The following is a 50779-nucleotide window of genomic DNA, read 5'->3' on the forward strand; positions in this document are numbered from 1 at the left end:
AGCTTCGAAGTCGGTTCGCGACCCAGGGTGTCGTTGATCCACTTCGAGGTTTCCAGCAGGCGGGTCAGGTCGATACCGGTATCGATGCCCATGCCATGCAGCATGTACACGACTTCTTCCGTTGCCACGTTGCCAGCGGCACCCGCAGCATAAGGGCAGCCGCCCAGTCCCGAGATCGATGAATCAACCGTCGCGATACCCATGTCCAGGCAGGCCAGGATGTTGGCCAGCGCCTGGTTGCGCGTGTCGTGGAAATGAATGGCCAGGCGTTCCATAGGGACCCGTCGGGCGCAGTGATAGACCATCTGTCGCGCAACACGCGGCGTGCCGACGCCGATGGTGTCGCCCAGCGAGATTTCATAGCAGCCCATGCGGAACAGCTCGGCGGCCACTTCGGCAACCGCCTCCGGTGCGATGTCGCCCTCGTAGGGGCAGCCCAGCACGCAGGACACGTAGCCCCGCACCAGGATGTCGTTGTCGCGGGCCATCGCCATCACTGGCTCGAAGCGTTCCAATGATTCGGAGATCGAGGCGTTGATGTTCTTCTGGTTGAAGGACTCGGAAGCGGCGGTGAAAATCGAGACTTCCTTCGCACCCACCTCGATGGCGCGTTCCATGCCTTTTTCATTCGGGACCAGCACGGGGTAGTGCACGCCTTCGCGCTTCTGGATGCCCTGGAAGACGTCCGATGCGTCGGCCAGCTGCGGAATCCATTTCGGCGAGACAAAGCTGGTGACCTCGATCGACTCCAGGCCGGTCGTGGTCAGGCGATCGATGAACTCGATCTTGGTCGCGGTGTCGATTTCCTGCTTCTCGTTCTGCAGGCCGTCGCGGGGACCGACTTCGACAATGCGCACCTTGTCCGGAATCATCAGCATGGTCTGCTTCCTTCCTTATTCGTCTGCAGCGATGTCGACCAATGGGACTTCCGCGTCGACCATGTCGCCTTCACCGTAAAGCAGCTTCTCGATCTTGCCCTCGACACCCGCCTTCAGGGTGTATTCCATCTTCATGCCTTCCAGCACCAGGATCGGGTCACCGATCGCCACTTCGTCGCCTTCCTTGACGTGCACGGCCACGATGCGCCCCGGCATCGGCGAGCCCGGGTGTTTCTCGTCGGCACCGCCGACATCGGTAGCGGCGAAGGGATGCATGCGCGTCAGCTCGACCGTCTGCTCGTCGCAGGCCACCTGCACACGGTCATCCAGGCGCAGGATGGTGTAGCGACGGGTCATGTTGCCATCGGATACGGCAATGTCGGTTTCGTTCAGCAGTTCCGCAGCCAGTTCGCGCTCACCGTCTTCATTGCGAACAATGAAGCTGCCATTGCGACGACGGACGAAGCGGGTTGATTCGTTGTCGGCTTCATCCTTGAACATGAAGCGCCGACCACCCAGAGCGTTGACCTGGAAGCCGTCGTTGCGATCCCAGTCGGCTTCATCGGCATCATCCAGCATGAAGTCGAGTGCTGCTGCATCCAGCAGGTGCTCGGCAGCAGGTTCGGCCTGGTTCAGGGCGTCGAGATGCGTGTCGATGTAACGGGTATCGACATCACCCTTCACGAACGCCTCTTCCTGCGCAATGCGACGCAGCAGGGGCAGGTTGGTCGTGACGCCGAACACCGCCGTCTGGCCAAGCATTTCTCGCAATGACCCTAGGGCGCTTTCGCGGTCGTCGTTGTAGACCACCAGCTTGGCGATCATCGGGTCGTAATGGATGGTGATTTCATCACCCGTCTCCACACCGGTATCCAGTCGGAACTGCTCCGACTCGGGTGGTGTCACGAAGGCGTCGAGATGCCCCACCGAGGGCAGGAAGTCCTGTCGCGGCTTCTCCGCATAGAGTCGAACCTCTATGGCATGACCATCACGATCCAGTTCATCCTGCGCGAAGGGCAGGGGCTCTCCCGCAGCAACACGCAACTGCAACTCGACCAGGTCCATGCCGGTTGTCAGTTCGGTAACCGGGTGCTCCACCTGCAGGCGGGTGTTCATTTCCATGAAAAAGAAACTGCGATCGCTGCCGACGATGAATTCCACCGTACCAGCGTTGACGTAGTCGACTGCTTTCGCGGCTGCGACAGCAGCCTTGCCCATTTCCTCGCGCATCTTGTCATCAAGGAAGGGCGAGGGCGTTTCCTCGATGATCTTCTGGTAACGGCGCTGCACCGAGCATTCGCGCTCGAACAGGTGCACGACGTTGCCGTGCTTGTCGCCGAAGACCTGGAACTCGATATGGCGCGGGCCGTCGACAAAACGTTCCAGCAAGACGTTGTCATCGCCGAAGGCGGATTTGGCTTCGCGCTTCGCCGAGGTCAGCGCGTCGGCGAACTCGCCCTTGTCGCGCACGATGCGCATGCCCTTGCCGCCACCGCCGGCCGAGGCCTTGATCATCAGCGGGAAGCCGATCTTGTCGGCCTCGCCCGCCAGGAATTTCTCGTCCTGGTTCTCGCCGTGGTAGCCGGGTACGACCGGCACACCGGCCTTTTCCATGATCGACTTGGCAGTGTCTTTCGCGCCCATCTGGTCCATGACATCACCGGACGGACCAATGAACACCAGGCCGGCATCCTCCACCGCTTTCACGAACGCGGAGCGCTCGGAAAGGAAGCCGAAGCCGGGGTGAATGGCCTGTGCGCCAGTGGCTTTTGCAGCCTCGATGATCACGTCGCCCTTGAGGTAGGACTCGGACGGCGCGGCCCCACCGATGTGCACGGCTTCATCGGCCATGCGCACGTGACGGCCCTTGGCATCGGCATCCGAATACACCGCCACCGTCTTCACGCCAAGGTGGCGGCAGGTATCGATGATGCGGCAGGCGATTTCGCCTCGATTGGCGATCAGAATCTTGTTGAACATGCTCAGTCCTTGATCCAATTCGGAGGGCGCTTGTCGAGGAAGGCGCCCAGGCCTTCCTGTCCTTCGTCGGAGACGCGGATCTGTGCGATCAGCTCGGCGGTGGTCTTGATCAGGTGCTGTTCGGCATCATCGCCATGGTGGCAGACCTGACGCACCAGTTCCTTGGCCGCGCGCTGGGCTGCGGGACCGCCGGCGAGCAGCAGTTCAATTTCCTTCTCCACGGCAGAGTCCAGCTCATCCAGGGGAACCGATTCGTGTACCAGGCCAATGTGACGGGCCGTGGCGCAATCCATGGCTTCGGCCGTCAGGAAGAAGCGACGCGCATGGCGTTCGCCGATGGCGGCGATCACATAGGGCGAGATTACCGCGGGAACGAGGCCCAGCTTCACTTCGGACAGCGCGAACCTTGCATGTTCTGCCGCAATGGCAATATCGCAGCAGGCCACCAGGCCGACACCGCCACCGAACACGTGGCCGTTGACGCGGGCAATGGTCGGCTTGGGCAGGTTGTCCAGCACCTGCATGAGTTCGGCCAGCTTCAGCGAGTCCTCGAGGTTCTCGTCCTCGGAGTAGCTCGCCATGGATTTCATCCAGTTCAGGTCGGCTCCGGCGGAGAACGACTTGCCGTCACCGGTCAGGATCACGACTCGTACATCGTCATTGCGGCCGACCGCGAGCAGGGCGTCGGTAAGCTCGGCGATGATCTCCGCATTGAATGCGTTGTGCTTGTCGGCACGATCGATCATTACCGTGGCGATGCCGCGGGTGTCGATCGTGGTCTTGACGAAATTCGTTTCGGACATCGTTACATCCTGTAGATGCCATAGCGATCCACATCGCCATTGGCATTGAAGTTGTTCATCGAGGTGGCAAGTGCGAGCGACAGCACGCGACGGGTGTCGGCCGGGTCGATGATGCCGTCATCCCAGAGTCGCGCCGAGGCGTAGTAGGGATGGCCCTGGTCCTCGTACTGCTCGCGAATCGGTGCCTTGAAGCTTTCCTCGTCCTTGTCGCTCCATTCCTGGCCGCGTGCTTCCATGCCGTCGCGCTTGACGGTGGCCAGCACCGAGGCGGCCTGTTCGCCACCCATGACCGAGATGCGGGCGTTCGGCCACATCCACAGCATGCGGGCGCCGTAGGCTCGACCGCACATCGCGTAGTTGCCGGCACCGAAGGAGCCGCCAATGATCACGGTAAACTTCGGTACGGAAGCGGTCGCGACAGCGTTCACCATCTTGGCGCCGTTCTTGGCGATGCCTTCGTTCTCGTATTTCTGGCCGACCATGAAGCCGGTGATGTTCTGCAGGAAGATCAGCGGAATCCTGCGTTGCTCGCAGAGCTGGATGAAGTGCGCGCCCTTGAGCGCGGACTCGGAGAACAGGATGCCGTTGTTGGCAATGATACCGACGGGGTAGCCGTCGATGTGCGCAAAGCCGCAGACCAGCGTCTTGCCGTAAAGCTGCTTGAATTCCTGGAACTCGGAACCGTCGACAATGCGTGCGATCACTTCACGGATGTCATATGGAAAACGGGTTTCCTGCGGCACGATGCCGTAGACATCCTCGATCGGGTACTTCGGTTCCAGCGGCTCGCGCAGTGTTACGGGCAAGTCGGGTCGCGTGATGTTCAGGTAGGAAACGATGTCGCGGGCAATCGCCAGCGCGTGCTGGTCGTTGTCGGCGAGATGGTCGGTCACGCCCGAGGTTCGGGAGTGCACATCACCACCACCCAGCGATTCGGCATCGACTTCTTCACCGGTAGCGGCCTTCACCAGCGGTGGGCCACCGAGGAAGATGGTGCCTTGCTCCTTGACGATGATGGCTTCGTCGCACATTGCCGGCACGTAGGCGCCACCGGCGGTACAGGAGCCCATCACCACGGCGATCTGCGGAATGCCCAGCGCGGAAAGTCGCGCCTGGTTGTAAAAAATGCGGCCGAAGTGGTCCTTGTCCGGAAAGACCTCGTCCTGCAAGGGCAGGAAAGCGCCGCCGGAATCCACCAGGTAGATGCAGGGCAGGCGATTCTCCTGCGCGATTTCCTGGGCGCGGAGGTGCTTCTTGACCGTCAGCGGATAGTAGGTGCCGCCCTTGACCGTGGCGTCGTTGGCAACGATCACGCATTCGCGACCGTTCACGCGGCCAATGCCGGTGATCACGCCCGCGGCGGCCGGCGAGTCTTCGCCATACACGCCGTAGGCAGCAAGCTGCGAGAACTCGAGGAAGGGACTGCCATCATCGAGCAGCGCTTCGATGCGCTCGCGCGGCAACAGCTTGCCGCGATCGAGATGCTTCTGGCGGGCCTTTTCCGGGCCACCCAGTGCGGCAGTTGCGACCTTGTCGCGGAGGTCATCGACAATCGCCTGCATGTGCTTGGCATTGGCCTGGAATTCTTCCGAAGCCGGGTCTACCTGGCTCTTGATCACAGCCATGGGGTTGCTCCCTGGTCAGGTTGTCTTTCTTGTGGCGCCCCTCATTCTAGTGGAAGGGCTTGCTTTGCACACGGCAAGGCCGGGATGTATCGCTACAGTGCCCGGCCTTGCTTGCGAGAATCCTGCCGGATTCAGAGCATTTCGACAGCAATCGCCGTTGCTTCGCCGCCGCCGATGCACAGCGAGGCCACGCCCTTCTTGCCGCCACGCGCTTTCAGGGCGTGCAGCAGGGTGACGATCAGGCGGGCACCAGTGGCACCGATCGGATGACCCAGCGCGCAGGCGCCGCCGTTCACGTTGACCTTGTCGTGCGGCAGGTTGTGTTCCTTCATTGCGGCCATAGCGACCACGGCAAAGGCTTCGTTGATTTCGTAGAGATCGACGTCGTCGGCCTTCCAGTCGACTTTCTTCAGCACATTGGCAATCGCGCCGACCGGGGCGGTCGTGAACCATTCCGGCTCCTGCGCATGGCCGGCGTGGCCGACGATCTTTGCCAGCGGCTTGAGGCCGCGCCTTTCGGCTTCGGACTGGCGCATCAGTACCAGCGCCGCCGCACCGTCGGAAATCGAGGAAGAAGAAGCCGCCGTCACGGTGCCTTCCTTGGAGAAGGCAGCGCGCAGCGTCGGGATCTTTTCGATGTTGCAACGCGCCGGCTCTTCGTCGGTGTCGACGACCGTCTCGCCCTTGCGGTGCTTGACCGTGACCGGAACGATTTCGTCCTTGAAGCTGCCGTCTTCGACCGCCTTCTGGGCGCGCTTGACGGATTCAATGGAAAAGTTGTCCTGGTCTTCGCGCGAGAAGTTGTACTTGGTCGCGCACTGGTCGCCGAACATGCCCATCATCTGGCCGTCGTAGGGATTCTGCAGGCCGTCAAAGAACATGTGGTCGATCACCTGCTGGTGACCCATGCGCATGCCGCCACGCGCGTTCGGCAGCAGGTAGGGAGCATTGGTCATGGATTCCATGCCGCCGGCAACGATGACGTCGGCAGAACCGGCCGTGATCAGGTCGGCCGCCATCATGGTGGTCTTCATGCCGGAGCCACAGACCTTGTTCAGGGTCACGCAACCGGTTTCCTTCGGCAGGCCGGCACCGAGTGCAGCCTGGCGTGCCGGTGCCTGGCCCAATCCTGCCGGCAGCACGCAGCCCATGAAGACTTCATTGACGTCCTCACCCTTGATGCCGGCCGCTTCGACAGCCGCCTTGATGGCGGTGGCGCCGAGGTCCTGGGACTGGGCGCCGGACAGGCCGCCCTGGAAGGCGCCGATGGGCGTGCGCTTGGCGGATACGATGACGACGGGATCGTTGTTGCTCATTGCTTGCTCCGAACTCGTAGAGATTTATTCGCTGTCGCCGGATGCCTTGAACAGCTCGCGGCCGATCAGCATGCGACGGATTTCGTTGGTGCCGGCGCCGATGTCATACAGCTTGGCATCGCGCAGCAGGCGGCCGGTCGGGTATTCGTTGATGTAGCCGTTGCCGCCCAGCGTCTGGATGGCTTCCAATGACACCTTGACGGCATTTTCCGAGGCCATCAGCAGGCAGGCAGCCGCGTCAGTACGGACCTGTTCGCCGTTGTCGAACTGCTCGGCAATGCGATAGCTGAACGCTCGCGCCGACTGCAGCATGGTGTACATGTCCGCGACCTTGGCCTGCATGATGCCGAAGCTGCCGATGGATTCACCGAACTGCTTGCGCTCGTGCAGGTAGGGCAGGACCACATCCATCGCCGACTGCATGATGCCGATCGGGCCGCCGGACAGCACCAGGCGTTCCGAATCCAGGCCGCGCATCAGGATGTAGACCGCTTCGTTCACATTGCCGAGCACGTTTTCCTCGGGAATCTCGCAGTCCTCGAACACCAGCTCGCAGGTGTTCGAACCGCGCATGCCGAGCTTGTCCAGCTTCTGGGCCGTGGAGAAACCCTTCATGCCTTTTTCCACCAGGAAGGCGGTCATGCACTTCGAGCCTGCTTCCTTGCCAGCGGTGCGCATGTAGACGATCAGCACGTCGGCTTCCGGACCATTGGTGATCCACATCTTGTTGCCGTTGGCGACCCACACGTCGCCTTTCTTTTCGGCGCGGCAGGACATCGAGCCGACGACATCGGAGCCGGCGCCCGGTTCGGACATGGCCAGCGCGCCCTTGAACTCGCCAGAGCAGAGCTTAGGCAGGAACTTCTGGCGCTGTTCGTCAGTACCGTTCAGGTAGAGATTGTTCACGCACAGGTTGGAATGCGCACCGTATGAGAGACCGACCGACGCCGAGGCGCGGGAGATTTCTTCCATCGCGACGACATGCGCCAGGTAGCCCATGCCGGAACCGCCGAATTCCTCGGGGACGGTCATGCCCAGCAGGCCCATCTCGCCGAGCTTCGGCCAGAGTTCCTGCGGGAATTCGTTCTTTTCGTCGATTTCCGCTGCGCGCGGGGCAATCTCGGTCTCCGCAAAGCGGCGAACCGCATCGCGCAGCATGTCGAGATCTTCGTTGATGTTTGCCTTGATGACGCTCACGTGAAAATCCCTCTGGTCCGTGTCGAGCTTCGCAGCAGGTCATCGAGATGACCGGCGAAACCCGCGAATGTCAGTGCTGATGAATGACAGGGTGGCGTTCGCGGTATGGCGGGATACCGGTCGACTGCCCCCGCAGTCGACCGGTCCCGAAGGTCTTACTTGCGACCGCTGTAACGGTCGGCTTTCTGCTTGATGGTCGGCAGCTTGACCTGGCTCATGCGCGCAATGCGCTCTTCGGCCATGCGGTCTGCAGCCTTGTGACTGCCAATGCCATCGCGGTCGGCAACCTTGTAGATGTTCTCGATGATGTCGTAGACACCCGAGACCATGCGGTAGGCGCGTTCCTGGTCGTAGCCCTGCAGCTCGACGTAAACGTTCATCAGGCCGCCAGCGTTGATCGCGTAGTCAGGCGCGTAGACGATGCCTTTCTTGTTCAGCTCGTCGCCACAGGCGTCGTCGGCCAGCTGGTTGTTGGCGCAACCGGCAACGATGTCGAACTTGAACTGCGGGATGGTCTCTTCGTTGACCGTTGCGCCCAGTGCGCAAGGCACGTAGACGTCGGCGTCGAGGCCGTAGATGTCCTTGCCGTCGACCGCTTCGGCGCCCATTTCCACGCAGGCATCGATGCGCTCCTGGTTGATGTCGGCAACGAATACTTTCGCGCCTGCATCGGTCAGGGTCTTGACGATGTGCTGGCCGACATGACCCACGCCTTCAACGGCGTAGCTGCACTTGGACAGGTCGATGTGACCGTACTTCTTGTTCAGCGAAGCCTTGATGCCCTGGATGGTGCCGTAGGCCGTGAACGGGGACGGGTCGCCGCCGCCGCCATGGACCGGGTGCACGCCGACCACGTGGTCGGTTTCCATGTGGATGTAGTCCATCAGTTCGACGCTGGTGTTGACGTCCTCGGCAGTGATGTAACGACCGTTCAGCGACTCGATGAAGCGGCCGAAGGCGCGGAAGAAGGACTCACGCAGGGTGGCATCCTTGATCGGCTCGCCAATGATGACGGACTTGCCGCCACCGAGGTTCAGGCCGGACACGGCCGCCTTGTAAGTCATGCCGCGCGACAGGCGAAGCACGTCATTCAGGGCTTCTTCCTCCGACTTGTACGGCCACATGCGGCAGCCGCCCAGTGCAGGGCCCAGAACGGTGTTGTGAATTCCGATGATGGCCTTCAGCCCGGAATCCTGGTGATGGAAAAACACGACCTCTTCGTGGCCCATCTTCTCCAGGGTGGCGAAAAGCTCCATAACGTCCTCCTCGACGGAATATTGTCGTTTACTGCCAGCTCCGACCGACCCTCAAAATCGACCGTAGCGGGCTTCGCGACAGCGGCCCTCTTGGGGAGGGCCGCTGGATTGGGTGGCGAATTATAGACGCATAGACCATTTCAGGCACGTAAAATTCGTCATAGCGGGATTGCGGTCGTTTCTGCAGCAGCCCAAAGCGGGGTATAATCGTCGAGTTTTTCACAAGATAATTCGCGCATTCTGCGCGTCGGAATCCGCAGAAAACCCCGTCAGCAAGGGCTTTTCGAACCCCTGGCTCCCGGAAGGATGCCCAGGGCCCGGCAGGACGCCGAGAAAATTCGCATATAAGAGGTGTAGGCATGAACACGGCAGCTACGGAAATGCAGCAGGAGAAAGGCCAGGCGAAAAATCGCCCCTTGCGGTTCATCACCGCGGCTTCCCTGTTTGATGGTCACGATGCCGCGATCAACCTGATTCGCCGCCTGCTGCAACAGCATGGCGCCGAGGTCATTCACCTGGGCCACAATCGCTCGGTCCGGGAAATCGTGCGTGCTGCGCTGCAGGAGGATGCGGACGCCATTGCCTGCTCGTCCTACCAGGGCGGTCATAACGAGTACTTCAAGTACATGGTCGACATGCTCAAGGAAGAGGGCGCCGAGCACATCCGCGTGATCGTCGGTGGTGGCGGCACCATTTCACCGGAGGAGATCTCGACGCTGGAGTCGCAGGGCGTGGAAAAGATCTATACCCCGGACCACGGCATGGAAATGGGCCTGAACGGCATGATCGAGGACGTCTTCAAGCGCGTCCGTGCCTGGCAGAAGGCCGATTACGACAGTGCGAGTGCGAAGCCCGGCGACCACAAGGAGATCGCGCATGCCATTTCCCTGCTGGAGGCAACCGACCCGGATGACCCCAAGGTCGAGGCCTGGCGCAAGCAGTGGCGCGCGACCACCAACCAGCCCCCCGTTGTCGGACTGACCGGCACGGGTGGCGCCGGCAAGTCCAGTCTGACCGATGAGCTCCTGAACCGCTTTCGCCGTCATTTCCCGGAACTGAAGATTGCCGTACTGGCTGTCGACCCGACGCGTCGCCGCACCGGTGGTGCGCTGCTGGGCGACCGCATCCGCATGAACTCGCTGGACGAGGACGGCATCTTCATGCGCTCCATGGCGACCCGCCGCCAGCACCTGGCAACCAGCGCCACGTTGAAGGACGCCATCCAGTACCTCAAGTACGTCGGCTTTGGCCTGATCATCGTCGAGACTGCCGGCATCGGCCAGTCCGACACCGAGATCGTCGACCTGGTGGATTTCGCCGGTTACGTGATGACCTCGGATTTCGGCGCGGCCTCCCAGCTCGAAAAGATCGACATGCTGGATTTTGCCGACCTGGTCGCGATCAACAAGTTCGAAAAGCGGGGGGCCAAGGATGCGCTTCGTGATGTCCGCAAGCAGTGGAAGCGCAATCGCCTGAAATTCGACCTGGCCGACGACCAGGTACCGGTCTACCCGACCATCGCCAGCCAGTTCAACGACCCGGGTGTGAACCGCATGTTCAAGGCCCTGGTGGACAGCATGGTCGCGAAGCTGGACCTGCCGGCCGAGGCCTGGAAGGTCGATGGCGAATTCCCGGAAGTGGCAGTCGAGAAGCATGCCCTGATTCCGCCGCAGCGCGAACGCTACCTGGCCGAGATCGCCGAAGGTGGGCGCAAGGTGCACTCGGTCATCGCGAAGGAAGCCGAGGCGGCCTCCGAGGCGCATGGTTACTTCCAGGCGCTCAAGGCGCTGGAGGATGCCAGGCTGCCGAAGCCGCTGGACCTGTTCGAGGCTGATGACCTGCAGGACAAGGATTCGGATCTCTCGATTCGCACCCTGCGCCAACGCTACAACGAGGCGGTCAAATCCCTGTCACCCGAGAGCATCGAGCTGCTGAAGGACTGGGATATGGCGAAACAGGGCGCACGAACCGAGCAGTTTTCCTACGAAGTGCGGGGCAAGGAAATCAAGGGTGACAACTACACCGAATCGCTGTCGCACCTGCAGATTCCGAAGATCGGCCTGCCGAAATTCAGTGACTGGGGCGAGATCCTGCGCTGGCGTCGGGAGGAGAATCTCCCGGGCCATTACCCGTACACGGCGGGCGTGTTTCCCTACCGCCGCACGGGCGAAGATCCGGCGCGCATGTTCGCGGGCGAGGGTACGCCGGAGCGCACCAACCGCCGCTTCCATTACGTCTCGCACGGCCTGCCCGCCGCGCGCCTGTCCACTGCATTCGACTCGGTGACGCTGTACGGCGAAGACCCGGACGAGCGCCCGGATATTTACGGCCGCATTGGCAATTCCGGTGTCTCCATTGCCTCGGTGGACGACATGAAGAAGCTTTACTCAGGCTTCGACCTGTCCGCGCCGACAACGTCGGTGTCGATGACCATCAATGGTCCGGCGCCGATGATCCTGGCGATGTTCATGAACGCAGCGATCGATCAGAACGTCGAGCGTTACCTGAAAGAGCAGGGCAAGTGGGAAGAAGCAGAGAAGAAGATCGCGGCCATGTACAAGGACGGTTTGCGCCCGACCTACAATCGCGACCTGCCGGAAGGCCACGACGCTTTCGGCCTGGGCACGTTGGGCGTGCCCGGTGACCGCCTGGTCGACAAGGTCACCTACGACAGGATCAAGGCCCAGACACTCGCTACCGTGCGTGGCACCGTGCAGGCCGACATCCTCAAGGAAGACCAGGCGCAGAATACCTGCATCTTTTCCACGGATTTCGCCCTGCGCATGATGGGTGACGTGCAGCAGTACTTCATCGATAACAAGGTGCGAAATTTCTATTCCGTCTCGATCTCCGGCTATCACATCGCCGAGGCGGGCGCGAACCCGATCAGTCAGCTGGCCTTCACCCTGGCCAACGGTTTCACGCTGCTGGAGTACTATCTCGCGCGCGGCATGGACGTGAACGATTTCGCACCGAACTTCTCGTTCTTCTTCTCCAATGGCATGGACCCGGAGTACTCGGTCATCGGCCGCGTCGCGCGCCGCATCTGGGCACGAGCCCTGCGCGACCTGTACGAAGCCGGCCCGCGGGCGCAGATGCTGAAGTATCACATCCAGACGTCGGGGCGCTCGCTGCACGCGCAGGAGATCCAGTTCAACGATATCCGTACCACGTTGCAGGCCCTCTACGCGCTGTATGACAACTGCAACAGCCTGCATACCAACGCCTATGACGAGGCGTTGACCACGCCGACCGAGGAATCGGTTCGACGCGCGTTGGCGATCCAGCTGATCATCAACAAGGAGCTGGGGCTTAACAAGAACGAGAATCCGCTGCAGGGCTCTTTCATCATCGAGGAGCTCACCGACCTGGTCGAAGAGGCGGTCTACCAGGAATTCGAGCGGATCTCGGAGCGCGGTGGCGTGCTGGGCGCCATGGAAACCATGTACCAGCGCGGCAAGATCCAGGAAGAGTCCCTGTACTACGAGGGCAAGAAGCATGATGGCTCCTTGCCGATCGTGGGCGTCAACACCTTCCTCGGCAAGGACGACGAGGGTACGGAGGAGCCAGAACTGATCCGCTCCACCGAAGAAGAAAAACAGGCCCAGATTCAGGCCGTGCAGACCCAGCACAAGCATCATGCCGAAGCCATCGAAAAGGCGCTCAAGGACCTGAAGGATGCGGCCGCATCGGGAGGCAATGTCTTTGCGGAGCTGATGGAGGCGGTCAAGGTTTGCACCCTCGGTCAGATCAGCCAGGCCTTGTACGAAGTTGGTGGGCGTTACCGTAGGAATATGTAATGTGAACTGCGTCACAAAACGGCCCCGGCGACAGGCGGGGCCGTTTTTTTTGGATTCGGGGGACGCATATCCGGGGCGTTTTGGCAAGTGCCCGCAACCATGCTGCATAAGCGAAAAATATCAAGTCCAGCAAGGGGTTATACCTGCTTTTTGCTCCCTTTCCTTTTCCAAAGGTCTTTGCTACATTCGATGGCCGCGCTGCGTAAGACAGCGCAGCGGTACGCCTTTGCTGAACCTTTTTCAGTAACTCAGAAAAATCAAGGTATCGAAATGTCGAACTCAATCAACAGAAAGCTGATCACGGCCGTCGGCGGCCTTTGCGCGCTGTTTGCCGTGACCGCTTCGCAGGCGGCTCCTGAGGACGTCCTCAAGACCACCGTCCAGACCCAGCAGCAGACCAACACGGCTTCTGCCCGCTCACAGGCCCGCGTTGACCAGGTCAGTGACGAGACGCAGAACATGCTGGCTGAATACCTGGTGACCACGCAGCAGACCGATCGCCTGCGTGTCTACAACCAGCAGCTGGAAAAGCTCATCCGTGACCAGGAAGAGGAAAAGATCTCCATCCGCAAGCAGCTTGAGGATGTCGAGGTCGTGGAGAAGGAAATTCTCCCCTTGATGATCCGCATGGTCGACAGCCTCGAGAAATTCGTGAAGCTGGACATGCCGTTCCTGCTGGAAGAGCGCACCAATCGCGTCCTCGAGCTGAAAGACATGCTCGATAAGGCCAATGTGACGGTGTCCGAAAAGTACCGTCGCGTGATGGAAGCCTATTCGACGGAAACCGAGTACGGCCGCACCATCGAGGCCTATCGTGGCTTGTTGCCGCTGGGTGAAGGTGGCGAAGACACCAACGTCGATATCCTTCGCGTTGGCCGCGTACTTCTCGCTTACCAGACCACCGACCGCGAAAACGTCGGTTTCTGGAACAAGGCGACGGGTCAGTGGCAAGAGCTGCCGAGCGACTACAACGATGCCATTTCCGATGGCCTGCGTATCGCCCGCAAGCAGATGGCCCCTGAACTCATGACGCTTCCTGTTTCTGCTCCGGAGTCAGCCAAATGAGAACTCTTATTATTAGTGCAATGATGTCGCTGCTGGTTGTCTCCGGCTCCGCTTTCGCGGGCCAGCCGGCCAGCGAACCGACAACCCTGGACGAACTGCTGCAGCAGGTTCGCCAGGCAAGCCGCTCGGTTGCCGCTGAGAACCAGCGTCGCGAGCGTGAATTCAACCAGGCGCTTGATCGCCAGCAGCAGTTGCTGGAGCAGGCCCGCCAGGAGCTGGCCACCGAGGAGGCCCGTTCGGACCGCCTTCGCTCCAGCTTCGACGCCAACGAGCGTGAACTGACCCAGCTGTCCGAGACCCTGCGTACCCGCATGGGTAACCTGGGCGAAGTCTTCGGTGTCGTTCGCCAGATGGCTGGTAACGCCAAGTCCATGGTTGATAACTCTCTGGTATCCGCACAGATCGAAGACCGCGGCGAGGTGCTTTCCAAGCTGGCACAGTCGCGCGCACTGCCGACGATTTCGGAACTCGAGCAGCTGTGGTTCACCTTCCAGACCGAAATGACGGAATCGGGCAAGGTCATTCGATTCAACGACGAAGTTGTTGGTCAGGACGGTGTCCCGATGCAGTCGCAAGTCGTTCGCGTCGGTACTTTCGTTACGATCAACCAGGATGGCTTCCTGCAGTTCCTGCCTGAGACGGGCGCCCTTGTCGAGCTGGGTCGCCAGCCGGCTGGTCGTTATGTCGACATGGCTGAGGAGCTTTACACCGCCGAGGGCGGTGATAGCCCGGTCATGATGGCCATCGATCCGACCCGCGGTCAGTTGCTGGGTGCGCTGATCCAGGCGCCGACCCTTGCCGAGCGTATCGACCAGGGTGGCATCATCGGTTACATCACCCTGACGCTGGGTCTTGGTGGCGTGATCATCGCCCTGATGCGCCTTGGCTACCTGTTCGGTGCCGGCCGCAAGATCAAGGCGCAGTTGGGTACTGGCAAGGCCAGCCCGGACAACGCGCTGGGTCGCGTACTGGGTGTCTATGCCGAGAACCGCAACGACGATATCGAGACGCTGGAGCTGAAGCTCGACGAGGCAATCCTCAAGGAAACGCCGGAATTCGAGAAGTGGCAGAACGGCATCAAGATCCTGGCCGCGGTAGCACCGCTGATGGGTCTGCTCGGTACCGTTACCGGCATGATCCAGACCTTCCAGTCGATCACCCTGTTCGGTACTGGTGATCCGAAGCTGATGGCCGGCGGTATTTCGCAGGCGCTGGTTACGACCGTAGAAGGTCTCGTGGTCGCGATTCCGCTGGTGCTGCTGCACAGCGTTGTTGCCTCGCGCAGCAAGGAACTGATCCAGATTCTCGAGGAGCAGAGCGCGGGCATCATTGCAGCGCATGCTGAAAAGCAGCAATGAACGGAATCGTCAGAACATTCGAAGGCATCCGCGACTTCTTTGAAGCCGGCGGGGACGTCCTCTGGATCGTTCTGTTCATCACGATCCTGATGTGGACCTTCATCATTGAACGGCTCTGGTACTACAGAGCCATTCATCCGGGCCGCATCGAGAAGACGATTCGTGACTGGCAGTCTCGGGAGGACCAGGAAAGCTGGTTCGCGAAGCGTATTCGCGAGCAGATGATTTCCGAGGTTTCCATCGAGGCCCATCGTTTCGTCATTCTCATCAAGACCCTCATTGCGGTACTGCCGCTGGTGGGTCTGCTGGGAACGGTGACCGGGATGATCCAGGTTTTCGACGTCATGGCTGTCATGGGTACCGGTAACGCTCGCGAAATGGCGGGCGGTGTATCGGCCGCGACGCTCCCGACAATGGCCGGCATGGTTGCGGCTCTGTCCGGGCTCTACTTCGGTACGTTCCTTGACCGCAAGGCCAAGATCGAAGTGGAGAAGGTCGAAGACGAGCTGCGTCATTACTGAACAGGTGAACAATGAGACGCAAGCATAAGCGCGATCAGGAAGAAGCTGACATCAACATGACCCCGATGCTCGACATCGTGTTCATCATGCTCATCTTCTTCATCGTGACGACCTCCTTCGTGAAGGAGATCGGTATCGACGTGAACCGCCCCACTGATTCTCCGCCGGAGACGAAAGAGGAAAGTGAGGTCGTATTGATCGAGATCTCGGAAACCGGCGAGATCAGCATTGCTGGTCGTACCGTTGACGTCCGTGCCGTGCAGGCCAACGTCGAGCGGGCGCGGGCCGAGAAGCCGGATGCCACGGTCGTGGTATCAGCCGCCAAGGAAGCGGATGCAGGCGTGATGGTCAGGGTTATCGACCAGGCCCGGCTTGCCGGTGCCAAGAACGTCTCGATCGCGTCGGATAACTAACTCGGTTTCCGGGGGCACTTGTGGCTCCCGGGACTGTCTAAAGAGAAGATCATGGCTAGAAGACACGCTCAACCTGAGGAAGATGCTGAGATCAACATGACCCCGATGCTCGACATCGTGTTCATCATGCTCATCTTCTTCATCGTGACGACCTCCTTCGTCAAGGAGGCTGGCTTCGAGGTCACTCGACCGCCGGCATCCACTGCGGAGGAGAAGAAGCTGGGCAACGTGATGATCGCCATCACCGACACGGGTGCCGTGTGGATGTCCAAGCGTGAAGTCGAGCTGACTCAGGTTCGCCTGCTGGTCGAACAGGCCAAGTCGGAGAATCCCGAGGGCAGCGTTGTCATCATCGCTGATGAAAATGCACCGACCGGTGTTGTCGTCCAGGTCATGGACGAAGCCCGGAAGGCTGGCGCCGACCGGGTTGCCCTGGCCGCGCAGGAGGGTAGCAGCTGATGAGATACGGAATTTCACTCGTACTTGGCGTAATCATGGCAATTGCCCTGTTTGCGCTGATGGATCGGCTGGTCTCGGGCTCGGGTACCGGTAACTTCGACAAGGAATCGACCCAGTTCGTCGACTTCATCCGCGTCAAGCGTGACGAACAGACACGAACGAAGGATCGCCAGATTCCAGAGAAGCCGGAGCCGCCGAAGAAGCCGCCACCGCCGCAGATTGCGACGACCAGTGCGGATACCCGTCCGCAGACGCCGGAGCTCAACATGAACCTGCCGCAGATCGGCACCTCGGTTGGTGCCGGTGGACCGTTCATGGGTAATCCCTTCCAGGGCATGGCCACCGGTGACGGTGATGTCATTCCTATCGTGCAGGTCCAGCCGCGGTATCCGCGTGAAGCGCTGCGTAACTGCATTACCGGATCGGTGAAGCTCGAGTTCACCATCCTGGAAGATGGCTCTGTCGAAGACCCGCGAGTCATCGAAGCCGATCCGCCGCGCTTGTTCAATCGCGAGGCCGAGCGAGCCATTCTCCGGTGGAAATTCAAACCGCGCATCATTGACGGTCGTCCGGTTTCGCGTCCGGCATCGTTGACCATGGGCTTTGAGCCTCCTCAGGGCTGCTGATAGCCGCTGAGGGGAGGAAACAATATGAAACATGCATTCAAGATCCTGATTGCCGCACTGTGCCTGGCGGTTTCCGCCAACGGTTTCGCGGGCCAGCAGGAGAAGAAAGAAGAAGCGAAGTTCATGTCGCCCCGCACGGCAAAGAAACTGGAGACCGTGCAGGAGCATTTCGACAAGGAAGAGTTCAACGAAGCCTTGGCGGTGTTGCGTGACCTCGAAGAGTCTTCCAAGGATAACCCCTATGAGCAGGCGGTTACCTTGCAGTGGATCGGGTATGTCTACGTCAACATGGACGAAATGGAGAAGGCGCTGCAGTACCTGGAGCGTGCCTTGCGCATGAACGAGTTGCCGAGTTCAGCCGAGAGCGCCGTCATCTACATGGTGGCGCAGATCTATTCGCAGCTTGAGCAGTACCAGAAGGTCATTGACCTGATGCTGGACTGGTTCAAGACCGCGGAAGATCCTCCGGCCAATGCATTCCTGATCGTTGCCAACGCCTATTCCGCGCTGGAAAAGTGGCAGCCAGCCTATCCGTACATCAGCAAGGCTGTCGAGAAGGCCGAGCGGAAGACCGAGAGCTGGTGGCAGCTCAAGGTGACCATCGAGTTCAAGCTCGACAAGTTCCCGGAAGCCGCCAAGACGTTGGAAGTCCTTGTGGCCTACTGGCCGAAGGAGCGTTACTGGCGAATGCTCACAGGCGTCTACATGGAGCTTGGCCAGGAGTCCAAGGCCTTGTCGGCAATCTCTGCAGGTTACGAGCAGGGCATGATCACCGACGAGTCCGACATCCTGAACCTGGTGCGTCTCTACATGATGATGGAAGTGCCGTACCAGGCGGGCAAGATCCTTGAAAAGGAAATTGCCGATGAACGCGTCGAGGGCACGAAGAAGAACTTCGAACTGCTCTCTACGGCATGGATTCAGGCTCGTGAGTACGAGAAGGGGATTGATGCCCTGGGTCGCGCTGCTGCACTTGCCGATGACGGAGAGCTGTATCTTCGCCAGGCCCAGCTTTACATGAACGTAATCGATCATGAGGGTGCGCGTGTCGCTGCCATGAAGGCCCTGGAAAAGGGTGGATTGGAAGACAAGCAGAAAGGCCAGGCGTGGCTGATTCGCGGTAGCGCATCGGCCGAGCTGAAGCGTTTCAGTGACGCCGAAGAGGCTTTCAACAAGGCGCGTGGCTACCAGGAAACTCGTCGTATCGCGACGAGTTGGCTGGAGTTCATTCGTACCGAGCAGTCTGTCAGCCAGCTCTGAGTTCTACCCTCGAAAGGGTTGAAGAAGGGGGCGCTTTGCGCCCCCTTTTTTCTGAGGAACTCATGATTTTCCTCTATAAATCAACCTCTTGCAGATACTGCCCAGGCCAGGCAGTTTTTACATAAGCTGTGATAGCTGTCACAGCGCGCGGCTGTGACTTTTGTAAAATTTCATACATCGGCTGATAGCTATCTAGCAGAATTATTGTAAAATTAACGGGTATCGCAGAGCGTCTGATGCGCAGCGGGGAAAACATGAAAACCACTGGGTTGGGTAAAGCGGAAGAGGCTGTCGAGCGCGGCATCATGCCCGCCGATGGTGTCGATATCGAAGCTTTTCTGGATGCAATGTGGGTAGAGCGTGGTCTGTCCGCGAACACCCTCGCCGCCTACCGTGCCGACCTCGTCTCGCTCGCCCGCTGGCTCCGGGAATTCGATATTCCCGTGGCGGAAGCCCGCCGTGATCAGTTGATGAATTTCATTGCCTGGCGTGTGGAACAGGGCGCTCGCCCGCGATCGACCGCGAGGCAGCTGTCGAGCATCAGACGTTTCTATCGCTGGCTGATTCGTGAAGGCCGCATCACCGGGGATCCCAGCCAGAACATCGACATGCCCAAGTTGTCTCGCCCCTTGCCGAAATCGCTTTCGGAAGAGGAAGTCGAGCGGCTCCTGGCGGCACCCGATATCGGTGATCCCCTAGGCTTGCGCGACCGTGCCATGCTCGAAGTGCTGTACGCAACCGGTTTGCGTGTTTCCGAATTGACCGCCTTGCAGCTGGACGAGGTGAATCTTCGCCAGGGCGTCGTTCGCATCATGGGCAAGGGCGATCGCGAGCGCCTGGTTCCCCTGGGCGAAGAAGCGATGCGCTGGCTCGAGAAGTTCCTTGCTGAAGGTCGGCCGCAGATTCTGCGCCGGCGCCAGACGGTATACCTGTTTCCGACGCGGCGCAGCGACCACATGACGCGCCAGGCCTTCTGGCACATCATCAAGCGGTATGCGGAGCAGGCCGGTATCAGCAAGTCGCTTTCACCACATACCTTGCGCCATGCGTTTGCCACTCACCTCCTGAACAACGGCGCTGATTTGCGCGTCGTCCAGATGCTGCTCGGGCACAGTGACGTGTCCACCACGCAGATTTACACTCACGTCGCGCGTGAACGTCTCAAGGAGCTCCACCAGGAGCATCACCCGCGCGGCTGACCGTCGCGGCGGACCGTCAGTTGAGACTCCGGCCCACCTCTGCCAGTATCCGGTCTCCCGGAACGAATCTCGGCCGGGGCTGTCAAAACCATTGATCAATCAAGAGTTCATCCATGCGCCTTCCAATGTCCGCTACGCTGTTTGCTGCCATCCTTCTCACGCTGCCTGTGCCCGGTGCGGTTGCGGGTGAGGAGGAGGATCGACAGAAGATCATCCAGATGATTCCGCAGGTCGATCCTGACAGCATCCGCAAGACGCCGATCCCCGGTGTCTACGAAACCAAGGTCGGACCAGTTGTTCTGTATGTGTCGGCCGACGGTCGCTATGTATTGCGTGGCGAGTTGTTCGACCTGGAGCGTGATATCAACCTTACGGAGCATGGCCAGCGTCAAGCTCGGCAGGCCGTGCTTGCCAGCATGGACGAGTCTGAGTTCATCACGTTCTCGCCGGAGGCACCGGAATACACGGTAACCGTGTTCACGGATACCAGTTGCAGTTACTGCCGCCTGCTTCACAGCGAGATCGAGGAATACAACGATGCAGGGATTGCCGTGCGCTATGCACACTATCCGCGTCGGGGGCTGGCTTCGCCCAACTGGCAGGAGATGCAGAACCTGGCTTGCGCGACGGATCCGCAGGAAGCAATGGGGCGTGCCAAGCAGGACCTGTCCTTTGAGTACACGGATTGCCCGCGCAAGGACCTGGTGATGAAGCATTTCAATATCGGCCGGTCCCTTGGCATTCGCGGCACGCCGGCGATATTTTCGGAAAGTGGTGCTTTCTACCGTGGCTACCTGCCACCTGCGCAGTTGCTGGAGCGACTGAAAGCGGAGCAGAACGACTGATCTCGCTGGCGTCGTGGAGTTGGAAACAGAAAGGGCCGCGACGCGGCCCTTTTTCATGCAAGCGATCGCGCTTCAGCGCTCCAGGTACTGGAGCTTGTCCGGCTTTCCATCCCATTCTTCGGCATCGGCCGGCGGCTCCTTCTGTTCCGTAATTACCGGCCAGTCCTGCGAAAGCTCTTCATTCAGCTTGAGGAAATGCTCTTGCTCTGCGGGCAGGTCATCCTCTGCAAAGATCGCATTGGCCGGGCACTCCGGTTCACAGAGCGAGCAGTCGATGCATTCCTCGGGATCGATTACCAGGAAATTGGGGCCTTCGTGAAAGCAGTCCACCGGGCAGACTTCGACGCAGTCGGTGTATTTGCACTTGATGCAGTTTTCGGTAACGACAAAGGTCATGCGACCTCCCGGGCTGTTTGATTGTCAGCGGCCATCAAGGGCCAGCGACGAAATTCTGCCATAGCTGGCCGGGGCAAATCATGTCCGGCGGGGCTCGATTTCGGTGGTATGCAACGGGAATTCCGCGCCCTTGGAATCTTCCAGGAACTTCTCGAGCGTGAACCTGACACTTGGAAAGGCCAGCTCGTCCCAGGGTATTTCGTCGGGCAGCAACAAGGCTGTCTTCAGGCTCTCGGGCCCTGGCTCATGTCGACCGTCCTGCATGGTTCCCCGATACATCATGTGGACCTGGCTGATATGCGGCACATTGATGATGGTATACAAGGCCGCCAGCTCCACCTTTGCGCGTGCCTCTTCCCAGGTCTCGCGCGCAGCGGCAGCTTCGATGGTCTCGCCGTTCTCCATGAAGCCCGCCGGCAGTGTCCACTTGCCGTAACGGGGTTCGATGGCCCTTTCGCAAAGCAGGATCCGTCCCTCGTGGGTCACCAGCGCACCGGCGACGATGCGCGGGTTCTGGTAATGGACGGTGCCACAGTGGTCACAGACGTAGCGGGGCAGGTTGTCCCCGTCGGGAACACGGTGGGACACGGTTTTGCCGCAACTGCTGCAGAACTGCATGGACGGGCCTCACGGGTAGCTTGTCGACATCCTGCCAGTGCCCGGGTCCCGGGTCCAGCAAGCCGCGGCTGCGGCGGAAAGGCGGAAGTTGGTGCCCGGGGTCGGAATCGAACCGACACTTCCTTGCGGAAACGAGATTTTGAATCTCGCGCGTCTACCAGTTTCGCCACCCGGGCGGGCAAGGCGCACAGTATAGGCGATCAGCCATTTCGGGCAAGCCGAATCGCCGGGTGCCATTAAAAATCCTCCCTGGCTGCGACCCTTTTCCCGGCCCAGGCATCATAGTTAGCAGATGAGCAGCAAATTTTCACAAGCGGTCGATACGGCGGTGATCGACAGGGCCCGGTCGGGTGACATGCAGGCCTTCGAAGCCCTGTATCGGCAGTTCGGCGGCCCCGTTCTCGGCCTGGCCAGGCGGATCCTGCAGCGCAACGACCTGGCCGACGAGGTGGTACAGGACACGTTCATCGACGTGATGCGCAAGATCGACGGCTTTCGCGGTGACTCGCCGCTGGGCATGTGGATCCGGCGGATTGCCGTAAATCGCTGCCTGATGCTGCTGCGTTCCTACTGGGAACAACATCGGGTCGACGAAGCCGATGGCGAGAAATTCCATGCCGAGCGAGCCCTGGGTATCGACTTGCTGACCGCCAGCGACCTTGAAAGCCTGCTTGGGCAATTGAGCCCGGAAGGTCGCACCGTGCTCTGGTTGCATGAGGTCGAGGGTTACACGCACGAGGAAATCGGCGGCCTGCTGGGCAGGACCAGCAGCTTTTCGAAATCCCAGCTGGCTCGCAGCTACGCCAGGCTGCAAGCCCTGGTGGCGACAAGCGCCACGGAGGACAGAGCACCATGAACCAGACGACAACAGCACAGGCACATCCGGCCATCGACCAGCTGCTGGCGAGTCGAGACGGTCGACTGATCTCTACGGATGTCATGCAGCATCTCGAGCATTGCGGGGCATGCCAGGCCCGGCTTGCCGAGCTTGAGGGCGCGCCGGCGACGCTGGCGGGACTGCCTGATCCCGAGCCGGACATGGCGTTGTGGTCGCGACTGACGTCCAGCCACGAAGTATTGGTCCGCGATCGCAAGGCGGGCGTGCTGCCCTTGTCCTGGCAGGCACCGTGGCTGTCGGTCGCGGCCGGTCTCGGGCTGATGGCGCTGGGCGCCTTGCTCGCCCTGCAATTTGCAGGCTTGCAGTCTCCGAGCCTGCCAGTCGACCTGAACCCTGTCAGCAGCGTTCAGCCCGGGTCCGGGCTCAATGGCAGCGGCCAGGAGGCGCAGGTGTCGGTAGCCAGCCTGCAGCAACGTTCCGGAGAGCTTGAGGCCATGCTGGATCGTCTCGGACAGCCTGGCGTGCGCAGCATCCGGGAAGTCAGCGCTGTCGAGTCCCTGCAAAGCAGTATCGCGCTGGTGGATTACCAGCTGGCCGCCGGCACAGCGCTCGGCGAACAGCAACGCCGCGAACTCTGGCAACGACGCGTTGACCTGATGGAATCACTGGTCACGGTAAGCGTCGCTGCCGATCGCGCCAACAGTATCTGACTCAGACAGTTTTCGATCGGAAAGGAGTGTCGAAATGAACAACGAAAATCGTACAACGGGATGCAAGGGCCTGCTGGTCGCAGCGGTCTTCGGCCTGCTGGCAGTCACCAGTTTCCCTGCCAGCGCCCAGGACCCGGCTGATGCCGACAGTGACAAGGATCGTGAGGCCCAGCGCAAGGAATTGCGTGAAGCGCGCGAAGCGCTGGAGCAAGCCGCGCGGCGGGTTTCCGAGCTCTCCCGCAACATGGATGGCTTCGACAACAATGTAAGGGTATTCATGCGCGATCTCGGTGGCGCACCGGACCGGGCCGTACTTGGCATCGTGATCGGCAGCATGGATGGCGAGGACAAGGTTGATGGATTGAAGGTCCTGTCGGTCACGCCGGGAGGTCCCGCTGACAAGGCCGGACTTCGTTCCGGAGATATCCTTGTCGGACTCGATGGCAAGGATCTGTCGGATGGCGACGAGAAGGCCCAGCGACGCCTGATGGAAATCATGAAGAGCAAGGAGCCGGGGGACGAGGCTGAGGTTGCCTACCTGCGCGGTGACGACGAACGCAGCGTCACGATAACGACGGGTGAGTCGGAGCCGCTTGTTATCAGCCGCATGCTGTCGGGACCGATGGGTGAGGAATTCGATGTTCGCTTGCGTGGCCTGGAAGGGGAAGCTGTCCCGGAAGTCATGGCGCGATTCAAGGGCATCCCGGCACCCCCGGATGCACCGTTCTTCGTTCGCTTGATGAGCGGTATCGGCGATATGGAACTGGTTACCCTGAGCAAGGACCTCGGCGCCTACTTTGGCACCGACAAGGGCCTGCTGGTCGTGCGAGCCCCCCATGAGGAGGCCTACAAGCTCAAGGATGGCGACGTGATCCTGGAAATTGATGGTCGCGAGCCGCGGGATCCGGGTCATGCGCTGAAGATCATGTCTTCCTACGAGGGCGGCGAGGATCTCGAGCTAAAGATCCTGCGCAACAAGAAGCGCCAGACCGTCAGCATCAAGGTGCCCGAACGCGAGGTCGGCATGCGCTGGAGGCCGCGCCCGCCCGAGGCACCCGAGCCACCGGCTGCCGAAGGCTGAGCGACCGCGCAGCCGAGACAGCAACGGCCCGCCAGCGTCACTTCAGCCGCTGGCGGGCTTTTGTTTTGCTAAACTGCGCATCCCATGCAGCGCAGTGACTTCACATTCGATCTGCCGGACGAGCTGATCGCCCGGTACCCGCAGGACGAGCGATCGGCCTCCCGTCTGCTGTGCCTCGACGGCAATACGGGCCGGATCGAAGATGCCCGCTTTACCGGGCTGCTGGACCGCCTGGAGCCCAGTGACCTCCTGGTCTTCAATGACACCCGTGTCATGCCCGCGAGGCTGCTGGGAGAAAAGGAAACCGGTGGCAAGGTCGAGGTGCTGGTCGAGCGCATCCAGGAACGCGGTGAAGTGCTGGCACATGTGCGCGCCAGCAAGTCACCCAAGCCTGGCAATGTGCTGCGACTTGAAGACGAGCTGTCCGTGGAAGTCCTGGGTCGCGAGGGTGACCTGTTCCGGCTGAAATTCCCTGCCGAGGACGTGGTGGCGTTGCTGGAGCAGCACGGTCACATGCCCCTGCCGCCCTATATCGATCGAGAGGATGCCGAGCTCGATCGCGAGCGTTACCAGACGGTCTACGCCCGCGAGCCCGGCGCGGTGGCCGCGCCAACTGCCGGACTGCATTTCGATGATGCCTTGCTCGAACAGATAGCGGCCAGGGGCGTGGAGACGACATTCGTCACCCTGCATGTCGGGGCAGGGACGTTCCAGCCGGTCCGGGTCGAGAATCTCTCCGAGCACGTCATGCATTCGGAACATGCAATTGTTTCTGCCGAGGTGTGCGCCGCCGTTCGGCGCTGTCGTGAACGCGGCGGCCGGGTCATTGCCATCGGTACGACGTCGGTGCGCTCGCTGGAGGCCGCTGCGCAATCCGGCGAGTTGGCGCCGTATTCTGCCGATACAGACCTGTTCATCACCCCGGGGTATGAATTCAAGGTGGTCGATGCCATGGTCACCAACTTCCACCTGCCGGAGTCGACGCTGTTGATGCTGGTGTCGGCATTTGCCGGTTACGACAACATCATGCGTGCCTACCGCCATGCGGTGGCCGAGCGATACCGGTTTTTCAGTTATGGTGATGCGATGTTCCTGGAACGCCAGGGCAGCGCGGGAGCAGGCGAGTGAAGTTTGAGTTGCACACCACGGATGGCTTCGCACGGCGTGGCCAGCTGCAGTTCGAGCGGGGCACGGTAGAGACGCCGGCGTTCATGCCGGTGGGGACCTATGGCACGGTCAAGGCCATGACGCCCGAGGAAGTGCGGGGCATCGGGGCAGAGATCATCCTGGGCAACACGTTCCACCTGATGCTGCGGCCCGGGACCGACATCATCGAGAAGCATGGCGACCTGCATGATTTCATGCACTGGGATGGCCCGATTCTGACCGACTCGGGCGGTTTCCAGGTGTTCAGCCTGGCGGAGATGCGCAAGATCACCGAGCAGGGCGTGACGTTCCAGTCCCCGGTCAACGGCGACAAGGTCTTCCTCGGTCCCGAGGAAGCCATTGCCATCCAGCACAAGCTCGGATCCGACATCGTGATGATATTCGATGAATGCACGCCGTACCCGGCCACCGAGAAGGAGGCCCGCAAGTCCATGCAGTTGTCCTTGCGCTGGGCTGAACGTTCGAAAAAGGCGCATGGCGAGAATCCCAATGCGCTGTTCGGGATTGTCCAGGGCGGCATGTACGAATCCCTGCGGTCCGAGTCCTTGCACGGGCTGATGGGTATCGGTTTTGACGGCATTGCCGTGGGTGGCCTGTCGGTGGGCGAACCGGAAGAAGATCGCCTGCGGGTGCTGGACCACCTGAAGCACGAGCTGCCGACCGACAGGCCGCGCTACCTCATGGGTGTCGGGCACCCGGAAGATATCGTCGAAGCGGTGCGCCGCGGCATCGACATGTTCGACTGCGTGCTGCCGACCCGCCACGCCCGCACGGGCTTCCTGTACACCTCGACTGGTGTGTTGAAAATCCGCAACGCCCGCTACAAGGACGATACCGCGCCCATCGACCCGGATTGCGCCTGCTACACCTGCCAGAACTACAGCCGGGCCTATCTCAAGCATCTCGACAAATGCGGTGAGGTTCTCTACTCGCGATTGTCGACCATTCATAACCTTTTTCACTACCAGGCCTTGATGCAGGGCCTGCGTGACGCCATATCGGCTGGAACGCTGGAGGCTTTCGTGGCCGATTTCTACGCCCGGCTCGGGAAAACCCCGCCGCCTGTGGCATAATCGGCCACTTTCTCCGCCCGGCCTGGTCCGGGCGGCGCCGTAAACAGGGACCAGAAAGCCCTGTTTCAGCTCGAATTTCGCAAACCGCAATACAAGGATTCTGACATGGGATTTTTCATTAGCGACGCAATGGCTGCCAGCCAATCGGCCGGCGAACCCAACCTGCTGGCCCAGCTCCTGCCTTTGATCCTCATCTTCGTGGTGTTCTACTTCCTGCTGATTCGTCCGCAGAGCAAGCGCGCCAAGGAGCATCGCCAGATGGTAGAAGCACTGTCGGTCGGCGACGAGGTGGTTACCAATGGCGGCATCGCCGGCAAGCTCTCCAAGGTGGGCGAGCAATACCTGCACGTCGACGTTGCCGATGGCATGACGCTGAAAATCCAGAAGCATGCCGTGGCTACCGTCCTGCCGAAGGGCACGCTGAAGACGCTCTGATACCGATTCTCCCGAGGAAACTCGATTCATGATGAACAAATACCCGCTCTGGAAGAACCTGCTGGTCGTCCTGGTGGCTGCCGCTGGCCTCTTGATCGCCATGCCGAACCTCTATGGCGAGGATCCGGCCGTCCAGGTTTCGCACGAGTCCGGTGAGGCCATCACCGTGTCGGCGCTGACCGAGGCGCGCGAGGTGCTCGCTGATGGTGGCATCGATCCCTTGTCGGTCGAGGTGGAAGATGGCCAGCTGCTGGCTCGATTCAAGAATACCGATGACCAGCTCAAGGCCGTCGACCTGCTGCAGGCCACGCTGGGCAATGACGACGATTACACCGTTGCGCTGAACCTGGCGGCCAAGACGCCGGACTGGCTGGCCGATCTCGGCCTGCAGCCGATGAACCTGGGTCTCGACCTGCGGGGTGGCGTGCACTTCCTGCTGGAAGTCGACATGGATGCGGCCCTCAACCAGCAGTTCGAGCGTTACGAGGGCGACTTCAAGACCACCATGCGCGAAGAGCGCATCCGGTACCTGGGTGTCGACCGGGAGGGCAATGACCTGCGCCTGGAGTTGCGCAAGGCCGATGACCTCGAGGCTGCCGAACGCGAACTGCGCCAGAAATACCCCGAGCTGTCCTATCGAATCGACGCGGAGTCGGACGAGCCGGCGGTGGTCGCGACGCTGACCGAAGAGCGCATCAAGGAAATCAAGACCCAGGCAATCCAGCAGAACACGATCACGATTCGCAATCGTGTCAATGAACTCGGCGTGGCCGAACCGCTGGTGCAGCGCCAGGGCGAGGACCGTATCGTGGTCCAGCTGCCGGGCGTGCAGGACACCGCTCGCGCCAAGAAGATTCTCGGCGCCACGGCGACAGTCGAGTTCCGGATGCAATACGAAGGCGGTGACCCCGATGCGGCCGAACGCACGGGTCGCGTACCGGCAGGCGCCAAGCTCTACACCGATCGCGAGACCGGTCGCCCGGTCCTGTTGCAGCGAGAGGTCATCGTTTCCGGTGACCAGCTGACCGACGCGACCTCCGGCTTCGACCAGAACGGTGCACCGGCCGTGCACGTCAACCTGGATGCCCAGGGTGGTCGTCGCATGCTGCAGAATACCCAGGAAAACCTGGGCAAGCGCATGGGCGTGGTGTTCATCGAGAACAAGCCGTTCACGGTGTTGGAAAACGGCGAGCCGAAAACCCGTTTCCGCGCGGAAGAGGAAATCATTTCCTTGTCGAACATTGCCGGCGTGTTTTCCAACCGCTTCATGGTGACCGGCCTGCAGCCGAACGAGGCTCGCAGCCTTGCGCTGCTGTTGCGCGCCGGTTCGCTGGCAGCACCGATCAATATCGTCGAGGAGCGCACCATCGGCCCGAGCCTGGGCGCTGACAACATCGAGCAGGGCACGCTGGCCGTGCAGCTTGGTTTCCTGCTGGTGATCGTGTTCATGCTGGTCTACTACAAGATGTTCGGCCTGGTCGCGAATGCTGCCCTGACCATCAACCTGGTGTTGATGGTGGCAGTGCTGTCCTTGCTGCAGGCCACCCTGACCCTGCCCGGCATTGCCGGCATCGTGCTGACAGTCGGCATGGCGGTCGACGCCAACGTGTTGATCTTCGAAAGAATCAGGGAAGAGCTGCGCGCCGGCAACACGCCGCAGGCGGCCATCCATGCCGGTTACGACAAGGCCTTCTCGACCATTGCCGATGCCAACGTCACGACGTTGATCGCGGCACTGGTGCTGTTCATCTTTGGTACCGGCCCGATCAAGGGATTTGCGGTCACCTTGTCGATCGGCATCATCACATCCATGTTCACGGCCATCGTGGGAACGCGTGCGCTGGTGAATGCGATTTACGGTGGGCGTCGCGTCACGTCCATCTCGATCTGAGGAACCGCCATGGAATTCTTCAAGAAAGAGACGACCATCGATTTCCTGTCACTGCGCAAGTTCGCCTTCGTGATTTCGCTGGTGCTGATCCTCGTGGCAGCCGGCAGCCTGGTGACTCGCAGCCTCAACTTCGGCATCGACTTCACCGGAGGCGTGCTGCTGGAAGTGGGTTACCCGGAAGCCGTCGAGCTGGAACCGATTCGCGATACCCTGGCGTCCATCGACTACCCGGATGCCATCGTGCAGCACTTCGGTGTCACGTCGGATGTGTTGATCCGGCTGCAACCGGGAGACGAGCGTTCCAACGCGGAGATTTCGGATAACGTGCTGGGCGCCTTGCGCCAGCAGGACAGTGGCGCCGAGATGCGTCGCGTCGAATTCGTTGGCCCGCAGGTGGGCGAGCAGCTGAAGGAGCAGGGCATCCTGGCGATGATGTTCGCGCTGATGGGCATCCTGATCTACATTTCGCTGCGCTTCCAGTGGAAGCTGGCCATCGGCGCGGTCGCGGCACTGGCCCATGACGTGCTGCTGACTGTCGGCATGTTTTCCATCCTGCAGGCTCCGTTCGACCTGACGGTGCTGGCGGCCGTGCTGGCCGTGATCGGTTATTCGCTGAATGACACCATCGTGGTCTATGACCGCATTCGCGAGAACTTTAGGCTGGTGCGCAAGGGCACGCCGATGGAGATTGCCAACAAGTCGATCAATCAGAACCTGTCGCGCACCTTGATGACATCGTTCACGACCTTCCTGGTGCTGCTGGCGCTGTTCTACATCGGCGGCGAGGTGATCCATTCCTTTGCGCTTGCCTTGTTGATCGGTGTGGTCGTGGGTACCTATTCCTCGATCTACATTGCCAGCGCGCTGACCCTGGCGCTGGGCCTGGAGAAGGAAGACCTGCTTCCCTTGTCGGAGAAGGAACCAATCGACGACATGCCGTAAGGCAGTCATCGGGCACGAAAAAAGCCGCTGCACTGCAGCGGCTTTTTTCGTTTCGAGCGGGGGAACTGCTACCTGGCGGCTTTCAGTACCCGCGCCATCTGTGCGAACAGCTTGGGATTGGCGGCGAGAATGTTGCCGGTTTCGAGATGGTCGGTACCACCATCCAGCGAGCCAACCAGGCCGCCGGCCTCCTGCACCATCAAGGCACCGGCAGCGATGTCCCAGATCTGCAGGCCCATTTCGAAAAAGCCGTCGAGCCGGCCCGCTGCCACGTAGGCGAGATCCAGGGCAGCGGCTCCCGGGCGGCGCACGCCACGCGTCTGTTCCAGCATGGCGCGCAGCATCGGCATGTAGGTGTCGAGATTCTCGGCGTCGCGGAAGGGGAAGCCGGTGCCGATCAGCGAATTGTTCAGCTCCTTGCGCTTGCCGACGCGAATGCGCTTGTCATCCAGCGTGACGCCACCACCGCGCTCGGCAGTGAAGAGCTCCTGTCGCATGGGGTCGTAGATGATGCCCACTTCGGTCCGGCCCTTGACCTGCAAGGCCAGGGACACGGCAAACACCGGGAAGCCATGCAGGAAATTGGTCGTGCCATCGAGAGGGTCGATGATCCAGACATGATCGGAATCGCCCGTCTTGCCTGACTCCTCGGCGAGGAAGGCATGGTCACGATACGACTGGCGGATGGTATCGATAATGGCGGCCTCGGCCTTGCGGTCCACTTCCGAGACGAAATCGTTGTTCGCCTTGGTTTCGACCTTGATCTCCGGGAGTCGGTCCATGGACCGGGAGATGATGTCGCCTGCGCGCCGCGCGGCACGCACGCCGATTGTCAGCATGGGATGCATGATTCCACCTTATCGATGTCAAAGAAGCTCCCGCCGGACTCGCGGCGGGGGCCAGACCCTGTCGGGCTGGCCAAGGTCGCGTAGAATAGCAGAATTTCCCGGCTGGCAGCAGCCGGGGCACGGAAAACAGCCCATTGGAGTGTTTTGTGAGCGATAGCCAGTCCAGACAGGGTCTTGCGGCAGCCGAGCGCATTCGCGTGGTGCTGGTCGAGACCAGTCATCCCGGCAATATCGGTGCCGCAGCCCGCGCCATGAAAGTCATGGGACTGGGTGCCTTGCACCTGGTGAAGCCCTGGCATTTCCCCTCGGATGAAGCCTCCGATCGTGCCTCGGGCGCGGACGACATCCTCGCGAAGGCCACGGTGCACGAGGACCTGGCGTCGGCGGTGGCGGATTGCCACCTGGTGCTGGGCACATCCGCACGCCTGCGTTCCATCCAGTGGGAGCAGCTCGATCCCCGCCAGGCAGGCGAACGGCTGGTCGAGGCGACGGGCGCCGGGCAGGTAGCCGTTGTATTCGGGCGGGAGAAATCCGGGCTCAGCAATGAAGAGCTCGACCTGTGCACCCACCTGGTTCACATCCCGGCCAACCCCGAGTACTCCTCGCTGAACCTCGGTGCGGCGGTGCAGGTGCTTGCCTACGAGCTGCGGATGGCGATGCTGGCCAGCAAGGTGCCGGTGCAGGAGCCGGACTTTCCGCCTGCCAGCCACGAGGACATGGAACGGCTCTACCACCACCTGCGCAACGTGCTGGCTCGACGTGATTTCCTCAAGCGTCACAACCCGGAGCACCTGATGCGGCGCTTCCGTGCGCTGTTCGGACGGGCCGGGCTGGATACCAATGAAGTCCAGATCCTGCGCGGCATGCTGCGCGCCTTTGCACCGGAGGTCGATCCCAAGGGACCGCTGCCCGAGGTGGACAAATCCTTGTTCGAGAAAGCGAGTCACGGCGACGAGCAGGAGTAGAATGGACGAATGATCTACTTCGACCACAACGCGACGACGGCCGTGCTACCCGAGGTGCGGGAGGCCATGTTGCCCATGCTGGGCGGGAATTTTGGCAATCCTTCCAGCATCCATGCCCCAGGCCGCCTGGCGCGCAATGCGCTCGATGATGCCCGCGGCGCTGTTGCCGAGCTTGCCGGCGTGCATCCACGCCAGGTGGTGTTCACCAGCGGTGGCACGGAATCGAATGCGCTGGCACTGCGCGGCGTGGCCTTGCAGGCGCTGGCGACTGGCGCTGCGCGCCGCCGCCTGCTGGTTGGCAGCACCGAGCACGCAGCGGTGCGCGACGAGGCCTTCGCCCTGCGGCGGCTCGGATTCACCGTCGAGGAAGTTCCCGTGGCTGCCGACGGTCATATCGACCTGCCTGCCTACCGGTCCCTGCTCGATGATGAGGTCCTGCTGGTGTCACTGATGGCTGCCAACAACGAGACCGGCGTGCTGACCGACATCGCGCCATTGGCGGAGCTCGCCCACGCCGCGGGTGCCGTGTTCCATTGCGATGCCGTGCAACTGCCGGGCAAGCAGCCGTTCAGCATGGCCGAGCTGGGTGCCGACCTGGCGTCGATCTCCGGCCACAAGATCGGTGCGCCGAAGGGCGTGGGTGCCTTGTTGCTGGCTGGCGCCGTCGAGCTCTTTGCCGGCCAGCATGGCGGAGGACAGGAAGCCGGCTTGCGTTCGGGCACGGAAAACCTGCCGGGCATCGTGGGCTTCGGCGTTGCGGCGACACACGCGGTCGCAAGCCAGGCGGAATTTTCGACGCACACCCGCCAGTTGCGTGACCAGCTCGAGCGAGGCCTCGCGGCGATTCCCGGCATCACCCTCTTTGCCGCGGCCAGCGAGCGCCTCCCGAATACCTGCCAGTTCGGCGTCGCCGGCTATGCCGGCGATACCGTGCAGATGGGGCTGGACCGTGCGGGATTTGCGGTCTCGACCGGCTCGGCCTGCCATTCCGGTGACAGCGCGCCGAGTCACGTGCTGACCGCCATGGGCGTGCCGCCGGATGCCGCGCGCAGCGCGATCCGCGTGACCTTTGGCCTCGACAATACGCATGAACAAGTGAACGAATTTCTTGGTGCCCTGGAAAACCTCCGGGGCGCCTTGCCGAGTCAGTCCGCGGGTGGGGCTGTCGGCTGGTAGCGATACGGAACTGAAGAACGCGAAGGGGCAAGCGATCCATGAATGCTGGCAGTGGAGAAATGATTTACCTGGATTACGCGGCGACCACACCGGTCGATCCGCGGGTGGCGGAGGTCATGATGACATTCCTGACCCCGGCCGGTGTGTTTGCGAACCCGGCCTCGACCGGCCATGCCGCGGGCCGCGAAGCAGCCGAGGCCGTTGCGCAGGCGCGCGCCGAAGCCGCCGCCGCCTTGCATACCCGCCCCGAGAACCTGGTCTTTACCTCCGGCGCCACTGAAAGCGACAACTTGGCGATCAAGGGCATTGCCCGGGCGAGCCGTCGCGGCAAGCACATCGTGACCGACAAGACCTCGCACAAGGCCGTGATCGATGCCTGCAAGGCGCTCGAAAAGGAGGGCTTCGAGGTCAGCTGGCTGGTGCCTGAAGCCGAAGGCCGCATCACGCCTGAGCAGTTGCGGACCGCACTGCGGGAGGACACGGCACTGGTCGCCTTGCTGCACGCGAACAACGAGACCGGCGTGGTCAATGACATCGCGGAGCTGGGCGCGGTCTGTCGCGAAGCGGGTGTCCCGTTCCACGTCGATGCCGCCCAGTCTGCCGGCAAGCTGCCGCTGAATCTCGATGAATTGCCGATCGATACCCTGGCGGCTAGCGGCCACAAGTTCTACGGGCCCAAGGGCATCGGCATCCTCTACGTCCGCCCGGGCTTCGGGCCGGTCGAGGCCCAGCAGCACGGTGGCGGCCACGAGCGCGGACTTCGCTCCGGAACCTTGCCGACCCACCAGATCGTGGGCCTCAGCCGTGCGCTGGCACTGGCAGTCGAGGACCAGCTCGCCGAGGCCGAGAGGCTGGTCGGGCTGCGTGAGCAGCTCTGGCAGGGACTGGCAACGCTGGGCGGGGTACACCGCAATGCGCCGGCCGAGCACAGCCTGCCGGGCGTGTTGAACGTCAGTTTCGAGGGCGTCGATGGTGAATCCCTGCAGTTTGCCTTGCCGGCGCTGGCCGTGTCCGCGGGTTCGGCCTGCAATTCCGCCAGCCGTGAGCCCTCGTTCGTGCTCAGGGCCCTGGGCCGGTCTGATCGCCTGGCGGGCGCCAGCCTGCGCTTCAGCCTGGGGCGCTGGACCAGCGAACAGGACGTGGAACGCGCCGTGGAACTGGTCACGGAGGCAGTGAGCAAGCTGCGCGCGGTGGCCGGGGCCCTGCTGGCGCAAGGCGACTGACCGGAAACAGGCTGAAAATCCTGTTAAAATAAGGGCTTATGAACGGCCCTGTACTGAATGATTATGGCCCAGAAGTGGCCCGACGCTTTGCCGAACCGCGGTTCTCGGGATCGCTGCCGGGCGCTGTGGCCGTTACCCTGCGTTCCCGCGCCAGGGACGCTGAAATCTGTTTCCAGGCCCTTGTCGACGATCGCAAGCGACTGAAAAGACTGAGATTTCAGGCGATAGGCTGTCCCCACCTGGTGGCGGCTGCGGACCTGCTTGCCGAGCGCCTGGAGGGGGCTGCCGTGGTGGATTTGCAGGATTTCCGGGCAGGTTTCCTGGAGACCGAGCTGCCCTTGCCGGCCGAGAAGCTGGACTTGAAAATACTGCTGGAAGACGCCATCAAGGCTCTGTACCAGGCCATTTTGAACGAATCGCATCCCGAGGAAATCGCATCGTGATCACCCTGACCGAACAAGCTGCTGCCCACGTCCGGAACCACCTGGAAAAGCGTGGCAAGGGGCTTGGCCTGCGCCTGGGCGTGCGCAAGACCGGCTGCTCCGGCTGGGCCTATGACCTTGGTTTTGCTGATGAAATCAGGGAAGGCGAACAGACTTTCGAAAGCCAGGGCCTGACGGTCGTGGTGCCGGAAGACGCGCTGACTTTCGTGGACGGCACCGAGGTGGACTACATCTCGGAGGGCCTGAACCAGATGTTCAAATTCCGCAATCCCAACGTCAAGGACGAGTGCGGCTGCGGCGAAAGCTTCACGGTCTGATCGGCCGCTGGCCCCGGTCGGGCCGAAACTGTGAAAAACCGGGGATTTGACCGCCTTTTGGCGCTTCCTTGATTGCCTGAAACCGGCCGTCAACGTACACTTAAACCCTTGAATTTACCCGCAAACCCGCGATTTCGCGGGTTTGCTTCATTTGTGCAATACGACTACGGAGATTTTTCGAAAATGGCAGTTGAACGGACCCTTTCCATCATCAAGCCGGATGGCGTTGCAAAGAACATCATCGGTGACATCTACAGCCGCTTCGAGAAGGCCGGCCTGAAGGTGGTCGCCGCCAAGATGGTGCACCTGAGCAAGGAGCAGGCTGGCGAATTCTACGCGGTTCACAAGGAGCGTCCGTTCTACAACGACCTCGTTGGTTTCATGACCTCGGGTCCTGTCATGGTGCAGTGCCTGGAAGGCGAAGACGCCATTGCGAAGAATCGCGACCTGATGGGTGCGACCAACCCGGCCGAGGCCGAGGCTGGCACCATCCGCGCAGATTTCGCCAAGACCGTTGACGAGAACGTCGTGCACGGTTCGGATGCGCCGGAAACCGCCGCGGAAGAGATCAAGTTCTTCTTCCCGGAAGGCGTGTGCGAGCGCACGCGATAAAGCAGTACTGGCTGCCCGGCAATCAAGCCGGGCAGCTACTTTGGAATTACAGATGACCGAAGCCGCTGACAAGAAGATCAACCTGCTGGGCATGCCACGTGCCGAGCTGGAAGCGTTTTTCGCCGACATGGGCGAGAAACCGTTTCGCGCGCGCCAGGTCATGAAGTGGATCTATGCTGCGGGCGAGCACGACTTCGACCGCATGACCGATGTCAGCAAGAAGCTGCGCGACAAGCTCAAGCAGATTGCCGAAGTGCGTGTCCCCGAGGTGATGGTCGACAATGTTTCCAAGGACGGCACTCGCAAATGGCTGCTGAACATGGATGCCACCAACGGCATCGAGATGGTGTTCATTCCCGAGGACGAGCGCGGCACCCTGTGCATTTCATCGCAGGTCGGTTGCGCGCTGGACTGCACCTTCTGTTCGACTGCCCAGCAGGGCTTCAATCGCAACCTGTCGGCTGCCGAGATCGTCGGCCAGGTCTGGCTGGCGAACAAGCTGCTGGGTTACTCCAAGGGTGGTGATCGCATCATCACCAACGTGGTTTTCATGGGCATGGGCGAGCCGCTGGCCAACTACCAGAACGTGCTGAGTTCCATCCATGTCCTGCTGGATGATTATGGTTACGGCATGTCCAAGCGCCGCGTCACGGTCAGCACTTCTGGCATCGTGCCTGCCATGCATCGGCTCAACGAGGAAGCCGAGTACGCGCTGGCGGTTTCGTTGCACGCGCCGAATGACGAGTTGCGTGACGTGCTGGTGCCGATCAACCAGAAATATCCCATCAAGGAACTCATGGAGGCCTGCTGGGCTTACGTGAAGAAGAAGCCGCATCGTCACATCTACGTCGAGTACGTGATGTTGAACGGCGTGAATGACAAGCCGGAGCATGCGCGCGAACTTGCGAAGCTCCTGGGCGGGCTGCCTTGCAAGGTCAACCTGATTCCGTTCAACCCCTTCCCGGGAACGCCTTACGAGCGTTCGCCCATTGAACGCATCAACGCATTCCGCGATATTCTGGTTCGCAAGGGCCTGGTAACGGTCACGCGCAAGACGCGCGGTGATGACATCGATGCCGCCTGCGGGCAGCTGGCTGGCAAAGTGGCAGATCGCAGCAAGCGCGCAGAAAAAATGGCAGCTCACATGGCACGGGTGCAGACATGATGACAACAAGAATCAAAAGCACGTTTCTGCTGGTCCTGCTTTCGGTCGCGATGACCGGCTGTGTTTCGACGGCTGGAAAGAGCAAGGTCGATCCGCAGGCGTCGGCATCGAATACCAACCTGGCCCTCGAGTATTTCCGGATCGGGCAGCGAGAAGTCGCCATGGAAAAGATCGAGAAGGCCATCGAGCAGGATCCCGACTATGCCCAGGCGCACCTGGTCAAGGGCATGCTGCTGGCAGAGCTGAAGGAATACTCGGCGGCCGAGGACAGCTTTGAAGAAGCGCTGGATCTCGCGCCCGAGGATGCCGCCGTGCAGAACAATTTCGGCGGCTTCCTTTGTGATCGCGGCGAGTATGATGACGGCATCGAGATGTTCATGCTGGCAGCCAACAATCAGTACTACGGTCGTCCGGAGAGCGCCTGGACCAACGCTGGCACCTGTGCCAAGCGAAAGGGCGACTTCGCCGAAGCGGAGAACATGTATCGGCAGGCATTGAAGATCAATCCTGCTTACCCGCTGGCCCTGTGGCAGATGGCAGACCTGAGTTTCGAGCGCGGCAACTACCTGGGTGCGCGCGCGTTCATGCAGCGACTCGAGTCGACCGCAACCCTGCCGCCGGAAGCCATCTGGCTGGGGGTGCGTATCGAACGTCGCCTCGAGGACAAGCAGGCGGAGAAACGCTACAGCGACATTCTCATGCGTGACTACCCGGATTCCCGTGAAGCCAACCTGCTGATGGAGAGTCGCAGTGACTGAGCATCACGACGACGTCGACGCGGCAAGCGAAGAGCAGCAGCCGGCCGGCATTCAGCCTGGCGAGGCATTGAAGCGGGAACGAGAGTCCCATGACCTGACCCTGGGCCAGGTGGCCATGTCGCTGCATGTTGCCGAGGCCATGCTCGCAGCGCTCGAGCGCGATGAGTACGCGTCTCTTGGTGCGCCGGTCTTCGTGAAGGGTCATATCAGGAACTATGCAAAGCTGCTGGACATGGAAGCGGCACCGCTGGTGGCAGCGTACGAAGCCAGCCAGCATCCGTCGGAACCAGGCCTTGTGAAGCGATCGGCCGAAGGGCCTTCCATGGCGCCGGGCGTCGGACTTGGCTGGTTGCGCGTGGTCGGCGGCATCCTGTTGCTCGTCCTGCTGATCGGCTCCGCGGGCTGGTGGTATTACAACCACGATGCGATGCCTGCCGAGTCCCAGGAAGATATTTCGCAGGGCATGCTGCCTGCGGTCGACAGGCTTGAAGAGCCAGCTGTGGCCGCCGATGTTGCGGGTGCGGAGCCGGCAGGCGGTGATAGCGAGCCGGTCTCAGGCAGCCCGGCCGGGCCCGACAAGGATCCCGAGACTGTATCGCCAGCAGAGGATGCCGATGCGAATGCGCTCGGGCGCGAAACTGGCCGACAGCCAGCGGCGAACAGCCGCCAGCTGTCGAGCAACAATGCTTCGACAGTGGAGCGTCCGTCGGAATCGAACACAGCGGATAATGTCGCGCCAGCCGTGACTGAGCAGCAGGCGGAGGCGGATGGCGTCCAGCGGACGATCGAGCTGGCCTTCGATGAAGAGTGCTGGGTGGAAATTTATGACAGCAATGGCAAGGCCCTGCTTTACGATCTGCAGACCGCGGGCAGCCGCCGGGTCGTGACGGCAGAAGGAGCCGTGCGGATCTTCCTGGGCAATGCGCCGGCCGTCAGCATCATGGTCGACGGCGAAGAGTTCGACCTGGCGGATTACACCCGCCGCGACAATACCGCACGCTTTGGCATCCCCACTTCACGCTAAGACAAAGAACCAGGAACTGACGTGAGCGACACCATCCAGTCCATCCGGGGCTTTAACGACATACTGCCCGAGCAGGTGGCCGTCTGGCAGCAGGTGGAAGCCGCCGCACAGGATGTCTTTGCGGCTTACGGTTACCAGGAAATGCGCATGCCGATCGTCGAATCGACCGCTCTTTTTGCGCGTTCGATCGGCGAAGTGACCGACATCGTCGAAAAGGAGATGTATACCTTCGACGATCGCAACGGCAAGAGCATGTCGCTGCGACCGGAGGGCACTGCCGGATGCGTTCGCGCCGGCATCCAGCACGGCCTTTTTCACAACCAGATCCAGAAGCTCTGGTACTCCGGCCCGATGTTTCGCTACGAGCGACCGCAAAAGGGCCGGTACCGGCAGTTTCACCAGTTCGGTGTCGAGGTCTTCGGTATCGAGTCGGCGGCTGCCGATGTCGAGGTGATCCAGCTGTCGGCGCGCCTGTGGCAGCGCCTCGGGCTTGAGGGCCTGACACTGGAACTCAATTCGCTGGGTTCGGTCGAGGCGCGCTCGCAGTATCGTGCCGCCCTTGTCGAGTACTTCAGCGGTCACGAGGCCGAGCTGGATGACGACGGCAGGCGGCGCCTGCAGTCCAATCCGTTGCGCTTGCTGGACAGCAAGCACGAAGGAACCCGCGCCTTGCTGGCCGATGCGCCGGTGCTCGCTGACTTTCTGGATGACGATTCCAGGGCGCATTTCGAGCTGGTCTGTGGCCTGCTGGATGACTGCGGCATTGCCTGGACGCTGAATCCGCGGCTCGTACGTGGCCTGGATTACTACAATCGCACCGTTTTCGAATGGACAACCGACAAGCTGGGCGCGCAAAGCGCGGTTTGCTCGGGTGGCCGGTACGACGGCCTGGTCGAGCAACTGGGTGGCAAGCCCGTGCCGGCCATCGGCTGGGGACTGGGCATCGAGCGACTTATCGCCCTGCTTGAAGTGGAAGGGCTGACCCCCGAGCCGCTGCTGCCTCACGCCTACCTCGTGCTGGTCGGAGAGGCTGCCGGGCGCAAGGGCGTCTTGCTTGCCGAACAGCTCAGGGATAAGGTGCCCGGCTTGCGCCTGGTGACGAATCTGGCGGGCGGCAGTTTCAAGTCGCAGTTCAAGAAGGCCGACAAGAGTGGCGCCGCGGTGGCGCTGGTGCTGGGGGATGACGAGGTCGCCTCCGGCGAGGTTGCCTTCAAGCCACTGCGCGGTGGCGGGGAACAGGAAATGCTAGCGGAAGCCGAGGTCCTGGCGCGATTGCAGGCGCTGGTCGACTGACAACAAATTTTTTTGATATCTCGCATCCGATCGATGCGAACAGTGGAGAGTAGGAAAGTGGCAACGAACGAACATGACGAATTGCAGGCACTGAAGGCCTGGTGGAACGAGAACTGGCTGTTCATCACGGTAGGCCTGTTCATCAGCGTTGGTTCCGTGGTCGGGTATCGCATGTGGGAAGCCCGTCAGCTGGAGCTGACCGAGCAGGCGTCGAACGTGTTCGAGGCTGCTTCGGAGGCTGCCCTGGACGGAGACCTCGAGACCCTCGCAGCCCGGACGGGCACGCTGGAAAGCGACTACGCGGGCACGCCGTATGCCGCACAGGCTGCGTTGCTGCACGCCGCCAAGCTGGTCGAAAACGGCGAACTGCAGGCGGCAGCCGGCAAGCTTCGCTGGGCCATGAACAACAGCGATGATCCCGAACTGGCCCTGCTGGCGCGCCTGCGCCTCGCGCGAGTCATGCTGATGACCGACCAGGCAGCCGACGCGACGTCGTTGCTGACTGCCGTGGAAGCCGGCGCATATGACGCCCTTTACCAGGAGACCCTCGGTGATGCGGCCTTGTTGCAGGGCGACCGCGAACAGGCACGCGCTCACTACAGCGAAGCGCTGGCCTTGCTGGATGGTGACGCGGTTGGTGATCGCCAGATGGTCGAAATGAAGCTGCAGAATGTCGAGATGCCGATGTCGGCACTCGATACGGCGAGTGCTGCTGACGAGCCTGCCGACGCAACAGCTGAATCCGGTGATGACAGCCAGGCTGGCGAATGATGTCGATGCAGGTTTTCTCCCGAGTATCCGCACTGCTGGCCACGTTGGCGCTGGCCGCTGGTTGTGCGTCGAACGATCCGACGCCGCCGACCCCGCTGACCGACCTGCCGACGGCAGGCTATGAGGTCAGAGAGGTGTGGACGCATTCGCTGAGTTCCCTGGGTGAGGAGCTGCGCTTCGGTTTGCGCCCCTCCCATGCGGATGGCCGTATTTTCGTGGCCGACCACAAGGGTCATGTGGTGGCGCTGGATGCGCAGACCGGTTCCGTCCAGTGGGAGTTCGATTCCTATGAATTTGCCTGGTGGGGACCGTCCGAGTACATGCCGTTTTCCGGAGGACCATCGGTAGGCGAGGGGATCGTGGCTGTCGGTACCAGCGATGGTCGGGTTCTTGCGCTGGATGCAGGCAGCGGCGAGCAGCGCTGGCAGGCAGAAGTCACGGGTGAAGTCCTGGCACCGCCGGCCATCGGCGCGGGCCTCGTCGTGGTGCGCCTGGCCAATGGCTACCTGGTCGCGCTGGATGCGGCCAGCGGCGAAGTCCGCTGGGAAACCGGCCGGGAGATTCCAAGCCTGACCCTTCGTGGCCTCTCCACGCCCGTCATGGCGCGTGACAAGGTGATTGTCGGTTTCGACAACGGTCGCGTGGTCGCGGTCAGGACCGACGATGGCAGTACTGTCTGGGAGTCCCAGGTCAGTGTTCCGGGTGGACGCACGGTCATCAGCGAGCTGGTCGATGTCGATGCCGAAGTGGCCGTCTTTCGCGACGATGTCTATGTCACGGGGTACAACGGCGCGCTGGTCAACCTGATGCTTCAGACGGGCGACGAGCTCTGGAACGAAGAGCTTTCCAGCCTGCTGTCGCCGGCGGTGGATTTCAGCGATGTGTTCATCGTTGACGAAGAAGGCAAGGTTCGCGGGTTCGATCGCCTTTCGGGGCGTGATCTCTGGACCCAGGAAGGCTTGCTCTACCGCGGAGCCACCGCACCCGTCATTTTCCAGGACAAGGTCGTGGTGGGCGATGAAGAGGGCTACCTGCACTTCCTGAATCGCGCGACTGGCGAAATCGAATATCGCATCGAGCACGATGGCGAACCCCTGCAGCAGCGGGGAGTCATTGCTGGCGAATTGCTGGTGGTGCAGTCGGCCGATGGTGATGTTGCCGCCTACCGCCTGCAGTCACGGTCGTGAACCCTGGCAGGAGTGACTGACTGATGCTGCCGGTTGTTGCACTCCTGGGTCGACCCAATGTCGGCAAATCGACGCTGTTCAATTTCCTGACGCGTTCGCGTGACGCCCTGGTGGCCGATGCCCCGGGGCTGACGCGTGACCGACAGTACGGTTTCGGCAAGGTCGGGCCGCGCGGTTACATCGTGATCGATACTGGCGGCCTGTCGGGCGAAGACCAGGGCATCGATGCCCTGATGATGAAGCAGAGCATGCTCGCGCTCGAAGAAGCCGATGTGGCTATTTTCGTCGTCGACGGCAGGAACGGGCTCGCGTCAGGCGATGAACGCATTGCCGGAGAACTGCGCCGGGCCGGCAAGACGGTCCTGCTGGCCGTCAACAAGAGCGAAGGCCTGCAAGCCGAGATGGTCACGGCGGAATTCCATGCCCTCGGTCTTGGCGAGCCGAAGGCGATCGCCGCGGCCAACGGCCGTGGTGTCGAAGCGCTGATGACGGCTGCGCTTGCCGATTTTCCCGAAACCGATGACGAGGACCTGCTGCCCGAGGAAGAGGGCGTGCGGGTCGCCGTGCTCGGTCGTCCCAATGTCGGCAAATCCACCTTGATCAACCGCCTGATTGGCGAGGAACGACTCGTTGCTTTCGACCAGCCCGGGACCACGCGCGATGCGGTGGCGGTGCCTTTCGAACGCGACGGTCACAAGTACACCCTGGTCGATACCGCAGGCGTGCGCCGCAAATCGCGTGTCTCCGAGACCATCGAGAAATTCAGCATCGTCAAGACACTGCAGGCGATCGACCAGGCGCATGCCGTGATCATCGTGCTAGATGCCCGCGAGGGCATTACCGAGCAGGATGCTTCGCTGGCCGGTCTTGCCGTGGATCGTGGCCGCGCCATCGTGCTGGCGGTGAACAAGTGGGATGGACTGGACCCGTCCAAGCGCGATCGTGTCAAGGCGGAAGTCGACATCAAGCTGCCATTCCTGACGTTTGCGCGCCTGCATTACATTTCCGCACTCCATGGAACCGGCGTGGGCGACCTGATGGGATCCATCAACGAGGCCCACGATGCCGCCATGAAGGAACTGGCCACGCCTGAGCTGACGCGCGTGCTGGAACAGGCGGTGCAGCAGCACCAGCCACCGCTGATCCGCGGTCGCCGCATCAAGCTCCGATTCGCCCACCAGGGCGGTCGTCGTCCGCCGATCATCGTGATCCACGGCAACCAGACAGAGCGCGTGCCCGAGGCCTATCGCCGTTACCTGGAAAATCGCTTTCGCGACACCTTCCAGCTCTACGGCACGCCCGTGAAAATCGAGTTCAAGACGGGAACCAATCCGTATTCCGGGCGTCGAAACACTCTTACACCGCGTCAGCAGCGCAAGAAAGATCGCATGCTGAAGCACTTCAAAAGTCGCAAGAAATAGTTAGACATTCGCATCAAGCAGAGGGGACTTGAAATGTTGTCACGACTTCGTCGTTACCTTGCCGTCATGGCACTCGCCGCACTGGCGTCTTCACCGGCCATGGCTGCTGACAGCCTGCCGGAAATCGAATACCAGAAGTTCACGCTGGACAACGGCCTGACCGTGATCATCAGCGAAGACAAGAAGGCGCCGATCGTGGCCGTCAATGTCTGGTACCACGTCGGTTCCAAGAACGAGAAGCTTGGCCGTACCGGCTTCGCGCACCTGTTCGAGCACCTGATGTTCAATGGCTCGGAGAATGCGCCAGGTGAATTTTTCGGGCCCTTTGATGCCGTTGGTGTGACTTCGCAGAACGGCACGACCAATTTCGACCGCACCAACTATTTCCAGAATGTGCCCAAGAACGCGCTCGACATGGCGTTGTGGATGGAATCCGATCGCATGGGGCACCTGCTGGGCGCGGTGACCCAGGACAAGCTGGACGAGCAGCGCGGCGTCGTGCAGAACGAAAAGCGCCAGGGCGAGAACCAGCCCTATGGTCGCCTGTTCACCATCCTGCTGGAGAATTCTTTCCCCAAGGGCCACCCGTATTCCTGGTCGGTGATAGGTTCGATGGAGGACCTGGACGCCGCATCACTGGAAGACGTCAAGCAGTGGTTCCGCGATTACTACGGTGCTGCCAATGCGACGATTGCCGTGGTGGGCGATGTGGATACCGAGGAAGCACTGGCCAAGGTCCAGAAATATTTTGGTGACATCCAGGCCGGACCGCCGGTGGTTCGCCCGCAGGCATGGATTGCCAAGCGCGACGACAGCCGCCGCGTGGTGGTCGAGGATCGCGTGCCCCAGGCCCGTTTCTTCCGTTCCTGGAACGCACCGGAAATGGGTGCGATGGATACCGACCTGCTCGACCTCGCGGCCTTCGTGCTGGGCGGTGGCAAGAATTCGCGCCTCTACAAGCGCCTGGTCATCGACGAGCCGCTGGCCAGCAGCGCCTCGGTCAGCATGTCCGAATTCGAGATCGCGGGCCTGTTCTACGTCGACGTGACCCTGAACCCAGGGGTCGACATGGCCAAGGTCGAGAAGATCGTCGAGGCCGAGCTCGCGAAATTCCTGCGCGAAGGTCCCACCGACGAGGAACTGGAGCGCGTCATCGCCGAGCAGCGTGCCGCTTACCTGCGTCGCCTCGAGAACATCGATGGCTTCGGTGGCAAGTCGAACATCCTGGCTGCTGCCGAGGTCTATCTCGGTGCGCCGGATGCCTACCTCGAGAAGTATCGTCGCTTCGAACGCGCCACGGACGACATGGTCCGCAACGCGGCCCGTCGCTGGCTGTCGAGTGGCGACCTGACGCTGGAATACCGCCCGTACCCGAAATACTCGACCACGCCGTCGACGGTGGATCGCAGCAAGGGCATTCCGGCAACCGGGCCCGATCCGGAAGTCTCCTTCCCGACGGTCGAAAAGGCCGTGCTGGACAATGGCCTGACGGTCCTGCTGACGCGCCGTGAAGGTGCGCCGGTGGTCGAAATGTCGTTGCAGGTAAATGCGGGTTATTCCTCGGACAGCAAGGACAAGGCCGGCAACGCCAAGCTCGCCATGTCGATGCTTGATGAAGGTACCGCTGACATGGATGCGCTGGAAATCAGCGAAGCCCTTGCCTTGCTGGGTGCCCAGCTGTCGGCCGGCTCCAACCTCGACATGTCCTACCTGAACATGTCGGCCCTGCGTGGCAAGCTGGATGATTCACTCGAACTGTTTGCCGATGTCGCGTTGAACCCGGCCTTCCCGGCGAAGGACTTCGAGCGCGTCAAGCAGCAGCAGGTGGTCGGCATCCAGCGCGAGAAGAATTCGCCGGTCAACATGGCCCTGCGTGTCTTCCCGGTGCTGCTGTACTCCGACGACCATCCTTATGCGATTCCCTACACGGGTTCGGGCTTCGAAGGCACGGTGTCCACGCTGACGCGTGCCGACATGCGCGCCTGGCACTCGACCTGGTTCCGTCCGAACAACGCCACCATGGTCGTGGCGGGCGACATCAGCATGGACGCGCTGAAGCGCCAGCTGGAAGACCTGTTCGGTGACTGGGAAGCCGCCGAGGTTCCCGGCAAGACGCTGGCTGACGTTGCCCTGCCGGAAAAGAGCAAGGTCTACCTGATCGATCGTCCGGATTCCGTGCAGAGCATGATCATCGGCGGTCACCTCGTGCCTTCGAATGGCAACGAGCGCAACCTTGCCTTCGAAGCTGCCAACGAAGTGCTGGGTGGCAGCTTCTCGGCCCGCGTGAACATGAACCTGCGCGAGGACAAGAGCTGGGCCTACGGTGCTTACGCCGTGCTGCCCGATGCCCGCGGCCAGCGACCGATGTTCCTGTACGCGCCGGTGCAATCGGACAAGACCAGCGAGTCGATGGTCGAGCTGATGAAGGAATTCCGTGGCATCGACGGCAAGAAGCCGGCCACGCCGGCAGAACTGACGCGTGCCAAGGACGAATCCACCAAGACCTTGCCGGGACGCTGGGAAACCACCTCCGACCTCCTGCGTGACACCATCGAGCTGGTCCGTTTCGACCTGCCGCTGGATCACTGGGATGGCTATGCCGACGAGGTTCGTTCCCTGAACCTGCAGCAGGTCAACAGCGCGGCGCAGGACTTCCTCCATCCGGACCGGATGGTCTGGGTCGTCGTGGGTGATCTCGAGCAGATCGAAGCCGGCATTCGCAAGCTGGGCTTCGGCGAGATTGTCATTCTCGATGCCGACGGCAATGTCGTTGAATAAGGACAGCCAGGCTGTTCTTGATTTCTGGTTCGGGGTCGCCAGCGATGGCGACCCCGTTCTCGTTGGAGAGCAGCTGCAGGAGAAGATGAAATTCTGGTTCTCCGGTGGCGAAGAACTGGATCGCCAGATTGCCGAAAAGTTTGGCGAGCTGGTGAAAACCGCGCTGGCTGGCGGACTGGAAGAGTGGGAGCAGGATGTCGAGACATCATTGGCGCTCGTGCTGCTGCTGGACCAGTTTCCGCGCAACATCCATCGCGGCCAGCCAGCGGCATTCTCGGGGGACGATCGGGCGCTGCGACTGGCGCGGCGTTTTGCGGGCAGTGATGCCAGGCTGCGCCTGTCCGTACCACAGGCCGTGTTCCTGTTGATGCCGTACCAGCATGTCGAAGATATCGAGCTGCAGGAAGAGGGCGTGAAACATTACTCGGCGCTGGAGCACAGCGCGCCCGAGGGGCAGCAGGCATTCGCGAAGGGTGTTCGCGAGTATGCGGAGCTGCACCGGGACATTGTTCGACGTTTTGGCCGTTTTCCGCACAGAAATCGCATATTGGACAGACGGGATACGCCGGAAGAAGCCGAATGGCTGGCTGACGGCGCACCGACTTTCGGCCAGTAAGCGGCCGCGAGGCTGGCATCGGCCCCCCTAAATGGCGACAATCCGGGGTCGGAAAACACGCATATCGAAGAAGCAGGGGCAGCAATGAGCGGGGCTGGCAAAACAATCACACTCGAACGTGCATTGCCCATGTGGCAAGGCGGCGAGCTGGAAGACGTCACGCTGGCTTACGAGACCTGGGGCAAGGATCGGGGCGACAACCGCGTGCTGATCTTTACTGGCCTGTCACCGAGTGCCCATGCCGCTTCCTCGCCGGAGGACGATTCGCCGGGCTGGTGGGAAGACATCATCGGTCCGGGCAAGCCGCTCGATACCGACCACTACCATGTCATCTGTTTCAATTCGCTGGGCAGCTGTTTTGGCAGCACCGGGCCGGCCTCGATCAACCCGGCTAGCGGCAAGCCCTGGGCTATCGACTTTCCCGAGCTGCATATCGAGGACATCGCGCGCAGCATCGGCATGGCGCTCGAGCAGCTGGGCCTGGACGAGCTCGACACGATCGTCGGTCCTTCCATGGGGGGCATGATCGGCCTTGCGTACCTGCTGCTGCACCCCGGCAAGACACGGCGTTTTCTCAGTATTTCCTCGGCCATGGCGGCCGATCCATATGCGATTGCCGTGCGCTCGCTGCAACGCGAACTGATTCGCTCGGACGCGGCCTGGCAGGACGGGCGCTATGCGCCGGACCAGCAGCCGATTGCCGGCATGCGCCTGGCGCGGAAACTTGGCATGACCACGTATCGCTCCGCCACGGAATGGCGACAGCGCTTTGCTCGCGATCGCATCGCGGGCGAGAAGCCCGGCCATCCTGCGTTTCCGCTGGAATTCGAAGTCGAGGGCTACCTCGAAGCCGCTGCAGAAAAGTTTGTCGGTGGCTTCGATGCCAATTGCTACCAGTACCTGTCGCGGGCCATGGACCTGTTCGATGCTGCAGCCCATGCGGGTGGCGACATTGATGCGGCGATGGACAAGTTGCAGCTGGAGTCGGCCCATGTCATCGGTGTCGAGACGGACATCCTGTTTCCGCCGCACCAGCAGCGCGAGCTTGCCCGCGCCATCGATGCTGCCGGCATCCCGGTCGAATACACGCAGATGGCTTCCTTGCAGGGCCATGACGCCTTCCTGACCGACATGGAACGTTTCCAGCCGGTCATCGCCGAGTACTTGCGGCCAGCGGACCTGCGAGACGACTGAGCCAGCGGTATAATCGGGACATTCACGTCGCTGCCAGAGGCGACCAGACAGAATCACGGGGCGAAGCCATGCAGACCATGCCATTCAAGGGCGACGAAGCACTGATCAAGATGATCGATCAGGCTGTCACCAAGGATTCCAGCGAAGCCATTACCGCTGCCATCAAGCAGGGTCTGTGCGAGCTCGTCGGCAAGCGCGAAGTCAAGCTGCCGGAGTGCTGCCTGGCACCGGTCGATGGCCATTACGCGCGTCGCCTGCTGTACCGGAGCGAAGAGCACGGCTATTCGGTGGTCGCGATGACCTGGGGTCCGGAGCAGGGCACGCCCATTCACGATCACGGTGGCCTGTGGTGCGTGGAAGCCGTGTGCTGCGGCCGCATCAAGGTCGTGCAGTACGAGCTGGAGAAGGAAGAGGGCTCGCTGTGCTATTTCGAAAACCAGGGCGAGCAGCTGGCCGAGGTCGGCACCGCGGGTTGCCTGATTCCGCCGCACGAATACCACACCATTCACAATGCCTGTGGCACGGACACGGCGGTGACCCTGCACATCTATGCCGACGAGCTGGATTGCTGCTGCACATTCACGCCGACCGACAAGCCGGGCTGGTACGAGCGGGAACGCAAGGACCTGGGCTACGACGCCGCCTGAGCCTGGCGTCGCCAGCCGGGACTAGTCGGTTCCGGTATTTCGCTCGCCGTCACCAAAGACCACCTGTTCTGCCGGCTCCGGCAGGAACAACCAGGGATTGACCCGCACATCGTTCAATGACACGCCCCAGTGCAGGTGCGGCGCGGTCACCCGCCCGGTGGCGCCGACCTTGCCGATGACCTTGCCTTGCTCGACCACGTCGCCCGGAGACACATCGATTTCGCTCATGTGGCAGTACATCGTGACCAGGCCCTGGCCATGGTCGAGAAACACGGTGTTGCCATTGAAAAAGTACTCGCCGGTCTCCAGCACGATGCCGCGGGCTGGCGCCTTGATCGGCGTGCCTGCCGGCGCGACCAGGTCGATACCCGAGTGCGGTGCGCGTGGTTGCTCGTTGAAATAGCGTCGCAGCCCATAGGCACTGGACTGCGGACCCTCGATGGGCAGGATGAAGCGCATCTGCGGCGTTTCGGCCCAGGTGAACTGTTCCAGTGCCGCGTTGATTTCCTTGCGCTCGCGACCAATGCGTTCCAGGTCGTTCTTGTAGGGATTCACCATGCGGTCGTTCTTCAGGGTGATGTACTGGCTCTCGTACTCACGTGTATTCACCTCGAAACCGAAGACCTGCTCGCCACCCGCCGATGTCACGCGAACTTCCTGCGTGCCGGGTTTGGCGCTCAATGGAATGCCGACCACCGCATGCCATGCCCCGGCATGCCGGACCACCATGGCCGGGCGACCGTAGTACAGGGCTTCCGGCTGGGCGTCAGCGGCGATCCCGTCAAGCGTTACAACGGCTACGCCGCCTGGCACGGCCAGCGGCTCCGGCAGTTCGCCGACCTCGGCTGCATGGCTGGCGACGCTGGCCAGGGCTGCAAGGCAGGCCAGCAGGGACAACAGGCAGGTTCTGGACGTGGCAATCATCAGGTCGGCTCCTTGCCGGGATTCCCGGGAGTGGGTTCGGTCTCTACGACGGTGCTGCGAATCTCGCCATCCTGCACACGAACGAGCAGGCTGTCACCGGCCTCCACGGCAGCAATGCTGCGAACCAGGCGCTGCTCGCCTGTCCGGGCGATGGCATAACCGCGATCCAGCGTGGCCAGGGGGCTGACGGTCTGCAGGGCGCGGCTGGCCGCGCCAAGTCGCTGGCGACGGTCTGCCAGCAGGTCCCGGCCTTGCCGTTGCAGGCGATAGCGGAGCGTGGCGAGTCGCTCGCTGGCCAGCTGGATCCTGTTCGAGGGATTCTGGCTGCCAAGTTCGGCTGCGAGGGTGGCCAGCCGGGCGCGCCGACTCTGGACGCTTTCCTGGAGACCGCGGCGCAAGCGATTGTCGAGCTCGTCCAGGCGTTGCATGCGTTGTTCGAGCTGCTGGCCCGGATGAACGCGCGCCAGCCGTCCTTGCAGCCAGCCAAATTGCTGCTGGCTTGCTGCCAGGCGGCCGCTGACGGAGGAGGCCAGGGAGCTGGCGGCTGCCTGCAGGCGGCGCGCCAGTGCGGTGCCATCCGGACTGACCAGTTCGGCGGCAGCGGTCGGGGTTGCGGCTCGGACATCAGCGACGAAATCGGCAATGGTCACGTCGACCTCGTGGCCGACGCCGGACACTGTTGGCAGCGGACAGGCTGCAATGGCGCGAGCCACGGCCTCATCATTGAACGCCATCAGGTCTTCCAGCGAACCGCCACCTCGCGACACGATCAGCAGGTCCACTTCCTGTCGCTCGCCCGCAGCCTCGATGGCACGCACCAGCTGCTGGGGCGCTGTCGCACCCTGCACCTGGCTGGGATAGACCACGATTTCGAGGCCGGCAAATCGACGCCGGAATGTGGCCAGCATGTCGCGAATGGCCGCGCCGCTGGGTGAGGTGACTATGCCGATGCGCCGCGGGAAGGCCGGCAACGGCTGCTTGCGTTCCGCGGCGAACAGGCCCTCGGCTGACAGCCTGGCCTTGAGCTCCTCGAAGGCCCGTTGCAGGGCGCCGTGGCCCGCCTCTTCCATCGAGTCCACGATCAGCTGGTATTCGCCGCGCGGTTCGTAGACCGAGATTCGCGCCCGCAGCAGCACCTGCTGGCCATTGGCAGGCTGGAAGCGCAGCAATTGCTTGCGATTGCGAAACATGGCGCAGCGCACCTGGGCGCTGGCGTCCTTGAGGGAAAAGTAGAGGTGGCCGGAGCGCGGTTCGGCCAGGTTGGAGATCTCGCCTTCCACCCACAGCACCGGGAAACCCTGCTCCAGCACCTGCCGGACCTCGCTGTTCAGCTGCGAGGGCGTCAGGACCAGGCGATCGGCGGAATCACTGCGGGCGATGCTCATGCGGGCCAGTCTAGCGCCCTGTCGGGCGGGCGTCAGTCCCCTGGAAGACATTCAGCCCTGTTTGACGGAGTTTGGTGAAATATTGCCCGACTTCTGTCCATTTCCGTGGTGACGAATGGTATTTTCCGGAGAGATAGCCGATTTACGCGGAATCTGAATCCCGATATAATTGTGCGATTTACCAGCCGAAACAGCAGGAGCCGCTGCCAATGCGAATTGTCCAGGAAGCCTTGACCTTCGACGACGTCCTCCTGCAGCCCGCCTACTCGGACGTGCTGCC

47 protein-coding genes and 1 tRNA gene are annotated in these 50779 nt (G+C 61.6%); 35 read left to right on the top strand and 13 right to left on the bottom strand.

Annotated features, from left to right (window positions below):
- The 7 genes from R3217_02365 to R3217_02395 form a co-directional block, all read right to left on the bottom strand.
- Nucleotides 1-869: hydroxymethylglutaryl-CoA lyase (locus R3217_02365; protein ID MDX1454277.1), on the bottom strand; the 869-nt coding region annotated here is incomplete at its 3' end.
- A gap of 24 nt (nt 870-893) precedes the next feature.
- On the bottom strand, nt 894-2858 hold the full coding sequence (locus tag R3217_02370) for an acetyl/propionyl/methylcrotonyl-CoA carboxylase subunit alpha (protein MDX1454278.1): 1965 nt from the start codon (nt 2856-2858) through the stop codon (nt 894-896).
- 2 nt (nt 2859-2860) lie between these two features.
- Nucleotides 2861-3661: an enoyl-CoA hydratase/isomerase family protein gene (locus R3217_02375; protein ID MDX1454279.1), complete on the bottom strand. Its 801-nt coding sequence runs from the start codon at nt 3659-3661 to the stop codon at nt 2861-2863.
- 2 nt (nt 3662-3663) lie between these two features.
- On the bottom strand, nt 3664-5286 hold the full coding sequence (locus R3217_02380; GenBank protein MDX1454280.1) for a carboxyl transferase domain-containing protein: 1623 nt from the start codon (nt 5284-5286) through the stop codon (nt 3664-3666).
- 131 nt (nt 5287-5417) lie between these two features.
- Nucleotides 5418-6602, bottom strand: coding sequence for an acetyl-CoA C-acyltransferase (locus R3217_02385; protein ID MDX1454281.1), 1185 nt, complete (start codon nt 6600-6602; stop codon nt 5418-5420).
- A 24-nt stretch (nt 6603-6626) separates the two neighbouring features.
- Entirely contained in the window at nt 6627-7760 is a 1134-nt protein-coding gene (locus R3217_02390) for an isovaleryl-CoA dehydrogenase (GenBank protein MDX1454282.1), read from the bottom strand.
- A 194-nt stretch (nt 7761-7954) separates the two neighbouring features.
- Nucleotides 7955-9055: a Glu/Leu/Phe/Val dehydrogenase dimerization domain-containing protein gene (locus R3217_02395; GenBank protein ID MDX1454283.1), complete on the bottom strand. Its 1101-nt coding sequence runs from the start codon at nt 9053-9055 to the stop codon at nt 7955-7957.
- Between the two features lie 359 nt (nt 9056-9414).
- On the opposite strand from R3217_02395, the gene R3217_02400 reads away from it, so the two are divergent.
- The 10 genes from R3217_02400 to R3217_02445 all read left to right on the top strand — a co-directional run bounded on the left by R3217_02400 (nt 9415) and on the right by R3217_02445 (nt 20601).
- Nucleotides 9415-12855 carry a methylmalonyl-CoA mutase family protein gene (locus tag R3217_02400; protein ID MDX1454284.1) on the top strand — a complete coding sequence of 1147 codons (3441 nt, stop codon included), beginning with the start codon at nt 9415-9417 and terminating at the stop codon, nt 12853-12855.
- A gap of 270 nt (nt 12856-13125) precedes the next feature.
- Nucleotides 13126-13920, top strand: a complete 795-nt coding sequence (locus R3217_02405) for a DUF3450 domain-containing protein (GenBank protein ID MDX1454285.1) — start codon at nt 13126-13128, stop codon at nt 13918-13920.
- Nucleotides 13917-15278: a MotA/TolQ/ExbB proton channel family protein gene (locus R3217_02410; GenBank protein MDX1454286.1), complete on the top strand. Its 1362-nt coding sequence runs from the start codon at nt 13917-13919 to the stop codon at nt 15276-15278. The genes R3217_02405 and R3217_02410 overlap by 4 nt, the downstream gene beginning before the upstream one ends.
- Nucleotides 15275-15799: a MotA/TolQ/ExbB proton channel family protein gene (locus tag R3217_02415; GenBank protein MDX1454287.1), complete on the top strand. Its 525-nt coding sequence runs from the start codon at nt 15275-15277 to the stop codon at nt 15797-15799. Before R3217_02410 ends, R3217_02415 begins: the two co-directional genes overlap by 4 nt.
- 11 nt (nt 15800-15810) lie before the next feature.
- On the top strand, nt 15811-16212 hold the full coding sequence (locus tag R3217_02420) for a biopolymer transporter ExbD (GenBank protein MDX1454288.1): 402 nt from the start codon (nt 15811-15813) through the stop codon (nt 16210-16212).
- A gap of 51 nt (nt 16213-16263) precedes the next feature.
- Nucleotides 16264-16671 (top strand): biopolymer transporter ExbD, encoded by a 408-nt coding sequence (locus R3217_02425; GenBank protein MDX1454289.1) that lies wholly within the window; start codon nt 16264-16266, stop codon nt 16669-16671.
- Complete coding sequence (locus R3217_02430) at nt 16671-17297, top strand: energy transducer TonB (protein ID MDX1454290.1); 627 nt, start codon at nt 16671-16673, stop codon at nt 17295-17297. Before R3217_02425 ends, R3217_02430 begins: the two co-directional genes overlap by 1 nt.
- Nucleotides 17298-17321: 24 nt before the next feature.
- Nucleotides 17322-18557, top strand: a complete 1236-nt coding sequence (locus R3217_02435; protein ID MDX1454291.1) for a hypothetical protein — start codon at nt 17322-17324, stop codon at nt 18555-18557.
- A gap of 305 nt (nt 18558-18862) precedes the next feature.
- Nucleotides 18863-19756, top strand: a complete 894-nt coding sequence (gene xerD / locus R3217_02440; GenBank protein ID MDX1454292.1) for a site-specific tyrosine recombinase XerD — start codon at nt 18863-18865, stop codon at nt 19754-19756.
- A 113-nt stretch (nt 19757-19869) separates the two neighbouring features.
- Nucleotides 19870-20601, top strand: coding sequence for a DsbC family protein (locus R3217_02445; GenBank protein MDX1454293.1), 732 nt, complete (start codon nt 19870-19872; stop codon nt 20599-20601).
- Between the two features lie 72 nt (nt 20602-20673).
- On the opposite strand, the gene R3217_02450 is transcribed toward R3217_02445, so the two are convergent.
- The 3 genes from R3217_02450 to R3217_02460 all read right to left on the bottom strand — a co-directional run bounded on the left by R3217_02450 (nt 20674) and on the right by R3217_02460 (nt 21791).
- A complete protein-coding gene (locus R3217_02450) occupies nt 20674-20997 on the bottom strand; it encodes a ferredoxin family protein (protein MDX1454294.1) in 324 nt (107 codons plus the stop codon).
- 78 nt (nt 20998-21075) lie between these two features.
- Nucleotides 21076-21615, bottom strand: coding sequence for an NUDIX hydrolase (locus R3217_02455; protein ID MDX1454295.1), 540 nt, complete (start codon nt 21613-21615; stop codon nt 21076-21078).
- A gap of 89 nt (nt 21616-21704) precedes the next feature.
- Nucleotides 21705-21791 (bottom strand) — tRNA-Leu (locus R3217_02460).
- Nucleotides 21792-21907: 116 nt separating this feature from the next.
- Between R3217_02460 and R3217_02465 the strand changes: the two genes are divergently transcribed.
- The 8 genes from R3217_02465 to secF all read left to right on the top strand — a co-directional run bounded on the left by R3217_02465 (nt 21908) and on the right by secF (nt 29752).
- Nucleotides 21908-22471, top strand: a complete 564-nt coding sequence (locus tag R3217_02465) for an RNA polymerase sigma factor (GenBank protein ID MDX1454296.1) — start codon at nt 21908-21910, stop codon at nt 22469-22471.
- Entirely contained in the window at nt 22468-23163 is a 696-nt protein-coding gene (locus R3217_02470) for a hypothetical protein (GenBank protein MDX1454297.1), read from the top strand. Before R3217_02465 ends, R3217_02470 begins: the two co-directional genes overlap by 4 nt.
- A 34-nt stretch (nt 23164-23197) precedes the next feature.
- Nucleotides 23198-24244: a PDZ domain-containing protein gene (locus R3217_02475; protein MDX1454298.1), complete on the top strand. Its 1047-nt coding sequence runs from the start codon at nt 23198-23200 to the stop codon at nt 24242-24244.
- A gap of 84 nt (nt 24245-24328) precedes the next feature.
- A complete protein-coding gene (gene queA / locus R3217_02480) occupies nt 24329-25372 on the top strand; it encodes a tRNA preQ1(34) S-adenosylmethionine ribosyltransferase-isomerase QueA (GenBank protein MDX1454299.1) in 1044 nt (347 codons plus the stop codon).
- Nucleotides 25369-26484, top strand: a complete 1116-nt coding sequence (gene tgt, locus R3217_02485) for a tRNA guanosine(34) transglycosylase Tgt (GenBank protein MDX1454300.1) — start codon at nt 25369-25371, stop codon at nt 26482-26484. The genes queA and tgt overlap by 4 nt, the downstream gene beginning before the upstream one ends.
- Nucleotides 26485-26589: 105 nt before the next feature.
- Nucleotides 26590-26919 carry a preprotein translocase subunit YajC gene (gene yajC / locus R3217_02490; protein ID MDX1454301.1) on the top strand — a complete coding sequence of 110 codons (330 nt, stop codon included), beginning with the start codon at nt 26590-26592 and terminating at the stop codon, nt 26917-26919.
- A 28-nt stretch (nt 26920-26947) separates the two neighbouring features.
- A complete protein-coding gene (gene secD / locus R3217_02495; GenBank protein ID MDX1454302.1) occupies nt 26948-28810 on the top strand; it encodes a protein translocase subunit SecD in 1863 nt (620 codons plus the stop codon).
- Between the two features lie 9 nt (nt 28811-28819).
- The gene (gene secF, locus R3217_02500) at nt 28820-29752 is read left to right on the top strand and encodes a protein translocase subunit SecF (GenBank protein ID MDX1454303.1); all 933 of its coding nucleotides are present in this window, start codon (nt 28820-28822) and stop codon (nt 29750-29752) included.
- 68 nt (nt 29753-29820) lie between these two features.
- Here the strand turns inward: secF and R3217_02505 are convergent, their stop codons facing one another.
- Nucleotides 29821-30600, bottom strand: coding sequence for an inositol monophosphatase family protein (locus tag R3217_02505; protein MDX1454304.1), 780 nt, complete (start codon nt 30598-30600; stop codon nt 29821-29823).
- Nucleotides 30601-30746: 146 nt separating this feature from the next.
- On the opposite strand from R3217_02505, the gene R3217_02510 reads away from it, so the two are divergent.
- The 17 genes from R3217_02510 to R3217_02590 all read left to right on the top strand — a co-directional run bounded on the left by R3217_02510 (nt 30747) and on the right by R3217_02590 (nt 48190).
- Nucleotides 30747-31565: an RNA methyltransferase gene (locus tag R3217_02510; GenBank protein ID MDX1454305.1), complete on the top strand. Its 819-nt coding sequence runs from the start codon at nt 30747-30749 to the stop codon at nt 31563-31565.
- A gap of 9 nt (nt 31566-31574) precedes the next feature.
- Nucleotides 31575-32741, top strand: coding sequence for a cysteine desulfurase family protein (locus tag R3217_02515; GenBank protein ID MDX1454306.1), 1167 nt, complete (start codon nt 31575-31577; stop codon nt 32739-32741).
- Between the two features lie 38 nt (nt 32742-32779).
- The gene (locus R3217_02520) at nt 32780-33964 is read left to right on the top strand and encodes an aminotransferase class V-fold PLP-dependent enzyme (GenBank protein ID MDX1454307.1); all 1185 of its coding nucleotides are present in this window, start codon (nt 32780-32782) and stop codon (nt 33962-33964) included.
- Between the two features lie 38 nt (nt 33965-34002).
- On the top strand, nt 34003-34407 hold the full coding sequence (locus R3217_02525; GenBank protein MDX1454308.1) for an iron-sulfur cluster assembly scaffold protein: 405 nt from the start codon (nt 34003-34005) through the stop codon (nt 34405-34407).
- Nucleotides 34401-34724, top strand: a complete 324-nt coding sequence (locus tag R3217_02530; GenBank protein ID MDX1454309.1) for an iron-sulfur cluster assembly accessory protein — start codon at nt 34401-34403, stop codon at nt 34722-34724. Before R3217_02525 ends, R3217_02530 begins: the two co-directional genes overlap by 7 nt.
- Nucleotides 34725-34907: 183 nt before the next feature.
- Nucleotides 34908-35336 carry a nucleoside-diphosphate kinase gene (gene ndk, locus R3217_02535; GenBank protein ID MDX1454310.1) on the top strand — a complete coding sequence of 143 codons (429 nt, stop codon included), beginning with the start codon at nt 34908-34910 and terminating at the stop codon, nt 35334-35336.
- Between the two features lie 52 nt (nt 35337-35388).
- Nucleotides 35389-36501, top strand: a complete 1113-nt coding sequence (rlmN, locus tag R3217_02540) for a 23S rRNA (adenine(2503)-C(2))-methyltransferase RlmN (GenBank protein MDX1454311.1) — start codon at nt 35389-35391, stop codon at nt 36499-36501.
- Entirely contained in the window at nt 36498-37259 is a 762-nt protein-coding gene (gene pilW / locus R3217_02545) for a type IV pilus biogenesis/stability protein PilW (GenBank protein ID MDX1454312.1), read from the top strand. The genes rlmN and pilW overlap by 4 nt, the downstream gene beginning before the upstream one ends.
- A complete protein-coding gene (locus tag R3217_02550) occupies nt 37252-38283 on the top strand; it encodes a DUF4115 domain-containing protein (protein MDX1454313.1) in 1032 nt (343 codons plus the stop codon). The genes pilW and R3217_02550 overlap by 8 nt, the downstream gene beginning before the upstream one ends.
- Before the next feature lie 21 nt (nt 38284-38304).
- On the top strand, nt 38305-39576 hold the full coding sequence (gene hisS / locus R3217_02555) for a histidine--tRNA ligase (GenBank protein ID MDX1454314.1): 1272 nt from the start codon (nt 38305-38307) through the stop codon (nt 39574-39576).
- A gap of 57 nt (nt 39577-39633) precedes the next feature.
- Complete coding sequence (locus tag R3217_02560; GenBank protein MDX1454315.1) at nt 39634-40347, top strand: tetratricopeptide repeat protein; 714 nt, start codon at nt 39634-39636, stop codon at nt 40345-40347.
- Nucleotides 40347-41534: an outer membrane protein assembly factor BamB gene (bamB, locus tag R3217_02565; protein ID MDX1454316.1), complete on the top strand. Its 1188-nt coding sequence runs from the start codon at nt 40347-40349 to the stop codon at nt 41532-41534. Before R3217_02560 ends, bamB begins: the two co-directional genes overlap by 1 nt.
- A 23-nt stretch (nt 41535-41557) precedes the next feature.
- Nucleotides 41558-42955 carry a ribosome biogenesis GTPase Der gene (der, locus tag R3217_02570; protein MDX1454317.1) on the top strand — a complete coding sequence of 466 codons (1398 nt, stop codon included), beginning with the start codon at nt 41558-41560 and terminating at the stop codon, nt 42953-42955.
- A 33-nt stretch (nt 42956-42988) separates the two neighbouring features.
- On the top strand, nt 42989-45733 hold the full coding sequence (locus R3217_02575; protein ID MDX1454318.1) for a pitrilysin family protein: 2745 nt from the start codon (nt 42989-42991) through the stop codon (nt 45731-45733).
- Nucleotides 45720-46349, top strand: a complete 630-nt coding sequence (locus R3217_02580) for a DUF924 family protein (GenBank protein ID MDX1454319.1) — start codon at nt 45720-45722, stop codon at nt 46347-46349. Before R3217_02575 ends, R3217_02580 begins: the two co-directional genes overlap by 14 nt.
- A gap of 84 nt (nt 46350-46433) precedes the next feature.
- Nucleotides 46434-47543, top strand: a complete 1110-nt coding sequence (locus R3217_02585; protein ID MDX1454320.1) for a homoserine O-acetyltransferase — start codon at nt 46434-46436, stop codon at nt 47541-47543.
- A gap of 68 nt (nt 47544-47611) precedes the next feature.
- Entirely contained in the window at nt 47612-48190 is a 579-nt protein-coding gene (locus tag R3217_02590; protein ID MDX1454321.1) for a cysteine dioxygenase family protein, read from the top strand.
- Between the two features lie 21 nt (nt 48191-48211).
- On the opposite strand, the gene R3217_02595 is transcribed toward R3217_02590, so the two are convergent.
- Both R3217_02595 and xseA read right to left on the bottom strand, forming a co-directional pair.
- Nucleotides 48212-49114 carry a peptidoglycan DD-metalloendopeptidase family protein gene (locus R3217_02595; GenBank protein ID MDX1454322.1) on the bottom strand — a complete coding sequence of 301 codons (903 nt, stop codon included), beginning with the start codon at nt 49112-49114 and terminating at the stop codon, nt 48212-48214.
- Nucleotides 49114-50499, bottom strand: coding sequence for an exodeoxyribonuclease VII large subunit (xseA, locus tag R3217_02600; GenBank protein MDX1454323.1), 1386 nt, complete (start codon nt 50497-50499; stop codon nt 49114-49116). Before xseA ends, R3217_02595 begins: the two co-directional genes overlap by 1 nt.
- Between the last annotated feature and the right edge of the window lie 280 nt (nt 50500-50779).

The sequence above is a fragment of the Gammaproteobacteria bacterium genome (assembly GCA_033720895.1).
Classification (GTDB): domain Bacteria; phylum Pseudomonadota; class Gammaproteobacteria; order Natronospirales; family JAJUFS01; genus JAWWBS01.

Coding starts and splice junctions, on each gene's coding strand:
- xerD (MDX1454292.1), top strand. CDS start 18,863: ATGCCCGCCGATGGTGTCGATATCGAAGCTTTTCTGGATGCAATGTGG.
- R3217_02415 (MDX1454287.1), top strand. CDS start 15,275: ATGAACGGAATCGTCAGAACATTCGAAGGCATCCGCGACTTCTTTGAA.
- R3217_02465 (MDX1454296.1), top strand. CDS start 21,908: ATGAGCAGCAAATTTTCACAAGCGGTCGATACGGCGGTGATCGACAGG.
- secD (MDX1454302.1), top strand. CDS start 26,948: ATGATGAACAAATACCCGCTCTGGAAGAACCTGCTGGTCGTCCTGGTG.
- R3217_02595 (MDX1454322.1), bottom strand. CDS start 49,114: ATGATTGCCACGTCCAGAACCTGCCTGTTGTCCCTGCTGGCCTGCCTT.
- R3217_02400 (MDX1454284.1), top strand. CDS start 9,415: ATGAACACGGCAGCTACGGAAATGCAGCAGGAGAAAGGCCAGGCGAAA.
- R3217_02575 (MDX1454318.1), top strand. CDS start 42,989: ATGTTGTCACGACTTCGTCGTTACCTTGCCGTCATGGCACTCGCCGCA.
- R3217_02450 (MDX1454294.1), bottom strand. CDS start 20,997: ATGACCTTTGTCGTTACCGAAAACTGCATCAAGTGCAAATACACCGAC.
- R3217_02525 (MDX1454308.1), top strand. CDS start 34,003: ATGAACGGCCCTGTACTGAATGATTATGGCCCAGAAGTGGCCCGACGC.
- R3217_02420 (MDX1454288.1), top strand. CDS start 15,811: ATGAGACGCAAGCATAAGCGCGATCAGGAAGAAGCTGACATCAACATG.
- R3217_02405 (MDX1454285.1), top strand. CDS start 13,126: ATGTCGAACTCAATCAACAGAAAGCTGATCACGGCCGTCGGCGGCCTT.
- R3217_02390 (MDX1454282.1), bottom strand. CDS start 7,760: ATGCTGCGCGATGCGGTTCGCCGCTTTGCGGAGACCGAGATTGCCCCG.
- R3217_02505 (MDX1454304.1), bottom strand. CDS start 30,600: ATGCATCCCATGCTGACAATCGGCGTGCGTGCCGCGCGGCGCGCAGGC.
- R3217_02470 (MDX1454297.1), top strand. CDS start 22,468: ATGAACCAGACGACAACAGCACAGGCACATCCGGCCATCGACCAGCTG.
- R3217_02445 (MDX1454293.1), top strand. CDS start 19,870: ATGCGCCTTCCAATGTCCGCTACGCTGTTTGCTGCCATCCTTCTCACG.
- R3217_02435 (MDX1454291.1), top strand. CDS start 17,322: ATGAAACATGCATTCAAGATCCTGATTGCCGCACTGTGCCTGGCGGTT.
- rlmN (MDX1454311.1), top strand. CDS start 35,389: ATGACCGAAGCCGCTGACAAGAAGATCAACCTGCTGGGCATGCCACGT.
- R3217_02385 (MDX1454281.1), bottom strand. CDS start 6,602: ATGAGCAACAACGATCCCGTCGTCATCGTATCCGCCAAGCGCACGCCC.
- R3217_02590 (MDX1454321.1), top strand. CDS start 47,612: ATGCAGACCATGCCATTCAAGGGCGACGAAGCACTGATCAAGATGATC.
- R3217_02395 (MDX1454283.1), bottom strand. CDS start 9,055: ATGGAGCTTTTCGCCACCCTGGAGAAGATGGGCCACGAAGAGGTCGTG.
- R3217_02425 (MDX1454289.1), top strand. CDS start 16,264: ATGGCTAGAAGACACGCTCAACCTGAGGAAGATGCTGAGATCAACATG.
- R3217_02515 (MDX1454306.1), top strand. CDS start 31,575: ATGATCTACTTCGACCACAACGCGACGACGGCCGTGCTACCCGAGGTG.
- xseA (MDX1454323.1), bottom strand. CDS start 50,499: ATGAGCATCGCCCGCAGTGATTCCGCCGATCGCCTGGTCCTGACGCCC.
- bamB (MDX1454316.1), top strand. CDS start 40,347: ATGTCGATGCAGGTTTTCTCCCGAGTATCCGCACTGCTGGCCACGTTG.
- R3217_02380 (MDX1454280.1), bottom strand. CDS start 5,286: ATGGCTGTGATCAAGAGCCAGGTAGACCCGGCTTCGGAAGAATTCCAG.
- R3217_02410 (MDX1454286.1), top strand. CDS start 13,917: ATGAGAACTCTTATTATTAGTGCAATGATGTCGCTGCTGGTTGTCTCC.
- R3217_02370 (MDX1454278.1), bottom strand. CDS start 2,858: ATGTTCAACAAGATTCTGATCGCCAATCGAGGCGAAATCGCCTGCCGC.
- R3217_02475 (MDX1454298.1), top strand. CDS start 23,198: ATGAACAACGAAAATCGTACAACGGGATGCAAGGGCCTGCTGGTCGCA.
- R3217_02520 (MDX1454307.1), top strand. CDS start 32,780: ATGAATGCTGGCAGTGGAGAAATGATTTACCTGGATTACGCGGCGACC.
- R3217_02375 (MDX1454279.1), bottom strand. CDS start 3,661: ATGTCCGAAACGAATTTCGTCAAGACCACGATCGACACCCGCGGCATC.
- yajC (MDX1454301.1), top strand. CDS start 26,590: ATGGGATTTTTCATTAGCGACGCAATGGCTGCCAGCCAATCGGCCGGC.
- der (MDX1454317.1), top strand. CDS start 41,558: ATGCTGCCGGTTGTTGCACTCCTGGGTCGACCCAATGTCGGCAAATCG.
- R3217_02585 (MDX1454320.1), top strand. CDS start 46,434: ATGAGCGGGGCTGGCAAAACAATCACACTCGAACGTGCATTGCCCATG.
- ndk (MDX1454310.1), top strand. CDS start 34,908: ATGGCAGTTGAACGGACCCTTTCCATCATCAAGCCGGATGGCGTTGCA.
- R3217_02430 (MDX1454290.1), top strand. CDS start 16,671: ATGAGATACGGAATTTCACTCGTACTTGGCGTAATCATGGCAATTGCC.
- R3217_02580 (MDX1454319.1), top strand. CDS start 45,720: ATGTCGTTGAATAAGGACAGCCAGGCTGTTCTTGATTTCTGGTTCGGG.
- queA (MDX1454299.1), top strand. CDS start 24,329: ATGCAGCGCAGTGACTTCACATTCGATCTGCCGGACGAGCTGATCGCC.
- secF (MDX1454303.1), top strand. CDS start 28,820: ATGGAATTCTTCAAGAAAGAGACGACCATCGATTTCCTGTCACTGCGC.
- pilW (MDX1454312.1), top strand. CDS start 36,498: ATGATGACAACAAGAATCAAAAGCACGTTTCTGCTGGTCCTGCTTTCG.
- R3217_02455 (MDX1454295.1), bottom strand. CDS start 21,615: ATGCAGTTCTGCAGCAGTTGCGGCAAAACCGTGTCCCACCGTGTTCCC.